Source organism: Citrobacter sp. Cf087 (assembly GCF_030334285.1).
GTDB classification, from domain to species: domain Bacteria; phylum Pseudomonadota; class Gammaproteobacteria; order Enterobacterales; family Enterobacteriaceae; genus Citrobacter; species Citrobacter freundii.
This window is the reverse complement of the sequence record NZ_JAOWED010000032.1, coordinates 114,661-169,908: the sequence shown is the minus strand read 5'-3', so window position 1 is coordinate 169,908 and position 55,248 is coordinate 114,661. Positions and strand designations below refer to the sequence as shown.

At 53.2% G+C, this 55,248-nt stretch carries 57 protein-coding genes, 1 pseudogene and 1 riboswitch (2 of these 59 cut by a window edge); of the genes and pseudogenes, 37 read left to right on the top strand and 21 right to left on the bottom strand.

The genetic code is table 11. The features are described from left to right. Positions 1-1,465 carry the 5' portion of an alpha,alpha-trehalase gene (locus OGV57_RS22385; RefSeq protein WP_003846147.1) on the bottom strand. It extends 185 nt beyond the left edge of the window, so only the first 1,465 of its 1,650 coding nucleotides appear in the window; the start codon lies at positions 1,463-1,465; its stop codon lies beyond the left edge, outside the window. A gap of 427 nt (positions 1,466-1,892) precedes the next feature. Here OGV57_RS22385 and OGV57_RS22380 point away from each other — a divergent pair, with 427 nt between their 5' ends. Further along, on the top strand, positions 1,893-3,287 hold the full coding sequence (locus tag OGV57_RS22380; protein ID WP_003837773.1) for a cytochrome-c peroxidase: 1,395 nt from the start codon (positions 1,893-1,895) through the stop codon (positions 3,285-3,287). Positions 3,288-3,510: 223 nt separating this feature from the next. Here OGV57_RS22380 and OGV57_RS22375 read toward each other — a convergent pair whose 3' ends face one another. Then, positions 3,511-3,642, bottom strand: coding sequence for a hypothetical protein (locus tag OGV57_RS22375; RefSeq protein ID WP_005122496.1), 132 nt, complete (start codon positions 3,640-3,642; stop codon positions 3,511-3,513). A 27-nt stretch (positions 3,643-3,669) separates the two neighbouring features. Between OGV57_RS22375 and dinQ the strand changes: the two genes are divergently transcribed. Next, the gene (dinQ, locus tag OGV57_RS22370; protein ID WP_003837776.1) at positions 3,670-3,753 is read left to right on the top strand and encodes a damage-inducible type I toxin DinQ; all 84 of its coding nucleotides are present in this window, start codon (positions 3,670-3,672) and stop codon (positions 3,751-3,753) included. A gap of 66 nt (positions 3,754-3,819) precedes the next feature. On the opposite strand, the gene gorA is transcribed toward dinQ, so the two are convergent. Both gorA and OGV57_RS22360 read right to left on the bottom strand, forming a co-directional pair. After that, positions 3,820-5,172 carry a glutathione-disulfide reductase gene (gorA, locus tag OGV57_RS22365; RefSeq protein WP_003837777.1) on the bottom strand — a complete coding sequence of 451 codons (1,353 nt, stop codon included), beginning with the start codon at positions 5,170-5,172 and terminating at the stop codon, positions 3,820-3,822. A 104-nt stretch (positions 5,173-5,276) separates the two neighbouring features. Then, positions 5,277-6,119 carry a 23S rRNA (adenine(2030)-N(6))-methyltransferase RlmJ gene (locus tag OGV57_RS22360; protein WP_003023347.1) on the bottom strand — a complete coding sequence of 281 codons (843 nt, stop codon included), beginning with the start codon at positions 6,117-6,119 and terminating at the stop codon, positions 5,277-5,279. Between the two features lie 208 nt (positions 6,120-6,327). Between OGV57_RS22360 and prlC the strand changes: the two genes are divergently transcribed. Then, complete coding sequence (prlC, locus tag OGV57_RS22355) at positions 6,328-8,370, top strand: oligopeptidase A (RefSeq protein ID WP_286531737.1); 2,043 nt, start codon at positions 6,328-6,330, stop codon at positions 8,368-8,370. Between the two features lie 134 nt (positions 8,371-8,504). After that, positions 8,505-9,254, top strand: coding sequence for a 16S rRNA (guanine(1516)-N(2))-methyltransferase RsmJ (rsmJ, locus tag OGV57_RS22350; protein ID WP_003846155.1), 750 nt, complete (start codon positions 8,505-8,507; stop codon positions 9,252-9,254). Positions 9,255-9,346: 92 nt separating this feature from the next. Here the strand turns inward: rsmJ and OGV57_RS22345 are convergent, their stop codons facing one another. Next, the gene (locus OGV57_RS22345) at positions 9,347-10,546 is read right to left on the bottom strand and encodes an NAD(P)/FAD-dependent oxidoreductase (protein WP_054528868.1); all 1,200 of its coding nucleotides are present in this window, start codon (positions 10,544-10,546) and stop codon (positions 9,347-9,349) included. A 232-nt stretch (positions 10,547-10,778) separates the two neighbouring features. Between OGV57_RS22345 and OGV57_RS22340 the strand changes: the two genes are divergently transcribed. Further along, a complete protein-coding gene (locus OGV57_RS22340; RefSeq protein ID WP_032937230.1) occupies positions 10,779-11,282 on the top strand; it encodes an RrF2 family transcriptional regulator in 504 nt (167 codons plus the stop codon). A 48-nt stretch (positions 11,283-11,330) separates the two neighbouring features. On the opposite strand, the gene dtpB is transcribed toward OGV57_RS22340, so the two are convergent. After that, positions 11,331-12,803: a dipeptide/tripeptide permease DtpB gene (dtpB, locus tag OGV57_RS22335; RefSeq protein WP_003023364.1), complete on the bottom strand. Its 1,473-nt coding sequence runs from the start codon at positions 12,801-12,803 to the stop codon at positions 11,331-11,333. Positions 12,804-13,084: 281 nt separating this feature from the next. Then, complete coding sequence (uspA, locus tag OGV57_RS22330; protein WP_003023368.1) at positions 13,085-13,522, bottom strand: universal stress protein UspA; 438 nt, start codon at positions 13,520-13,522, stop codon at positions 13,085-13,087. Positions 13,523-13,914: 392 nt separating this feature from the next. Here uspA and uspB point away from each other — a divergent pair, with 392 nt between their 5' ends. Continuing rightward, the gene (gene uspB / locus OGV57_RS22325; RefSeq protein WP_003023371.1) at positions 13,915-14,250 is read left to right on the top strand and encodes a universal stress protein UspB; all 336 of its coding nucleotides are present in this window, start codon (positions 13,915-13,917) and stop codon (positions 14,248-14,250) included. Between the two features lie 64 nt (positions 14,251-14,314). On the opposite strand, the gene pitA is transcribed toward uspB, so the two are convergent. After that, positions 14,315-15,814 (bottom strand): inorganic phosphate transporter PitA, encoded by a 1,500-nt coding sequence (pitA, locus tag OGV57_RS22320; protein WP_003023373.1) that lies wholly within the window; start codon positions 15,812-15,814, stop codon positions 14,315-14,317. 229 nt (positions 15,815-16,043) lie between these two features. On the opposite strand from pitA, the gene OGV57_RS22315 reads away from it, so the two are divergent. Beyond that, on the top strand, positions 16,044-17,237 hold the full coding sequence (locus OGV57_RS22315) for a BaiN/RdsA family NAD(P)/FAD-dependent oxidoreductase (protein ID WP_003837793.1): 1,194 nt from the start codon (positions 16,044-16,046) through the stop codon (positions 17,235-17,237). Between the two features lie 38 nt (positions 17,238-17,275). On the opposite strand, the gene OGV57_RS22310 is transcribed toward OGV57_RS22315, so the two are convergent. Further along, complete coding sequence (locus OGV57_RS22310) at positions 17,276-18,289, bottom strand: magnesium transporter (RefSeq protein ID WP_003837796.1); 1,014 nt, start codon at positions 18,287-18,289, stop codon at positions 17,276-17,278. A 55-nt stretch (positions 18,290-18,344) separates the two neighbouring features. After that, a riboswitch (M-box (ykoK) riboswitch) is annotated at positions 18,345-18,528 on the bottom strand. Between the two features lie 401 nt (positions 18,529-18,929). Here OGV57_RS22310 and OGV57_RS22305 point away from each other — a divergent pair. The 5 genes from OGV57_RS22305 to OGV57_RS22285 all read left to right on the top strand — a co-directional run bounded on the left by OGV57_RS22305 (position 18,930) and on the right by OGV57_RS22285 (position 24,574). After that, on the top strand, positions 18,930-19,997 hold the full coding sequence (locus tag OGV57_RS22305; RefSeq protein ID WP_003023381.1) for an HlyD family secretion protein: 1,068 nt from the start codon (positions 18,930-18,932) through the stop codon (positions 19,995-19,997). Beyond that, positions 19,994-22,741 (top strand): ribosome-associated ATPase/putative transporter RbbA, encoded by a 2,748-nt coding sequence (gene rbbA / locus OGV57_RS22300; RefSeq protein ID WP_049025788.1) that lies wholly within the window; start codon positions 19,994-19,996, stop codon positions 22,739-22,741. Before OGV57_RS22305 ends, rbbA begins: the two co-directional genes overlap by 4 nt. Continuing rightward, positions 22,741-23,865 (top strand): ABC transporter permease, encoded by a 1,125-nt coding sequence (locus tag OGV57_RS22295; protein WP_048218799.1) that lies wholly within the window; start codon positions 22,741-22,743, stop codon positions 23,863-23,865. The genes rbbA and OGV57_RS22295 overlap by 1 nt, the downstream gene beginning before the upstream one ends. A gap of 77 nt (positions 23,866-23,942) precedes the next feature. After that, positions 23,943-24,218 carry a type II toxin-antitoxin system HicA family toxin gene (locus OGV57_RS22290; protein WP_003837806.1) on the top strand — a complete coding sequence of 92 codons (276 nt, stop codon included), beginning with the start codon at positions 23,943-23,945 and terminating at the stop codon, positions 24,216-24,218. Continuing rightward, positions 24,215-24,574 (top strand): type II toxin-antitoxin system HicB family antitoxin, encoded by a 360-nt coding sequence (locus OGV57_RS22285; protein WP_003837808.1) that lies wholly within the window; start codon positions 24,215-24,217, stop codon positions 24,572-24,574. The genes OGV57_RS22290 and OGV57_RS22285 overlap by 4 nt, the downstream gene beginning before the upstream one ends. Positions 24,575-24,686: 112 nt before the next feature. On the opposite strand, the gene nikR is transcribed toward OGV57_RS22285, so the two are convergent. The 3 genes from nikR to OGV57_RS22270 form a co-directional block, all read right to left on the bottom strand. After that, complete coding sequence (gene nikR, locus OGV57_RS22280) at positions 24,687-25,088, bottom strand: nickel-responsive transcriptional regulator NikR (RefSeq protein ID WP_003023387.1); 402 nt, start codon at positions 25,086-25,088, stop codon at positions 24,687-24,689. Positions 25,089-25,137: 49 nt separating this feature from the next. Next, complete coding sequence (acpT, locus tag OGV57_RS22275; RefSeq protein WP_003837810.1) at positions 25,138-25,716, bottom strand: 4'-phosphopantetheinyl transferase AcpT; 579 nt, start codon at positions 25,714-25,716, stop codon at positions 25,138-25,140. A gap of 62 nt (positions 25,717-25,778) precedes the next feature. Further along, complete coding sequence (locus OGV57_RS22270; RefSeq protein ID WP_003023393.1) at positions 25,779-26,828, bottom strand: AI-2E family transporter; 1,050 nt, start codon at positions 26,826-26,828, stop codon at positions 25,779-25,781. Positions 26,829-26,961: 133 nt separating this feature from the next. Between OGV57_RS22270 and OGV57_RS22265 the strand changes: the two genes are divergently transcribed. Continuing rightward, the gene (locus tag OGV57_RS22265) at positions 26,962-28,179 is read left to right on the top strand and encodes an MFS transporter (RefSeq protein WP_054528867.1); all 1,218 of its coding nucleotides are present in this window, start codon (positions 26,962-26,964) and stop codon (positions 28,177-28,179) included. Positions 28,180-28,182: 3 nt separating this feature from the next. Here OGV57_RS22265 and OGV57_RS22260 read toward each other — a convergent pair whose 3' ends face one another. Together OGV57_RS22260 and OGV57_RS22255 are read right to left on the bottom strand one after the other, a co-directional pair. Continuing rightward, complete coding sequence (locus OGV57_RS22260; RefSeq protein ID WP_003837816.1) at positions 28,183-28,740, bottom strand: DcrB family lipoprotein; 558 nt, start codon at positions 28,738-28,740, stop codon at positions 28,183-28,185. 72 nt (positions 28,741-28,812) lie between these two features. Beyond that, entirely contained in the window at positions 28,813-29,478 is a 666-nt protein-coding gene (locus OGV57_RS22255; RefSeq protein ID WP_003837818.1) for a 7-cyano-7-deazaguanine/7-aminomethyl-7-deazaguanine transporter, read from the bottom strand. A gap of 168 nt (positions 29,479-29,646) precedes the next feature. On the opposite strand from OGV57_RS22255, the gene tusA reads away from it, so the two are divergent. After that, the gene (gene tusA, locus OGV57_RS22250; RefSeq protein ID WP_003023404.1) at positions 29,647-29,892 is read left to right on the top strand and encodes a sulfurtransferase TusA; all 246 of its coding nucleotides are present in this window, start codon (positions 29,647-29,649) and stop codon (positions 29,890-29,892) included. A gap of 93 nt (positions 29,893-29,985) precedes the next feature. On the opposite strand, the gene zntA is transcribed toward tusA, so the two are convergent. Further along, positions 29,986-32,184: a Zn(II)/Cd(II)/Pb(II) translocating P-type ATPase ZntA gene (zntA, locus tag OGV57_RS22245; protein WP_054528866.1), complete on the bottom strand. Its 2,199-nt coding sequence runs from the start codon at positions 32,182-32,184 to the stop codon at positions 29,986-29,988. A 74-nt stretch (positions 32,185-32,258) separates the two neighbouring features. After that, positions 32,259-32,885, bottom strand: coding sequence for a lysoplasmalogenase (locus OGV57_RS22240; RefSeq protein WP_016151123.1), 627 nt, complete (start codon positions 32,883-32,885; stop codon positions 32,259-32,261). Between the two features lie 141 nt (positions 32,886-33,026). On the opposite strand from OGV57_RS22240, the gene OGV57_RS22235 reads away from it, so the two are divergent. From OGV57_RS22235 to OGV57_RS22220, 4 genes are all read left to right on the top strand, one after another. Next, positions 33,027-33,386, top strand: a complete 360-nt coding sequence (locus OGV57_RS22235; RefSeq protein ID WP_003837824.1) for a DUF2500 domain-containing protein — start codon at positions 33,027-33,029, stop codon at positions 33,384-33,386. A gap of 236 nt (positions 33,387-33,622) precedes the next feature. Beyond that, complete coding sequence (locus tag OGV57_RS22230) at positions 33,623-34,102, top strand: Hcp family type VI secretion system effector (RefSeq protein WP_003837826.1); 480 nt, start codon at positions 33,623-33,625, stop codon at positions 34,100-34,102. Positions 34,103-34,108: 6 nt separating this feature from the next. Then, complete coding sequence (locus OGV57_RS22225) at positions 34,109-34,993, top strand: hypothetical protein (protein ID WP_226791440.1); 885 nt, start codon at positions 34,109-34,111, stop codon at positions 34,991-34,993. A 1-nt stretch (position 34,994) separates the two neighbouring features. Beyond that, positions 34,995-35,504 (top strand): DUF1240 domain-containing protein, encoded by a 510-nt coding sequence (locus tag OGV57_RS22220; RefSeq protein ID WP_099975503.1) that lies wholly within the window; start codon positions 34,995-34,997, stop codon positions 35,502-35,504. 52 nt (positions 35,505-35,556) lie between these two features. On the opposite strand, the gene OGV57_RS22215 is transcribed toward OGV57_RS22220, so the two are convergent. Continuing rightward, the gene (locus tag OGV57_RS22215) at positions 35,557-35,832 is read right to left on the bottom strand and encodes a DUF1145 family protein (protein WP_003023415.1); all 276 of its coding nucleotides are present in this window, start codon (positions 35,830-35,832) and stop codon (positions 35,557-35,559) included. Beyond that, positions 35,822-36,418 carry a 16S rRNA (guanine(966)-N(2))-methyltransferase gene (gene rsmD, locus OGV57_RS22210; protein WP_003837832.1) on the bottom strand — a complete coding sequence of 199 codons (597 nt, stop codon included), beginning with the start codon at positions 36,416-36,418 and terminating at the stop codon, positions 35,822-35,824. Before rsmD ends, OGV57_RS22215 begins: the two co-directional genes overlap by 11 nt. Positions 36,419-36,694: 276 nt before the next feature. Here rsmD and ftsY point away from each other — a divergent pair, with 276 nt between their 5' ends. The 5 genes from ftsY to livJ all read left to right on the top strand — a co-directional run bounded on the left by ftsY (position 36,695) and on the right by livJ (position 42,427). Next, positions 36,695-38,221 (top strand): signal recognition particle-docking protein FtsY, encoded by a 1,527-nt coding sequence (ftsY, locus tag OGV57_RS22205; protein WP_054528864.1) that lies wholly within the window; start codon positions 36,695-36,697, stop codon positions 38,219-38,221. 2 nt (positions 38,222-38,223) lie between these two features. Further along, a complete protein-coding gene (gene ftsE, locus OGV57_RS22200) occupies positions 38,224-38,892 on the top strand; it encodes a cell division ATP-binding protein FtsE (RefSeq protein WP_003023420.1) in 669 nt (222 codons plus the stop codon). Continuing rightward, a complete protein-coding gene (gene ftsX / locus OGV57_RS22195; RefSeq protein WP_048217071.1) occupies positions 38,885-39,943 on the top strand; it encodes a permease-like cell division protein FtsX in 1,059 nt (352 codons plus the stop codon). The genes ftsE and ftsX overlap by 8 nt, the downstream gene beginning before the upstream one ends. Positions 39,944-40,198: 255 nt before the next feature. Then, positions 40,199-41,053: an RNA polymerase sigma factor RpoH gene (rpoH, locus tag OGV57_RS22190; protein WP_003023425.1), complete on the top strand. Its 855-nt coding sequence runs from the start codon at positions 40,199-40,201 to the stop codon at positions 41,051-41,053. Positions 41,054-41,323: 270 nt separating this feature from the next. Continuing rightward, positions 41,324-42,427 (top strand): branched chain amino acid ABC transporter substrate-binding protein LivJ, encoded by a 1,104-nt coding sequence (gene livJ / locus OGV57_RS22185; RefSeq protein WP_003023428.1) that lies wholly within the window; start codon positions 41,324-41,326, stop codon positions 42,425-42,427. Between the two features lie 83 nt (positions 42,428-42,510). On the opposite strand, the pseudogene OGV57_RS22180 reads toward livJ, so the two are convergent. Continuing rightward, positions 42,511-42,637, bottom strand: a pseudogene (locus tag OGV57_RS22180) (hypothetical protein). Further along, the gene (gene panM / locus OGV57_RS22175; protein WP_003023430.1) at positions 42,622-43,005 is read right to left on the bottom strand and encodes an aspartate 1-decarboxylase autocleavage activator PanM; all 384 of its coding nucleotides are present in this window, start codon (positions 43,003-43,005) and stop codon (positions 42,622-42,624) included. Before panM ends, OGV57_RS22180 begins: the two are co-directional and overlap by 16 nt. Positions 43,006-43,428: 423 nt before the next feature. On the opposite strand from panM, the gene livK reads away from it, so the two are divergent. The 13 genes from livK to ugpQ all read left to right on the top strand — a co-directional run bounded on the left by livK (position 43,429) and on the right by ugpQ (position 54,590). Next, the gene (gene livK / locus OGV57_RS22170) at positions 43,429-44,538 is read left to right on the top strand and encodes a high-affinity branched-chain amino acid ABC transporter substrate-binding protein LivK (RefSeq protein WP_003023433.1); all 1,110 of its coding nucleotides are present in this window, start codon (positions 43,429-43,431) and stop codon (positions 44,536-44,538) included. A gap of 61 nt (positions 44,539-44,599) precedes the next feature. Further along, positions 44,600-45,526 carry a high-affinity branched-chain amino acid ABC transporter permease LivH gene (livH, locus tag OGV57_RS22165; RefSeq protein WP_003023435.1) on the top strand — a complete coding sequence of 309 codons (927 nt, stop codon included), beginning with the start codon at positions 44,600-44,602 and terminating at the stop codon, positions 45,524-45,526. Continuing rightward, positions 45,523-46,800, top strand: coding sequence for a branched chain amino acid ABC transporter permease LivM (gene livM / locus OGV57_RS22160; RefSeq protein ID WP_032950432.1), 1,278 nt, complete (start codon positions 45,523-45,525; stop codon positions 46,798-46,800). The genes livH and livM overlap by 4 nt, the downstream gene beginning before the upstream one ends. After that, positions 46,797-47,564 (top strand): high-affinity branched-chain amino acid ABC transporter ATP-binding protein LivG, encoded by a 768-nt coding sequence (gene livG / locus OGV57_RS22155; protein ID WP_003023438.1) that lies wholly within the window; start codon positions 46,797-46,799, stop codon positions 47,562-47,564. Before livM ends, livG begins: the two co-directional genes overlap by 4 nt. A 17-nt stretch (positions 47,565-47,581) precedes the next feature. Then, the gene (gene livF, locus OGV57_RS22150; RefSeq protein WP_003827581.1) at positions 47,582-48,295 is read left to right on the top strand and encodes a high-affinity branched-chain amino acid ABC transporter ATP-binding protein LivF; all 714 of its coding nucleotides are present in this window, start codon (positions 47,582-47,584) and stop codon (positions 48,293-48,295) included. Between the two features lie 102 nt (positions 48,296-48,397). Then, positions 48,398-48,679, top strand: a complete 282-nt coding sequence (locus OGV57_RS22145) for a hypothetical protein (RefSeq protein ID WP_003023442.1) — start codon at positions 48,398-48,400, stop codon at positions 48,677-48,679. A 121-nt stretch (positions 48,680-48,800) separates the two neighbouring features. Continuing rightward, a complete protein-coding gene (locus OGV57_RS22140) occupies positions 48,801-49,022 on the top strand; it encodes a type II toxin-antitoxin system Phd/YefM family antitoxin (RefSeq protein WP_032937236.1) in 222 nt (73 codons plus the stop codon). Further along, entirely contained in the window at positions 49,019-49,387 is a 369-nt protein-coding gene (locus OGV57_RS22135) for a type II toxin-antitoxin system death-on-curing family toxin (protein WP_032937237.1), read from the top strand. Before OGV57_RS22140 ends, OGV57_RS22135 begins: the two co-directional genes overlap by 4 nt. Before the next feature lie 243 nt (positions 49,388-49,630). Next, entirely contained in the window at positions 49,631-50,947 is a 1,317-nt protein-coding gene (gene ugpB, locus OGV57_RS22130) for a sn-glycerol-3-phosphate ABC transporter substrate-binding protein UgpB (protein ID WP_054528863.1), read from the top strand. 100 nt (positions 50,948-51,047) lie between these two features. Continuing rightward, positions 51,048-51,935 (top strand): sn-glycerol-3-phosphate ABC transporter permease UgpA, encoded by an 888-nt coding sequence (gene ugpA / locus OGV57_RS22125; protein WP_003837841.1) that lies wholly within the window; start codon positions 51,048-51,050, stop codon positions 51,933-51,935. Next, on the top strand, positions 51,932-52,777 hold the full coding sequence (ugpE, locus tag OGV57_RS22120; RefSeq protein ID WP_003837843.1) for a sn-glycerol-3-phosphate ABC transporter permease UgpE: 846 nt from the start codon (positions 51,932-51,934) through the stop codon (positions 52,775-52,777). Before ugpA ends, ugpE begins: the two co-directional genes overlap by 4 nt. Before the next feature lie 2 nt (positions 52,778-52,779). Beyond that, on the top strand, positions 52,780-53,850 hold the full coding sequence (locus tag OGV57_RS22115) for a sn-glycerol-3-phosphate import ATP-binding protein UgpC (protein WP_054528862.1): 1,071 nt from the start codon (positions 52,780-52,782) through the stop codon (positions 53,848-53,850). After that, positions 53,847-54,590 carry a glycerophosphodiester phosphodiesterase gene (gene ugpQ, locus OGV57_RS22110; RefSeq protein ID WP_054528861.1) on the top strand — a complete coding sequence of 248 codons (744 nt, stop codon included), beginning with the start codon at positions 53,847-53,849 and terminating at the stop codon, positions 54,588-54,590. Before OGV57_RS22115 ends, ugpQ begins: the two co-directional genes overlap by 4 nt. Here ugpQ and OGV57_RS22105 read toward each other — a convergent pair. Next, entirely contained in the window at positions 54,587-55,027 is a 441-nt protein-coding gene (locus OGV57_RS22105; protein WP_003023456.1) for a DUF2756 family protein, read from the bottom strand. The genes ugpQ and OGV57_RS22105 overlap by 4 nt on opposite strands. Before the next feature lie 118 nt (positions 55,028-55,145). Between OGV57_RS22105 and ggt the strand changes: the two genes are divergently transcribed. Then, positions 55,146-55,248 carry the start of a gamma-glutamyltransferase gene (ggt, locus tag OGV57_RS22100; protein ID WP_048218792.1) on the top strand. 1,643 nt of this gene lie beyond the right edge of the window, so the window shows 103 of its 1,746 coding nt (coding positions 1-103); its start codon is at positions 55,146-55,148; the stop codon falls past the right edge of the window.

Below are 55,248 nucleotides of genomic sequence, written 5' to 3'. Positions count from 1 at the left end.
TTTCATCCCCGAGGTGGTCATCACCGTACAGTTTGAAGCCCTGGATCGCCATCCACTGCAGCGGCGCCCAGCCGTTGGGTTTATCCCACTGTTCACCCGTTTCATGCTCGGTTGCTAAAATCCCACCGGGCGTGAGCAGGCGACTGCGAACCGCGTTAGCAAGCCGGTCGGCTTGTTCATGTGTTGCCATACCGACATACAGCGGCACAATACTGGCGGCAGAGAACAGGGCCATTTGTTCGCGCCGCCAGTCGTAATCGCGATAGCAGCCGTTTTCATCGTCCCACAGATAGCGGTTTACCGCATCGCGACGGTCACTGGCTTTCTGGCGAAACTGCGCTTCCGTTTCTTTGTCGCCTTTCAGCGCGGAAATATTGGCGATAGTGCTTTCCAGCTTGTAGAGGAAGGCGTTCAGATCAATCGGGATGAACTGCGTGGTGCGTATGCTGGCAAGGCGGCCTGCATCGCGTAGCCAGCGCGAGGAATAATCCCAGCCGGAGGCCGCGCCCGCGCGCAAATCCCGATACACCTCATTGGGTGGACGACCCGAATGCTTGGCGGTCTCAACGTCTTCAAGCCATGATTCATCACGCGGGGTATCACGATCGTCCCAATAGCGGTTGAGCAGAGAGCCGTCCGACATTCTGATCACGTGACGGTAGGCCTGGTTGAGCACCAGGGAATCGGCGCCATCCATCCAGAATGCGTATTCCATTTTTAGATGTTCAAGGTAGCGACGCGCGCCGCGCACGCCATCTTCTTCAAACAGTTCCACCATCAGCGCAAAAACCGGTGGCTGCGAACGGCTCAGGTAGTAGGTACGGTTACCGTTGGGGATGTGACCATAGTTTTCAATCATCCAGGCAAAGTTATCCGCCATACACTTCAGCAGATCTTCGCGGCCGCTCTCTGCCAGACCCAGCATGGTAAAGTAGGAATCCCAGTAGTAGGTTTCGCTAAAACGTCCACCGGGCACAATATATGACTGCGGTAACGCCAGCAGCGAGGACCAGGGAATGTGATCCTGCGGCTCGCGCGTCAGCACAGGCCACAGTTGATCGATATGCTCTTTCAGCGAGCTTGCCGGATCGGACACATATTCACTGGAGGGCGTTTCCGGTAGCCAGAAATGGTTCTCGACGAAACGTCGCAGATCAAAGTCGCGGTGGCGTTTGACCTTGCGATAACGGATCAAAATATCCAGCGGATCCATTTTGGGCGCACAGTCGGGGAAGGTTTTGCTATCGGCAAACAGTTTCGACGACTGGACGTGTTCGAACAGCTCAAGGTAACGATCGGCCGGGGTTAACGCATCTGAGGCGGGCAGCCCTTCAATCATCTCCGGCTCAGGCTCTGCCTCAATCATTTCATCCAGCTTTAACTCGCACGGATCCATTTCATAAAGCAGATCGATATCGATCGTCATTTCTTCTGAAGGGGCGTGGGGTAGTTTCTGGTTGAGCATAATGAGAAAGGCCTCCGATGGACGTTGAAAGATTAAGGCTATTGCCCGGTCGTCAGTTAAGCGTAGACATTCGCTTCGGTGTCTGGTGAGTAAAGCGTGCGATTGATCACGTTTTAGTGCTGCATATTATTTAGAAAATAAGACTATCCCAATGAATATAATGAAGAATTCAAAATTCTCCGTGACCTGAAGATATTTCATTTTCAGAACATTCGATTGCAACGAGGTGTGAACGGAAAACCATAACGGCTTATCTCCGTAATAGGCACAGGCTATTCTATCGATAGTTATCCCCCATGTAATTGCTTGATACTTATCAAAATAATAAATCCCTTACTTTCTATGATGGTTAAGTCTGATAAAGACTATGCACTCATTATTCTAATTTTTCTGGGTCACAATAACTCACAACGGTGAGGGTAAAATAATGAAAATCATTACCCGTCTTACCGCGATAGCCATAGCTGGCGTCGTGATTTGTTATTTTGGATTATCCGGTTATGTGTGGTATCACGATAATCAACGTAGTAAACAGGCAGATGTTCAGGCCTCTACGCTGGAAGAAAATAATAAAGTATTAGGTTTTTTACGCGAAAAAGGATGCGATTATTGTCACACGCCTTCAGCTGAATTACCTTTCTATTCTTCTTTTCCTGTCGCTAAGCAGTTGATGAATTACGATATTCAACTGGGATACAAATCATTCAATCTTGAGGCCGTTCGTGCGGCGCTGGTCGCAGATAAACCCGTTTCGCAAAGCGACCTGAATAAAATTGAATGGGTGATGCAGTACGACACCATGCCGCCGACGCGTTATACCGCACTGCACTGGGCTGGCAAGGTAAGCGATACGGAGCGAGCAGAGATCCTGGGCTGGATTGCGAAACAGCGCGAGCAGTATTACGCCAGTAACGATACCGCCGCGCAGCATCGTAACGAGCCTGTGCAGCCGATACCGGAAAGCATTCCGACCGATGCCCGCAAAGTGGCGCTGGGCTTTACGCTTTACCACGACCCGCGTATTTCCGGTGACAGCACGATTTCTTGCGCGCACTGCCATGCCCTGAATGCGGGCGGCGTAGATGGTCGCAAAACGTCAATCGGCGTAGGCGGCGCGGTTGGTCCTATCAACGCGCCGACGGTATTTAACTCTGTCTTCAACGTGGAACAATTCTGGGATGGTCGAGCACCAACATTGCAGGCGCAGGCAGGCGGCCCGCCGTTGAACCCTATCGAGATGGCGTCTAAATCCTGGGATGAAATTATCCAGAAACTGGATAAGGATCCGCAACTCAAACAAGAGTTTATCGCGGTTTATCCGCAGGGATTCAGCGGAGATAATATTACCGATGCGATTGCTGAGTTTGAGAAAACGCTAATTACGCCAAATTCGCCGTTTGATAAATGGCTACGCGGCGATGAAGCGGCGTTAACTGCCCAGCAGAAACATGGCTATCAGTTGTTTAAAGATAATAAGTGCGCGACCTGTCATGGCGGTATTATTTTAGGCGGGCGTTCATTTGAGCCATTGGGTTTGAAAAAGGACTTTAATTTCGGCGAGGTCACTGCCGCAGATATTGGCCGCATGAACGTCACTAATGAACTACGTGACAAGCTGCGTCAAAAAGTCCCTGGCTTGCGTAACGTTGCGCTGACCGCGCCTTATTTCCATCGAGGTGATGTGCCTACGCTCGACGGTGCGGTAAAACTGATGCTGCGTTATCAGGTGGGTAAAGAACTGCCGCAGGAAGATATCGACGATATCGTGGCGTTCCTCGAAAGCTTAAACGGCGTGTATACGCCATATATGCAGGGTAAATAGACTTTGCCCTGGTCCTGATTCGGACGTAAAAAAACCGACTTCACGTCGGTTTTTTTACGCTTCAGCCCGAGTTGGTGGCTCTGGCCGAAGTGAGATAGTTATCATCTAACGCTTCAATCCTATTACCTTAACGGTACTATTGCAAGAATGCGCTGGCAGTTACGATTAAAAGAACTGTATACTTATCCAGTTAGCTCTGTAACTTATCCCTTCCGGACGCGCGCTAAACGCTTTCTAAGTCCTGATCGGCGAAACGGGTGGTGCCGTTGGCCGATGCTCTGGCCGGGGTGAGATAGTTATCATCTAACAATGGAGCATGCCCCGTGACAGGCAATGGATGAGTAAGCGGGTGCATTCTCACTCCATCTGATGGAGAAAACGGGTGATTGATAAAGCAATCATCGTTCTGGGAGCGTTAATCGCGTTGCTGGAGCTGATCCGCTATCTGCTGCAACTTTTGAACTGATAGCGGAAACGTAACTAAGGGCAAAGAGCTAACCCCTCTTTGCCCTTTAACACTCATGAAGTGCGATTAACGCATGGTAACGAACTCTTCTGCTGCCGTTGGGTGAATCGCAACGGTGTTATCAAAGTCTTTCTTGGTTGCGCCCATTTTCAGTGCGACCGCGAAGCCTTGCAGCATTTCATCCATTCCAAAACCAATACCGTGAATACCGACAATCTTCTCTTCCGGACCGACGCAAACCAGCTTCATGCGGCACGGCTGACGATGTGAAGTGACAGCGGTATACATCGCGGTAAACGATGATTTATACACTTTTACCTGGTCATCGCCGTGCTGTTCGCGAGCCTGCTGCTCGGTCAGGCCGACGGTGCCAATTGGCGGATGGCTGAAGACCACGGTCGGGATATTGCTGTAGTCCAGATGTTCGTCCGGTTTGTTGTTAAACAGACGCTCAGACAGGCGACGGCCCGCGGCAACAGCAACCGGCGTCAGCTCAACGGCACCGGTGTTATCGCCGACGGCATAAATTCCCGGCACGCTGGTGTTCTGATATTTATCAACGACGATGTAGCCTTTTTCGTTGGTTTTTACGCCAGTAACTGCCAGGTTGAAGTTATCGGTGGCTGGTTCACGACCAATTGCCCAAATCAGGCAATCTACCGTTTCGCTACGACCATCTTCCAGTTGCAGGGTCAGGCTGCCGTCAGCGTTTTTAACGACCGCTTTCGGAATCGCGTGAGTATGCAGAGTCGGGCCTTCGGCGTTCATCACCTCAACCAGCGTGTCGACGATCATCGGGTCGAAGCTGCGTAGCGGCGCGTGTTTACGCACGAACAGATGCGTTTGGGCACCCAGGCCGTTAATCACGCCTGCCAGCTCAACGGCGATGTAACCTGCGCCGACGACCGCAACGCGCTTCGGCAGCGCGGGCAGCTCAAAGAAGCCATCGGAGTCGATCCCGTATTCCACACCCGGAATGTTCGGATGGCTCGGACGACCGCCGGTAGCAATCAAAATATGATCGGCAGTAATAGTTTCACCGTTCACTTCAATGGTTTTGGCATCCACAAAGCGGGCAAAACCTTTAATCACATCGACATTATTTTTGCCCAGCACATTGTCATACGAGGTATGAATACGATCGATATAAGCGGTACGCGTGGCGATCAGTTTATCCCAGTCGAACTTATTGATGGTGGTGTCGAAACCGTAATCCGGCCCGTACATGTGGATCGCTTCGCGAACCTGGGCGGCATGCCACATCACTTTCTTTGGTACGCAGCCCACGTTAACGCAGGTGCCGCCTAACTCTTTGGCTTCAATCAGTGCGCATTTCTGGCCGTACATTGCTGCACGGTTAATGGAGGCAATACCGCCGCTGCCGCCGCCAATAGCGATGTAATCATAGTGCTTGGTCATGACCGCTCCTTCATGTTCATTGTAGGGCGGAGACGCGTTACGCCATCCGCCAAAATATTCGCGATTGTATACCTGATATTAAAAGGTTCCACCGATGGCTGCGATTACTCCGGCACGATCCAGCTTACCGAGGTATGACCGGTTCCTGCCGGAACCAGTTTGCTGTGCAACCACGGCAGAACGTTGTTCATCTGCTGCTCCAGCTTCCACGGCGGGTTAATCACAATCATGCCAGACGCTGTCATACCGCGCTGATCGCTGTCCGGGCGCACTGCCAGTTCAATTTGCAGAATTTTGCGGATGCCGGTGTCTTCGAGATCGTGGATCATGCGCTTGATTTGTTGGCGCAGAACCACCGGATACCACAGCGCATAGGTGCCGGTCGCGAAACGCTTGTAGCCTTCGTTAATACCGGTGACCACCGCCTGGTAGTCGCTTTTGATTTCGTAGGGTGGATCGATAAGGATCAGCCCACGACGTGAAACCGGCGGCAATTTTGCTTTCAGCTGCTGATAACCATCGGCTTTGGCCACGCGTGCGCGCTCATCTTTCTGGAATTCGCCGCGCAGCAGGGGAAAGTCGCTCGGGTGCAGTTCAGTTAATTGCAGGCTATCCTGTTCGCGCAGCAGCTGGCGAGCAATTAACGGAGAGCCCGGGTAGTAGCGCAACTGACCGCTACGGTTGAAGTGTTGCACTACGCCAATGTAGGGTTCCAGTTCGGCAGGCAAATCGTCCTGCTGCCAGATACGGGCGATCCCTTCCAGATATTCACCGGTACGTTCGGCATGCTCACTGCTCAGCTGATAACGGCCAGCACCAGCATGGGTGTCCAGATAGAGAAACGGTTTTTCTTTCTCTTTGAGCGATTCAATGATCAGGCTCTGGACGGTGTGTTTCAGGACGTCGGCGTGGTTGCCTGCGTGATAACTGTGGCGATAACTGAGCATGGGTAATGAAATTCCGCTGAAATGACGATTTGCCACAGTTTACAGCAGATCGGCACAGATTACCCGTAGGCCCGGTAAGCGCAGCACCACCGGGCGTCTTTCCGTCACGGTTAGCATTGAAATCCTCTACACTTAACCCCATTGTACAAATTAATATGCACAGCGCCGGATACGCGCTTCATTCACTCTTTTCAACAGGACCGCGCTAATGACCAATCCATTGCTGACTCCCTTCGAACTGCCGCCGTTTTCTAAAATTCAGCCTGAGCATGTCGTGCCTGCCGTCACTAAGGCGCTGAACGATTGCCGCGAAAACGTTGAACGTGTGGTTGCGCAGGGCGCGCCGTACACCTGGGAAAATCTCTGCCAGCCGTTGGCGGAAGTTGACGATGTGCTGGGGCGTATTTTCTCTCCTGTTAGCCACCTGAACTCGGTGAAAAACAGCCCGGAACTGCGTGAGGCCTACGAACAAACGCTGCCGCTGCTGTCTGAATACAGCACCTGGGTTGGACAACATGAAGGCCTGTACAAAGCGTACCGCGACCTGCGTGATGGCGATCATTACGCCACCCTGAACACCGCGCAGAAAAAAGCGGTCGATAACGCGCTGCGCGATTTTGAGCTTTCTGGTATTGGTCTGCCGAAGGAAAAACAGCAGCGCTATGGTGAAATCGCCACCCGTCTGTCTGAGCTCGGCAACTTGTACAGCAATAACGTCCTTGATGCCACGATGGGCTGGACGAAGTTAGTCACCGATGAAGCCGAGCTGGCTGGTATGCCGGAAAGCGCGCTGGCTGCGGCGAAGGCCCAGGCGGAAGCCAAAGAGCAGGAAGGCTATCTGTTAACGCTGGATATCCCAAGCTACCTGCCGGTGATGACCTACTGTGACAACCAGGGGCTGCGTGAAGAGATGTATCGCGCTTACTCCACGCGCGCGTCTGACCAGGGGCCGAATGCGGGCAAATGGGACAACAGCCCGATAATGGAAGAGATCCTCGCGCTGCGCCACGAACTGGCACAGCTGCTGGGCTTTGAAAGCTACGCCTTTAAATCTCTGGCGACCAAAATGGCGGAAAACCCGCAGCAGGTCCTCGACTTCCTGACCGATCTGGCGAAACGCGCCCGTCCGCAGGGGGAGAAAGAGCTGGCTCAACTGCGCGCCTTCGCGAAAGCGGAATTTGGTGTTGATGAGTTGCAGCCGTGGGATATCGCCTACTACAGCGAGAAACAAAAACAGCACCTCTACAGTATCAGCGACGAGCAGCTTCGTCCTTATTTCCCGGAGAACAAAGCCGTTAACGGTCTGTTTGAAGTGGTTAAACGTATTTATGGCATCACTGCCAAAGAGCGCACCGATGTTGACGTTTGGCACCCGGAAGTTCGTTTCTTCGAGCTGTACGACGAAAACAACGAGCTGCGCGGCAGCTTCTACCTCGACCTGTATGCCCGTGAACATAAACGCGGCGGGGCGTGGATGGATGACTGCGTCGGCCAGATGCGTAAAAGTGACGGCACGTTGCAAAAACCGGTTGCCTACCTGACCTGTAACTTTAACCGTCCGGTGAACGGCAAACCGGCGCTGTTTACCCACGACGAAGTAATCACCCTGTTCCACGAATTTGGTCACGGTCTGCACCACATGCTGACCCGCATCGAAACGGCCGGTGTTTCCGGCATCAGCGGGGTGCCATGGGATGCGGTCGAGCTGCCGAGCCAGTTTATGGAAAACTGGTGCTGGGAGCCGGAAGCGCTGGCATTTATCTCCGGCCACTATGAGACCGGCGAACCGCTGCCGAAGGAACTGCTGGATAAAATGCTGGCGGCGAAAAACTATCAGGCCGCGCTGTTTATCCTGCGTCAGCTGGAGTTCGGCCTGTTCGACTTCCGCCTGCACGCGCAGTACAACCCGGTGCAGGGGGCGAAAGTCCTCGAGACGCTGGCGGAAATTAAGAAACAGGTCGCCGTGGTGCTGGGTCCAACCTGGGGCCGCTTCCCGCACGCCTTCAGCCACATCTTTGCCGGCGGCTATGCGGCGGGTTACTACAGCTATCTGTGGGCCGACGTGCTGGCGGCGGATGCCTTCTCTCGCTTCGAAGATGAAGGGATTTTCAACCGTCAAACCGGACAATCGTTCCTCGATAACATCCTCACCCGTGGCGGTTCTGAAGAGCCGATGGAACTGTTCAAACGCTTCCGTGGCCGCGAGCCACAGTTGGATGCGATGCTGGAGCATTACGGGATTAAAGGCTGATTTACCCGTCATACTTCAAGCTGCCTCTTCGGCAACTGCGCTCACTCACCCTGGTCACGTACTATTTGTACGTTCCCAGGGATTCCTTCACTTGTTGTCTTGATGCAACTCGAATTATTTAGGGTAAAGCGGAATTGAAAATCTGCTTAATTGATGAAACAGGCGCCGGAGACGGCGCCTTATCTGTTCTGGCCGCCCGCTGGGGACTGGAACACGATGAAGATAACCTGATGGCGCTGGTGATGACGACAGCACATCTGGAACTGCGCAAACGTGACGAACCTAAACTCGGCGGTATCTTCGTGGATTTCGCGGGCGGTGCGATGGCCCATCGGCGCAAATTTGGCGGTGGCCGCGGTGAAGCGGTGGCGAAGGCGGTCGGCATTAAAGGCGATTACCTGCCGGATGTGGTCGATGCAACCGCAGGGCTGGGGCGCGATGCGTTTGTACTGGCCTCGGTAGGCTGTCGCGTACGAATGCTGGAACGAAACCCGGTGGTTGCTGCGCTGCTTGACGATGGTCTGGCGCGCGGGTATGCCGACCCGGAAATCGGTCCGTGGCTGCAGGAGCGTTTGCAGTTGATTCACGCGTCGAGCCTGACGGCGTTAACCGATATCACGCCGCGCCCGCAGGTGGTGTACCTCGACCCGATGTTCCCGCATAAGCAGAAAAGCGCGCTGGTGAAAAAAGAGATGCGTGTGTTTCAGTCGCTGGTGGGGCCGGATCTGGATGCGGATGGGCTGCTGGAGCCTGCTCGTCAGTTAGCCACCAAACGAGTGGTGGTAAAGCGTCCGGACTACGCGCCGCCGCTGGCCGACGTGGCAACGCCGAACGCGGTAGTTACAAAAGGGCATCGGTTCGATATTTATGCGGGAACGGCATAGGCCAGATGGTCAGCTATAGTGCCCTTATCGGGTCTACAGCTCGGTGCCGTTAGTAGGCCGGATAAGGCGGTAGCCGCATCCGGCATCACGGGTTAAACAAACGGTGCCAGCGGATCGGCAATCTCAAACGCTACCGCGCGGTCCGCCTTCGGCGGGTAAATCAGCTCGCTGACAATCGACACCTTCAGCTTTTTCGCTTCTGCGCGCGTCAGTTTCACCTGCTGATCCCATCCTTCGCTATACACCGCACCCCAGGCACCAAGATCCAGGCAGGTGACGTAGTTTTCCTGACGATATGGCAGTGGTGTTATGTTTAACAGGTCTGCCGCGGCGTTATTACCGGCAAATTTACCCAGCAAGATGGCGTGCTGGCAGGTCATCAGCGCATGATTGCCTTTGTCGTCGGTGGCGGCGTAGGCTACATCGCCAGTGGCGTAGATATCATCGTGACCCACAACCTGCAGATTGGCATTTACATGCAGACGGCCCTGGCGATCGCGCGGGGCGTTAATCTGTGCTGTCAGGCTATTAGCCTGAACGCCGACGGTCCAGATAACTGTCTGGGAAGAAATCACCTGTCCATCTTTCAGCGTGACGCCAGAGGCATCCACGCACTCTACTTCCGCATTGACCAGCCACTCGACACCCAGTTCAGCAGAGGCTTCGATAATCACGTCACGTAATTCCTGGCTCCAGCGTCCGCCCGGCTGAGCGCCGCGTTCAACTACGACAACTCTGGTCTTAGCATCAGCGCCCAATATTTCGCGCAAACGACCTGGTAATTCCAGCGCCATTTCAATGCCGGTAAAGCCGCCGCCGCAGACCACTACCGTATTGCGAGCCTCACTTTCCGGTTGTAATGCCAGATCGTTAATGTGCTGCTCCAGTACGGCGGCGCTCTCAAGTTGGTCGAGGTCAAACGCGTGCTCGGCGGCACCGGTGACGGCGTCGCGTTTTACGTGACTTCCGCTGGCAAGCACCAGGCGGTCGTAGCGGCGCAGATGAATGTCACCGTTGGCATCTTTCCAGCTCACCTCTTTAGAGTCCGGGAGGATTTGCTCGACGTGACCTTGCAGGAAGTTGACGCCGGTAACGTCAAACAGCGGTTGCAGTGGTGCGACCAGCGTATGAACGGCGTTTTCATAAAAACGTGGGCGGACACGCAGCTCTGGCTGTGGCGCAATTACTGTAATATCAATGGCCTGCTGATGTTTATCCGCCAGTCGTGCGGCGCTTAATGCTGCCCACATACCGGCAAAGCCGGCGCCCACGATCAGAATTTGTTTACGCATTGGGGTTTTCTCACTGGTGACTACGAATTATTTACTCGGATTTTATTTGTCGTAGTTAAGAATTGCAATGCGATCGAGATCCTTTTTGCTTCAAAGGGTGAGGGTTTTTTATTATCTATTTGATAAATATGTATTTAAATTTTTATTGTGAAGAGGGGTTACTTTGCTGTCTGGAATGAGTGAAACGAAAAAGCTACAATAAACTCAGATTAATTTTGACTGAGATAAGAGAATGGCATTCTACAGTTCTGGGGTTGAGTACGGCATTCATAGCCTGATGTGTATGGTCGATAGTAAGGGCGACGCGAGGGATATGAGCGTGCGGGAAATTGCCGAACTGCAAAGTGTGCCATATGACTATCTGGCAAAAATTTTCACCCGTCTGTCCAAAGCGGGTCTGGTGCGCAGCATTGAAGGCAAGGGCGGTGGTTTCCAGTTAGCTAGACCTGCTGAACACATCACTGTGCTGGATGTGGTGAATGCTATTGATGGTGATAAGCGCATCTTTGAATGTCGTGAAATTCGCCAGCGGTTGGCGGTATTTGAGGAGCATCCACCAGAGTGGGCCTGTGAAGGCATTTGTGGTGTGCGTTCGGTAATGGACATGGCCCAGCAGCGGATGGAAGAAGCGCTCGGTCAGCATACGATTCTGGACTTGGCGCGCAAAATGTACCGCAAAGCGCCGGACACCTTTGTGGTGGAAGTGCAGGAGTGGATAGACGCGCGTAAAGGGTAGTGAGTGAAAATGCCGGATAGGGCAATAGCCGCCATCCGGCACTGAAGGTTATTGCTCGGTGCTCGGCGTATTAATCATGCGGTTCAGCCATGGCACCATAATCGCCATCACCACCGTTACGGCCAGGGTCACCAGACCAATCTTACTGAAGACGTTGGTATAGATAGGCAGCGTTTGCAGCGGGTCGGTGATGTTCTCTGGTACGGCGGTGAACGTCGCGACATAACCCCCCATCAGGAAGGCTGCTGCCTGGGTCAGGAACCACATCCCGAGAATAAAGCCCATCAGGTGTTGTGGCACGAGAGCAGCGACCATAGCCAGCCCCAGGGCGCTAATCAGCAGTTCACCCAGGCTCTGGAACAGATACACCAGCACGATAAACCACGGCGACGTCAGCCCCTGCGCATCGGCAAACCACATTCCGGCTGCAGCGGCGGTCAGGAAACCCAGCGAGCACAGGAACATACCGAGCGTAAACTTCATCGGCATGGTCAGGTCTTTACCTTTGTTGCCCAGGCGGGTATAGATTGCAGCCAGTACCGGACTCGCCAGTACCACCCAGAACGGGTTCAGCGCCTGGAAGCTTACCGGGTTGATGGCGAAACCAAGAATTTCATGGTGCACGTTATTGATAGCAAAGAAGTTCAGTGAAGTTGGCATCTGCGCGTACAGGACGTAGAACACCACCGCTTCCAGCATCAGGATAAAGGCCACGAACATTTTGTTGCGCCCGGTTTTATCCAGTTTGAAGGCCTGACGGAAGAAGATGATCGTCACGGCAATTGACAGGACGATCAGCACCAGGTTGGCAATCTGCACGTTGTGCATCAGCCAGGCGCAGATAAATACCATCACTACCGTTCCAGCCAGCACGCAGAATAGATTACGGAAATTCAGCGGCTTATGGTCCGGCTCTGAACCGATATTCTTCACCATTCCACGGCAGGCAAAGTAGACCAACAGCGCGACAATAAGCCCGGCCCCGCACAGATTATAGGTCACCGCGTAGCCAAACTTATCGGCAATCACCGGTGCCAGCGACAACGACAGCAGTGAACCGATGTTAATCGACATATAAAACAGGGTGAAAGCACCGTCCAGACGGGCGTCTTTCGGTGGATAGCATTTTGACAGCAGGCTTGCCGGGTTGGCTTTAAACAGCCCATTACCGACGGCAATGGTACCCAAAGCAATAAAAATCAGGTCGGGCTTAAGCAGTGACATCCCGGTCATGAAGTAGCCGATCGCCAGCACAATGGCGCCGAGTACCAGCGTGCGCTTGGTACCTAACAGATGGTCGCCGACGTAGCCGCCGATCGAGATCAGGCCGTAGACCAGCGCGGCAAATGCACCAAAGGTGACAAATGCCTGTTCCTGCGAAAAGCCGAGCTGCTTAACAAAAAATACCGCCAGGATGCCCTGAACGCCGTAATAGCCAAATCGTTCCCATAATTCCACAAAGAAGATCATGAAGAACGGACGAGGTTGCTGCAGCAAGCCCGTAGGTGCAGTTTTATTCATATTCCATCGCCTTTCAAAGCCATCCCGAAAAGTATGAACGCGTATGCTTAAACGCGCCGAAAAAGTCTTATTTTGTTATAGACTGCGGTTATTGGCCGCAGGCGTAGAGTATTATAGAGATAGTTTTCGATCCAATTAGTTGATCACACTAATTATGATTTATTTGTTGGATTGATGTACTAATTGTGTCTGAATGATAAAAACAAAAACGCCCGCAAAGGCGGGCGTTTACAGGCTTAACGACTTGTAGCGCGTCGGGTTATCTCCCGACGGCCAGCGTTTTATGCTTCTTCGTCGTCACGCAGCGGAACAATCAACATGTCGACGTGGACAGTGTTGATTAGTTGGCGCGCGGAGGACATTAGCTTGCTCCAGAAATCCTGGTGGTGACCACAAACGACCAGATCCATGTCGTATTTTTTGATGGCATCAACCAGAACCTGACCCAGGTCGCCGCTACCGCTCAGGGTTTCGGTGATAGGGTAGCCTGCGTTGGTGGAAAGCTCGGTTAGCGCGTGGTGGGTTTCTTCAGAAATGCGTTTCTGCATGTCGCCCAGATTCACGTCGATAAGCCCGGTGTACAGGTCGGAATAGTTTACGTCAACGTGGATAAGGGAGACTTTAGCATTGTAAGGCCGCGCCATAGAGACCGCTTTTTCAACCAGAACTTTGCTTTCCGGAGAAAGATCAACCGCGATAAGAATGTGTTTATAAGCCATAGTGTTACTCCTTCCATAAGTTGTCGATGACTAGCCTGCTGGCGTTTACCTGCCGCCGCGTCATCCGCATCCTGCGAACCTTGCGCGCGGGGCTAGCCCAGTCGTAAAAACGTACCATATAAGGACTATCCTTACATTATAGCGACCAGGATAATCCGTCAATCCGCCTTGCTTGCCAAGCAGTTAAACAAATTTTTTAGTTAATTGCATTGATAGCGATTAACCTTCTGGCAAAAAAATTAACTAATCTCCTACACTATCTAGAGAGGCGTTCGGATGCGTGATACTAATACGAACGGTTCGGCTGTACTCTTCACTGAATGGTTTGGCAGGGTATCGGGGAGCGGTAGTCCCGGAAAGGAGTTCCGTGGGCGGGTCGCCGGGGAGGAGGTATGATAAGCACCATTGCATTGTTCTGGGCTTTATGTGTCGTTTGCATTGTTAATATGGCGCGCTATTTTTCTTCGTTACGCGCACTGTTAGTGGTACTTCGTGGTTGCGATCCATTGCTTTACCAGTATGTAGATGGTGGGGGCTTTTTTACCTCGCATGGGCAACCGAACAAGCAGATGCGTCTGGTGTGGTATATCTACGCTCAGCGTTACCGCGATCATCATGATGATGAGTTTATTCGCCGCTGTGAGCGGGTTCGCGGTCAGTTCATCCTCACCAGCGCGCTATGTGGCCTGGTGCTAATCAGCATGGTTGCGCTGATTATCTGGCACTGATGCCAACGACAGATACAAAAAAAGCGGGTCAGAAAACTGACCCGCTTTTTTACCGTGCATTCGCTTAGATAAGCTTCAGAGAGAGCCAGTAAAGCCCGCCGGAAAGAAGAATTGCGGCTGGCAGGGTGAAGACCCAGGCCATCAGAATGCTGGTCACCGTTTTACGCTGTAAACCGCCGCCATCAACAACCATCGTCCCCGCAACGGAAGAGGAGAGAACGTGGGTGGTGGAAACGGGCATACCGGTGTAACTGGCGAGACCGATAGAGACTGCGGCGGTCATCTGTGCCGACATCCCCTGGGCATAGGTCATGCCTTTCTTACCGATTTTCTCACCAATGGTGGTGGCTACGCGACGCCAGCCGATCATGGTACCAATGCCCAGCGCCAGTGCGACGGCCATAATGATCCAGATAGGCGCATACTCAATGGTGCTCAGCATGTCAGCTTTCAGTTTCTTCAGCAGACGCTGATCGTCAGTGCTTACGCCAGGCAGCTTAACCACTTTATCGGTGGTATCAGAGATGCACAGCATAATGCGACGCAGCTGACCACGCTGTTCGACGCTTAACTTGTCGTAGGTTTCCAGGTTCGCCAGCATACCTTTCGCACGTTCCAGCGCGTTGATGGTATTCGCCGGGTGGCAATGGAACTCTGTCGTCGTCGCTGGTGCCGCGTCCGTCGGGGACGGAATCAACTGGTCTACGCCTGTAGCCTGTTTAAGCAGGTCAGGACGCTGCTGGAAGAAGACTTCGACGTTATTGATGGCATCACGGGTACGGGTAATCTCGTAACCGGAAGCATTCATATTCACCACGAAGCCCGCAGGCGCTACGCCAATCAGCACCAGCATCACCAGACCAATGCCTTTCTGCCCGTCGTTAGCGCCATGAGAGAACGCCACGCCGATAGCGGAGAGGATTAGGGCAATACGCGTCCAGAACGGCGGCTTTTTCTTGCCATCTTTCTTTTCACGTTCTGCTGGCGTCAGGTGGATACGGGCACGTTTTTTTGTACCGCTCCAGTAGCGACGCAGAATGAAAATAAGACCGCCTGCAACCACCAGACCAACAATTGGCGAGATGATAAGCGAGGCAAAAATACCGATAACTTTCGGAATGTTAAGTGCATCCACTACCGAGGTGCCAGTCATCAGCGCATTGGTTAAACCAATACCGATAATGGCGCCAATCAGCGTGTGGGAGCTGGATGCAGGTAAACCAAAGTACCAGGTACCCAGGTTCCAGATAATTGCTGCCAGCAGCATGGAGAACACCATGGCAAGGCCATGTGACGATCCCATATTGAGCAGCAGATCCGTTGGCAGCATATGCACGATGGCATACGCCACGCTGAGACCACCCAGCAAAACACCAAAGAAGTTGAACACCGCAGCCATGACCACCGCCAATTGCGAACGCATTGCACGGGTATAGATCACGGTTGCGACAGCATTGGCTGTATCATGGAAGCCGTTAATCGCTTCGTAGAACAGCACAAAAGCCAGAGCAAGCAATAGTAAAAGCCCGGTATGTAAATCCAGGCCAGCAAACAAATGTAGCATAGGACGTTACGCCATTTTGAGGACATGAACGCGGCGCATTATCAGTGACTTTGGCGGCGCGGGCAAAGTGAAATATAGAGTTTTTTTGATTTGTCTCCTGCTTTGTTTTACACCACTAAAGAATTATCCTATATATTTCAGTTAAATACCCTTTATCGGTAGTTTGGTGCTGGTGCGACCACTGAGGAATCTTTACAATTCACACCCGCTTTTTAGAGAGGATCGCAACGTGGAAAGGTTTGATACCGTTATTATAGGCGCTGGCGCAGCGGGTATGTTTTGTGCCGCGCAGGCAGGACAAGCAGGTAGTCGCGTACTGCTGATTGATAATGGTAAAAAGCCGGGGCGTAAGATTCTCATGTCTGGCGGGGGACGCTGCAACTTTACCAATCTTTATGTCGAGCCTGCCGCCTATTTGAGCCAAAACCCTCATTTTTGCAAATCGGCGCTGGCGCGTTACACGCAGTGGGATTTTATCGACCTGGTGGGCAAACACGGTATTGCCTGGCACGAAAAAACGCTAGGCCAGCTGTTCTGCGATGATTCCGCACAGCAAATTGTCGATATGCTGGTAGACGAGTGTGAAAAAGGTAACGTAACTATGCGGTTACGTAGCGAAGTCCTGAGCGTCGAGCGAGAGGGTGATGATTTCATTCTCGAATTGAACGGGATGACCGTGGGCACGAAAAAGCTGGTTATTGCCTCCGGTGGTCTCTCTATGCCGGGTCTGGGGGCAACGCCGTTTGGTTATAAAATTGCCGAACAGTTCGGTCTGAACGTATTGCCAACGCGCGCAGGACTGGTGCCCTTTACGTTGCATAAGCCACTGCTGGAGCAGCTTCAGGTGCTCTCTGGCGTGTCCGTTTCTTCCGTTATCACCGCCGAGGACGGCACCGTCTTTCGTGAAAATCTGCTCTTTACGCACCGTGGGCTTTCTGGTCCGGCCGTACTGCAGATTTCCAGTTTTTGGCAGCCAGGCGAATTTGTCAGCATTAATTTGTTGCCGGATGTTGACCTTGCGAGCTTCCTCGATGACCAACGCAGCGCCCACCCTAATCAGAGCTTAAAGAATACGCTTGCTATGCAGTTGCCAAAACGGCTGGTGGAATGTTTACAGCAGTTAGGGCAAATCCCGGACGTCTCGCTGAAACAGCTTAATGTGCGTGATCAACAAACGCTGGTTGAGACGCTGACCGATTGGCGGGTGCAGCCGAACGGTACAGAAGGGTATCGTACCGCTGAAGTCACGCTGGGCGGCGTTGATACCAATGAGCTTTCATCGCGCACGATGGAAGCACGTAAAGTGCCGGGACTCTATTTTATCGGCGAAGTTATGGACGTTACCGGCTGGTTGGGAGGCTATAACTTCCAGTGGGCATGGTCGAGTGCCTGGGCGTGTGCGCAAGATTTAGCGCCAGCCTGACTGTGACGCCCGACAACCTGAGCTGCCGGGCGTTATCATTAGTTCAGACCAAGAAAGTGCTGGGCGATTTTAAAGTAGATAATTAACCCGGTACCGTCGATAAGCGTGGCGATAAACGGGGCCGAAACCACGGCGGGATCAATGCCGATACGCTTGAGCACCATGGGGATCACTGATGACACCACGGCGCTCCACAGCGTAATGCAAACCAGCGTCAGGCTGACGATCAGCGTGATTTCCATGCCGATGCCCATCATCCACGCGCGTAAGCACCCTGCCAGGCCCAGCGTCAGAGCGATCAGCAGCGAAGTTGAAACTTCTTTGCGGATCACCCGGCCCATATCGCGCAGCCGCACTTCTCCCAGCGCCATTGAACGTACCAGCGTCGAAGTGATCTGCGTACCGCTGTTGCCGCCAGTACCAATTAATAGCGGAATAAAAAAGGCCAGGGCAATTGCAGATTCCAGCGCCTCTTCAAAATGCTGAAGCACGCTGCTGGTATAGGCTTCTGCGACAAACAGCAGCAGGAGCCAGACCGAACGTTTTTTCCACAATGTCCACGGACTAATTTCCAGATAGGGTTTTTCCAGCGGTAGCGTGGCGCCCTGAAGCTGAACGTCTTCGGTAACATCATCTTCCTGTAGATGAGCGATCTCTTTTTCCATCAGACAACCGACCAGCTCACCTCTCTCAACGACAGCAACCAGATCGACTTCGCGTTCGGCTAACTCGGCAACGACCTGCGCCCGTTCATCATCAGGCTTTACATGAAATAAACAGCTGTCCGTAAGATGATTGATGTTCAGCGACGTATCTTTTTCCTGCAATAAGCGCTTGATGGATAACACCCCGCGCAGCGCTTTTCCAGCCACAACAAAGACCTGGCCTGGGATGTCATCCGTTGTGAGTTGGGAGACAAAGTACTCGCGAGCGCCGTTCACGCTGAGATGGTCTGGCAGAGTAATAAAATCGGTGCGCATATATTGGGCGATAGCGTCGCCATTGAAATCCGGCATAGGATGATGAGCGGCGCAGAGTGGCATAGATGACATGGTGTAATTCCCTATAAAAATCTCTCATAGGGGCGAACAAGACAGGGTTAGCACAGGCAGATCCCTACGTCCTGGTTTTAGCACTGAACAACGTATCTGTCCGATGGTGAAATCGTCAGAAGTTACCTTGGCAACACCTTGATTCGATGGATGCCTGTATTTCCCTGAGTGGTCTCTCTCGATACCAGCAGGGCGGTAACTTGTATTTGTACAGGAGCCTCGCCATAACGAGATCGGTAAATGAGCCGCTATTATAGGGATGCCTAATCATTGATTATGTTTATAGTTGCGATTGTTTATCAATCGTTGATATACGAAATATTTCTTGTGCCAGGGCTGAACTGGAAACGACAACCGAATAGACATATTGAATCCAGGTGTTAGTATTCAATAGACAGCAGTTATGAGTATGCGTGTTTCATTTCCGGCCAGGAACGCTGATGATGACAACATTAGTACCCGATTTCGCAGCATTTTCGTCACTCACTTCCTTCGCGGTGTGCGTTGCTATAACGCCTGTCCGCACTCTGGCCATTATTTCTCATTCCTTCTCATCCCGGATGGAATCTCCCGCTGAATAGCTGTTCAGTGGGCTTTGTGACACGCATCGTTTGATAACAGGGATTACGGCGGGTCGGATATGGAAAAGATTAAGCGTCATCTGGTGTGGTGGGGCGCGGGTATTGTGGTGGTGGTTGCTGCAATAGCATGGTGGATGTTGCGTCCTGCGGGGATTCCGGAAGGTTTCGCGGCCAGCAACGGCAGAATAGAAGCTACCGAAGTGGATATTGCCACCAAAATTGCCGGGCGTATCGATACGATCCTCGTATCGGAAGGACAGTTCGTTCGTCAGGGCGAGGTACTGGCGAAAATGGATACCCGCGTGCTGCAGGAGCAGCGGCTGGAAGCTGTCGCGCAAATCAAAGAAGCCGAAAGCGCGGTGGCGGCGGCACGAGCGCTGCTGGAACAGCGGCAAAGTGAAATGCGCGCCGCGCAGTCGGTGGTAAAACAGCGCGAGGCGGAACTGCAGTCGGTCTCTAAACGTCACGTTCGCTCCCGTTCTCTATCCCTGCGTGGGGCTGTATCCGAGCAACAACTGGATGACGACAGGGCTGCGGCTGAAAGCGCTCGCGCGGCACTGGAATCCGCAAAGGCGCAGGTCTCTGCGGCAAAAGCCGCAATTGAAGCCGCTCGTACCAGCATCATTCAGGCGCAAACCCGCGTAGAAGCCGCGCAGGCCACCGAACGTCGCATTGCTGCTGATATTGATGACAGCGAGCTGAAAGCCCCGCGCGATGGTCGCGTGCAGTACCGTGTCGCCGAACCGGGCGAGGTGCTTTCCGCGGGCGGTCGCGTACTGAATATGGTCGATCTCAGCGATGTCTACATGACGTTCTTCTTACCTACCGAACAGGCTGGTTTATTGAAGATTGGTGGTGAAGCTCGCCTGGTGCTGGATGCCGCGCCGGATCTGCGTATTCCGGCGACCATTAGCTTTGTGGCTAGTGTCGCGCAGTTCACACCGAAAACGGTCGAAACCAGTGATGAACGGCTGAAGCTAATGTTCCGCGTTAAAGCGCGTATCCCGCCAGAGCTGTTGCAGCAGCATCTGGAGTACGTGAAAACCGGTCTGCCGGGCATGGCGTGGGTGCGTGTTGATGAAAATCGCCCCTGGCCTGACGACCTGGTGGTGAGGTTGCCGCAATGACGCATCTGGCGCTGGTTCCCGTTCCTCCCGTGGCGCACCTTGACGGCGTGAGTCAGCATTACGGGAAAACGGTCGCGCTGAACAACATCACGCTGGATATCCCTGCCCGCTGTATGGTGGGGCTTATTGGCCCGGATGGCGTCGGAAAATCGAGCCTGCTGTCGCTCATCTCCGGCGCGCGGGTCATTGAACACGGCAACGTGATGGTGCTGGGCGGCGATATGCGCGACCCAAAACATCGACGGGATGTCTGCCCGCGCATTGCCTGGATGCCGCAGGGGTTAGGGAAAAACCTGTACCATACGCTGTCGGTGTATGAGAACGTCGATTTCTTTGCCCGGCTGTTTGGTCATGATAAAGCGGAACGCGAAGCGCGGATTACCGAGCTGCTGAACAGCACTGGCCTGGCACCGTTTCGCGACCGTCCCGCCGGGAAACTCTCGGGCGGGATGAAGCAAAAGCTGGGGCTGTGCTGTGCGTTAATCCACGACCCGGAACTGTTAATTCTCGATGAACCCACCACCGGGGTCGATCCGCTGTCCCGCGCCCAGTTCTGGGATCTAATTAACAGCATTCGCCAGCGGCAGACTAACATGAGCGTGCTGGTTGCGACCGCTTACATGGAAGAAGCCGAGCGCTTTGACTGGCTGGTGGCGATGAACGCCGGGGAGGTGTTAGCCACCGGGAGCGCCCAGCAGCTACGCGAACAAACCAACAGCAACACGCTGGAGCAGGCGTTTATCGCGCTGCTACCTGAAGCCCAGCGCCAGGCACATAAGCCGGTGGTGATCCCGCCGTATCACGCTGAGCAGGAAGAGATTGCCATCGAGGCGAAAGACCTGACTATGCGCTTCGGTAAGTTTGTCGCCGTTGACCACGTTAACTTTCGTATTCCGCGCGGGGAAATCTTCGGTTTTCTCGGCTCCAACGGCTGCGGTAAATCCACCACCATGAAGATGCTCACCGGTCTGCTACCCGCAAGCGAAGGTGAGGCCTGGTTGTTTGGGCAAGCGGTTGACCCGAAGAATATCGATACCCGCCGCCGGGTGGGCTATATGTCGCAGGCGTTTTCGCTCTACAGCGAGCTGACCGTCCGGCAAAACCTCGAACTACACGCGCGGCTGTTCCATATCCCCGAAGCGGAAATCCCCGGGCGTGTACAAGAGATGAGCGAGCGTTTTTCGCTGACCGATGTCGAAGACGCGTTGCCCGGCGCGCTGCCGTTGGGGATCCGTCAACGCCTGTCGCTGGCGGTGGCGGTGATCCATCGCCCGGAAATGCTCATTCTTGATGAGCCGACCTCCGGGGTCGATCCGGTGGCGAGGGACATGTTCTGGCAACTGATGGTCGATCTGTCGCGGCAGGACAAAGTGACCATTTTTATCTCCACCCACTTTATGAACGAAGCGGAGCGCTGCGACCGGATGTCGCTGATGCACGCCGGAAAAGTGCTGGCCAGCGGCACGCCGCAGGAACTGGTGAAACAGCGTGGCGCTGCCAGTCTGGAAGAGGCGTTTATCTCCTGGTTACAGGAAGCGGCAGGCCCGGCACCGGAAGCTCAGTTACCGCCAGCCAATGTTCCGATAGCGCATGAAAATAGTCAGCCGCCGCGGCAGGGCTTTAGCCTGCGGCGGTTGTTCAGCTACAGCCGCCGTGAAGCGCTGGAACTACGACGCGATCCGGTACGTTCAACGCTGGCGCTGATGGGCACAGTGATCCTGATGCTGATCATGGGCTACGGCATCAGCATGGATGTGGAGAACCTGCGTTTTTCGGTGCTCGATCGTGACCAGACCGTCAGCAGCCAGGCGTGGACGCTGAATCTGGCGGGATCGCGCTATTTTATCGAACAGCCGCCGCTCACCAGTTATGACGAGCTGGACAAACGGATGCGTTCGGGCGAAGTGGCGGTAGCAATAGAGATCCCGCCAAACTTTGGCCGCGATATCGCGCGTGGCACGCCGGTGAAGATTGGCGTCTGGGTCGATGGCGCAATGCCGAGCCGCGCTGAAACGGTCAGAGGCTACGTACAGGCGATGCACCAGACCTGGCTGCAGGATGTGATGGCGCGTCAACCCAATGCCAGTGGGCAAAATGGGCTGATGACCATTGAAACTCGCTATCGTTACAACCCGGATGTAAAGAGTCTGCCGGCGATTGTTCCGGCGGTGATCCCGCTGCTGCTGATGATGATCCCCTCGATGCTCAGCGCCCTCAGCGTAGTGCGTGAGAAAGAGCTGGGGTCGATTATCAACCTGTACGTTACGCCCACGACCCGCAGCGAGTTTTTACTCGGCAAACAGTTGCCGTACATCGTGCTGGGGATGCTGAACTTCCTGCTGCTGTGTGCGCTGTCGGTGTTTGTGTTCGGCGTACCGCATAAAGGGAGTTTTTTAACCCTGACGCTGGCCGCGCTGTTGTACGTCACCATTGCCACCGGGCTGGGTCTGTTAATTTCCACGTTTATGAAAAGCCAGATCGCGGCTATTTTTGGTACGGCGATTATTACGCTGATCCCGGCGACGCAGTTTTCCGGGATGATCGATCCGGTCGCCTCGCTCGAAGGGCCTGGACGCTGGATTGGTGAAATTTACCCGACCAGCCATTTTCTGACCATCGCGCGTGGGACGTTCTCTAAAGCGTTGGATCTGACCGATCTCTGGCAGCTGTTTATTCCGCTGGCGGTAGCCATTCCGGTGGTGATTGGTCTGAGCGTATTACTGCTGAAAAAACAGGAGGGGTGATGCGCCGATTACGCAATATTTATAACCTCGGCATCAAAGAGTTGCGCAGCCTGCTGGGTGACAAAGCGATGCTGACGCTGATCGTCTTTGCCTTCACGATTTCGGTTTATTCTTCCGCGACCGTCCTGCCGGGTTCGCTGCATCTGGCTCCGATTGCTATTGCCGATATGGACCAGTCGCAGTTGTCGAACCGGATTGTGAACAGCTTTTATCGCCCGTGGTTTTTACCGCCGGAGATGATCACCGCTGATGAGATGGATGCCGGACTGGACGCCGGGCGCTACACCTTCGCCGTGAACATTCCACCTGATTTTCAGCGTGATGTGTTGGCCGGTCGGCAGCCGGATATACAGGTTAACGTCGATGCCACGCGGATGAGTCAGGCCTTTACCGGCAATAGCTATATCCAGAATATCATCAGCGGCGAGGTGAACAGCTTTGTGGCGCGTTACCGTGACAATCGTGAGCCGCCGGTGGCGTTGGAAATGCGTATGCGCTTTAACCCTAATCTGGAACCTGCCCGCTTTGGCGCGGTGATGGCGATTATCAACAACATCACCATGCTGGCGATCGTGCTTACCGGGTCGGCGCTGATCCGCGAGCGCGAGCACGGGACAATAGAACATCTGCTGGTTATGCCGGTGACGCCGTTTGAGATCATGATGGCAAAAATCTGGTCGATGGGTCTGGTGGTGCTGGTGGTTTCCGGTCTGTCGCTGATGCTGATGGTAAAAGGCGTGCTCGGCGTACCGATTGAAGGTTCGATACCGCTGTTTATGCTGGGCGTGGCGCTGAGCCTGTTCGCCACCACTTCGATCGGTATTTTTATGGGCACGCTGGCGCGCTCTATGCCGCAGCTGGGGTTACTGATGATTCTGGTACTGCTGCCGCTACAGATGCTCTCTGGTGGTTCTACACCGCGTGAAAGCATGCCGCAGGCGGTGCAGGACATAATGCTGACTATGCCAACTACCCATTTTGTCAGCCTCGCGCAGGCGATACTTTACCGCGGTGCAGGGTTTGGCATCGTCTGGCCGCAGTTCCTGACGCTGTTGGCGATTGGCAGCGCGTTCTTCCTGATAGCGCTGCTGCGCTTTAGAAAGACGATTGGCACGATGGCGTAATTGGTTGGCTTCATATCTTGACTGCATTGTATGCTGTTATAATATGACTTCAAAGGATGAAGTCATAAGGACATGCGATGAAGGAAAAAGTGTTGTCTTTACGCAAAAAGCAAAAGAACACGCTGGATCAGCTTTTTAAAGCACCGACGCCGCAGGGAATCAAGTGGTCGGAAATTGAGTCACTGATCAAGGCGTTAGGTGGCGAAATCAAAGAAGGACGAGGCTCGCGATGTAAATTTCTTTTAAATAAGAGCATTGCGAGTTTTCATAGACCACATCCTTCTCCGGATACAGATAAAGGCGCGGTCGAAAACGTACGTGACTGGTTAACAAGTATAGGGGTAAAACCATGATCAAACCCAAAACGCCAAACTCAATGGAAATCGCCGGTCAACCTGCGGTGATTAATTATGTCCCTGAGCTTAATGCGTTTCGCGGTAAGTTCCTGGGATTGTCAGGCTATTGTGATTTTGTCTCTGACAGCATTCAGGGGCTGCAAAAAGAGGGGGAGATCTCCTTACGAGAGTATCTTGATGATTGCTCTGCCGCAGGGATAGAACCTTACGCAAACCCGGAAAAGCTGAAGACGTTTACTCTGCGCTATCCAGAGTCTTTCGGAGAACGTTTAAGTTTTGCGGCAGCGGAAGAACAGGTATCAGTCAATACATGGATCATCGAAACGCTCAGCAAAAGTCTCAAACAGGCATAGTTGCTAGTTGGTTTGCTCATTATTGCCAGGGGGGCTTCGCTTGCCTGGCCTACAAACGGTAACGGAGTAGGCCGGATAATGCGTAGCCGCCATCCGGCAACGAAACAGGCAATTACTCTTCTTTCGGCAGGCACTGCAAATGACCGTGGCGCACGCCGCGCTGGGAGATCACGTCATCGGCAAAATGCTGTACATCGCCCATGTCGCCTTTTAGTACGGCGATTTCCAGGCAGTCGTCATGGTTGATGTGCACGTGCAGCGTGGCGACCGATAAATCGTGGTGGTGGTGTTGGGTAGAAACAATGCGGCTCGCCAGGTCACGCTTCTCATGCTCATAAACATACGAGAGCACCGCGAAGCCCTGAGTGCCGTGCTCCTGAGTGGTTTCCTGCGCCAGTGCGCCGCGCAGAATATCGCGGATCGCTTCGGAACGGTTGTTGTAGCCACGGCGCTGACTCAGGCCGTCGAGCGTTTCTAATAAATCGTCATCAAGTGTGATGGTGATACGTTGCATCAGATTTCAACCTTACGATATTGCGCGGCGGCGCACGGGAATGAAAACATTACAGCCTGTGTACGGCGTCGGCGGTCAGGGTAAATGGCGTGGGGGTGCAAACCGCCAGGCTCAGGGTATCGATCTGGCACTGGCTGACGGAGAGTGAGGAGGTCAGTGCGGTACTGTCGACGCTGACGATTTGCCAGGCACTGCCGCCGCGCTGTTTCACGATAGCTTCTTTACGCGTCCAGATGCGCCAGAACGCCGCCAGCTGTTGCTCCGGGTGTTCGGCTTCAACTTCAGCGTGTTCCCCAAGACTGAATACCGTATTTGCCAGCGTTTGCCAGTTATCGCGCGGGCGAATAACTTCAATATCGCAGCCGACTTCCCCTTCGTCGCTGAGCAGCAGGACGATGTCATCGCCGCTATGGCTGAGATTGAACCACAGCGGCGTGTCGGCGGAAAAGGCCGGTTTTCCTTGCTCGCCATAGATGATGTTCGGTAATGGCGAAAGGGCATGGGAAAGCAGCACGCGACCTGCCAGCCAGCGCGCACGGCGAACACCTTGCGGCGCTTGCTCTTTCATCGCGGCAGGCAGTTCGCCAGCGCTTAAAACAGAAACTTTCCCATGAACGATCCGGTACATATCAGGACTAACCTTTAGTAATAATGGGGTTGTGTACCACTCTTCACATGCTGTTTGCAAGTTTATCCCGGTAATCGACTTTTGGGCCTGCCGGGTCCCAGTAAAATTGCCAGTTTGCTACCGCCTGTGGTCGTTTCCATCCAGATTTTACACACGCTGGTTAGCGGCACGGAGAGCAGCATGCCTACCGGGCCGAGCAGCCATCCCCATACCAACAAAGAGAGGAAGACGATAAGCGTCGATAATCCCAGCCGATGCCCCATCATGCGGGGTTCGAGGATATTGCCAATAACCATATGCACCACCAGGAACAGCGCACCAACCAGTACGCATTCGTAAATGCCGTTGAACAGCAGCGCCTGGATCATGGGCGGGACGGCGGAAATGACCGAGCCAATGTTGGGCACGTAGTTTAGCAGGAAGGCCAGCACGCCCCACATCAGAGCAAACTGAATCCCCATCAGCGCCAGACCCAGCCAGATGATGGCACCGGTCCATAAGCTGAGCAACGTTTTCAGTGCCAGATAGTGAGATACGCCCTTGAGCGCCCGATGCAGCCCCGCAATATGGATTTGTGGGTTGTTCAGCGAAAAGCGCAGCTTATAAGGAACATGACGTACCTCAAACAGCATAAAGACGACCGTCATCACCAGCAGAACGACGCTGGCCATGGCGCCGGAAAGACTTGTCATCAGCGTGGTGGTGAAGGTCATTATTTTGTCGGAGTCCATACGTTGCAGCATGCGCTCCGGGGACATATGCAGATTTAAAAAGGGAACCATCTCTTGCAGATGCAGGACCTTACGTGTCAGCTCCTTGTTGTACTTGGGTAGCATGGCCATGAATTCCGTGATCGAAGACGCGAGGACGCCGATCAGTGCCGTGAGGACGAACAGCATCACCACCACTACGAGCGTAATGGCAACCGGGCGACGTACTCCCCGGCGAATAAACCAGGCGACCAGCGGATTCAATACAATGGCAAAAAAGAGGGCCAGCAGCAGTTGCACAATGATATCCGCCGCGGCATGAATACCGGCGAGGATCACCACCAAAGCAGCCAGTTTGAGTAAAATGTGCAAACCCGTTTTATCGGGCTGAGCGGTTGTCATATTTTCTTCCTGTTTGCGTTTTTGCATTAAGTGTAGCGGCTGGCTTGCGGCTGAGATTCCTAAACTGACTGCTGATTTCTGCGCGGCAACATGGTAGAAATGAAACACTGTTGTGAAAACGTGGTGACCCTCCATGCCCGAACCCGTCGCTGAACCGACGCTGAGCGGTTTACGCCTTAACCTGCGCATTGTCTCTGTGGTGATGTTCAACTTCGCCAGCTATCTGACCATCGGCCTGCCGCTCGCGGTCTTGCCAGGCTATGTTCATGATGTGATGGGGTTCAGCGCCTTCTGGGCTGGGCTGGTTATCAGCCTGCAATATTTCGCTACGCTGCTGAGCCGTCCGCATGCAGGTCGCTATGCCGACCTGCTGGGGCCAAAGAAAATTGTGGTATTCGGACTGTGCGGCTGTTTTTTAAGTGGTCTGGGCTATTTGCTGGCGGGATCAACGAACGGCTGTCCGTTGGCTAGTCTGCTGCTGCTGTGTCTGGGGCGGGTGATTCTCGGGATCGGGCAAAGCTTTGCCGGAACTGGCTCTACGCTGTGGGGCGTGGGGGTAGTTGGCTCAATGCACATCGGACGGGTGATTTCCTGGAATGGCATCGTGACCTATGGCGCGATGGCGATAGGCGCGCCGCTGGGCGTTCTGTTTTATGCCTGGGGGGGCTTACAGGGGCTGGCGCTGACCGTGATGGGCGTGGCGCTGGTGGCGATACTGCTGGCGCTCCCTCGTCCTGCGGTGAAGGCCAGCAAAGGCAAACCGTTGCCGTTTCGCGCGGTGCTCGGGCGTGTCTGGTTGTACGGTATGGCGCTGGCCCTGGCCTCCGCTGGATTTGGGGTGATCGCCACGTTTATTACCCTGTTTTATGATGCCAAAGGCTGGGACGGCGCAGCTTTCGCGCTGACGCTTTTTAGCTGCACATTTGTCGGCACTCGACTGTTGTTCCCAAATGGTATCAACCGTTTAGGCGGGCTGAATGTGGCGATGATTTGCTTTAGCGTCGAGATTGCCGGGCTGCTGCTGGTCGGGATGGCTTCCATGCCGTGGATGGCGAAAATCGGCGTTCTGCTGGCTGGGGCTGGGTTCTCACTGGTTTTCCCGGCGCTGGGCGTGGTAGCGGTAAAAGCCGTCCCGCAGCAAAATCAGGGCGCTGCGCTGGCGACCTACACGGTGTTTATGGATTTATCGCTGGGGGTTACCGGGCCGCTGGCCGGGTTGATAATGACGTGGGCGGGCGTGCCGGTTATCTATCTGGCGGCAGCTGGGCTGGTGGCGGTGGCGCTATTGCTGACCTGGCGGCTAAAAAAACGGCCTCAGGTGGTGTCACCGGAGGCCGCGTCATCGTCTTAACCGTTACTGGATAACCAGCGTGTTAATGATGTTTTCTGCGGTAGTCTGCGCTTTTTGCTGATCGTCAGCAGGCAGCGTGATTTGCAGGGTCAGCAGTTGATTGTCCACTTTACCCAGCACTACGGAAGAGTAAGCGGTCTGGCCTTTGGCTGAGATGATGCTGTCTAACTGCTGCAGCGTGTGGCCTTTCAGCTCAATAGATTTATTGGTAACGACCTGCAGTTGTGGGTCGCGGCTACGCTGCTGATCTTCCAGACGTTTTGCCAGCACGGCCAGGTCTTCGTTGGTGTTGTCGCCAACAATCACAATCACCGCTTTCTGGCCGGTTGCGTCAGAATAGACGTGCATATTGTTCGCCTGGGTGCCCAGCTTGCCGCTCTGATCGGTCATATCTGCTGGCAGGGAAAAACTGAGTTTGCCGTCCAGCAGGCTGACCGGTTGTCCGCTGGCGCTACTTTCTGCGGCAGCACCCTCGGCTGGCGCTTTTGTATCGCTATTATCACAGGCTGCAAGCCCCATAACCAGCAGGCCAATACCGACATATTTAACCAGATTGCGCATTGACTTCTTCCTTTCGATAAACGGCCATAACGGCTCATTCGTCCATCTTATCACAACTCGGAAAATGAACCTTTAACTCGTCTGCAATGCAGCGATTTCGGATTTATCTGCCAGCCTTTTCAGCAACATATTCAGCAGCACGCCGTACATTGGCAGGAAGAAAATAATGCTGATCAGCACCTTGAAACAGTAATCGACCAGCGCGATTTCCATCCAGTGCTCGGCCATGAAGGCATCCGGACTACGCCAGAAAGCGATAAAGAAGAAGGCCAACGTATCGCTGATATTGCCAAATAGCGTGGACGCTGTCGGTGCCAGCCACCAACGACGGTTCTGGCGCAGGCGGTTAAAGACATGCACATCCAGAATTTGTCCCAGCGCGTAAGCCATAAAGCTGGCGGCGGCGATACGGGCAACAAACAGGTTAAAGTGCAGCAGTGCGCCAAATCCCTGCCACGATCCCATATAAAACAGGGACGAAACGACATAGGAGATCAGCAACGCGGGGATCATCACCGCAAAGATGATACGTCGAGCCAGCGGCGCGCCAAAAATACGCACGGTCAGGTCGGTCGCGAGGAAAATAAACGGAAAGCTAAACGCGCCCCATGTGGTATGGAAACCAAAAATGGAGATTGGAAGCTGCACCAGATAGTTGCTGGAGGTGATCACCAGCAGATGAAATAGCGATAGCCAGAACAACGCTTTTACGCGCTGAGTTTGTGTAAACGGAGTCATATTGTGACCTTTTTGTTGGATGGGGTGAGGGAACCCAATAAAAAACCGTCGCATGATACTGCTTTAAGAGCACATTGCAATGGTTGTTTTTCACGCAATCGTTAACCTGATTGGCTTACGCCACAACAGAGCGTAAAATAACGCCGTTTTTGTATGAATGAGACGACGATGAGCGACCTGTTTACTTCCCCCGACCATACTCTTGATGCCCAGGGACTGCGCTGCCCGGAACCGGTGATGATGGTGCGTAAAACCGTACGTGGCATGCAGGCCGGTGAAACACTGCTGATTGTCGCCGACGATCCGGCAACAACCCGCGATATTCCTGGCTTCTGTACCTTTATGGAGCATGAGCTGGTGGCCAAAGAGACCGACTCGCTGCCGTACCGCTATCTGCTGCGTAAAGGTCACTAGTTTTGTTTGCCGGATGGCGCTAACGCTTATCCGGCCTACAAAGAACGTGTAACCCGTAGGCTGGATAAGGCCACGCCGTCATCCGGCAAAAAACTATCCTTTACGTAACAACCGCAGCGCGTTAGCGGTCACCAGTACCGTTGCCCCCGTATCGGCCAGCACTGCCAGCCACAATCCGGTTATCCCGAGCAGCGTGGTGACGAGGAAAATCCCCTTCAGGCCCAGCGCAATTGCAATGTTCTGGCGAATATTGGCATGGGTGGCCCGCGCCAATTGAATCATTTGCACCAGACCGCGCAGGCGGTTGTGGGTCAGGGCGGCATCGGCGGTTTCCAGCGCGACGTCGGTCCCGCTTCCCATCGCAATGCCGATGGTAGCCGCTTTCATTGCCGGAGCGTCGTTGATACCGTCGCCAACCATCGCCAGCGGCGATTGTCGGTTGAGATGGGTAACGGCCTGCACCTTATCTTCCGGCAAGAGTCCTGCTTTAAATTCGAGACCCAGTTCACCGGCAATGGCGGCCGCCGCACGCGGGTTATCACCGGTCAGGATCACGCCTTTCACGCCAATCTGATCAAGCTCGGCGATAGCGCTGCGAGCGTCGTCGCGCAGCGTGTCCTGTAGGGCCAGCACGCCGAGTACAGTATCGTTACGCAGCACCAGCACCACCGTTTGGCCCGCGCTTTCCAGCTCGCTTATCTGCCCGGCAAAGGCATCAGCAGGCTGCTTACCGGCGGCGCAAATCAGCACGCGTTCGCCGTTGACCAGCGCTTCAATTCCAGAGCCAACCAGAGCCCGTTGCTCTCTTGCGACAGGAATAGTCAGTTCGCGTGTTTGTGCTTCCCGGACAATCGCTTGTGCCAGCGGGTGTGTCGCACCTTGCTCTACCGCTGCCGCCAGTGCCAGCAGTTCATCCTCACCAATACCGCTTGCCGGATGAATCGCTGTGACGCGCGGTTTACCGATGGTCAGGGTGCCGGTTTTATCAAACGCCACCTGCGTGACCCTACCCAACTGTTCCAGCGCGGCACCGCCTTTGATTAACGCTCCACGACGCGCCGCGGCGGCAAGACCAGAGGTAATGGCTGCGGGGGTTGAAATCACCAGTGCGCAAGGACAGCCAATCAACAGCAGCGTCAGTCCTTTATAAATCCACTCCTGCCAGGATGCGGCAAACAGCAGCGGCGGTACGAGGGTGACCAGCAGCGCAACCGCCATAATGGCTGGAGTGTAAATTCGACTGAAACGGTCAATAAAGCGCTCAATGGGGGCGCGACGTTCTTCCGCTTCTTCAATCAGCTTCAGAATACGATCAATGGCGCTGGCGCCCGGTTCGGAGAGCACTTCCAGCGTAACCAGACGGTCCACGCTGGTAGCACCTGCCGGGACTTTCTCGCCGGTGGCGCGTTCAACCGGGATCGATTCGCCGGTCAGTGCGCTTTCATCAAAACTGGCAAAGCCGGAAACCAGTTTGCCGTCGGCAGGTAAACGCCCACCCGCGGCAACTTCAATAACATCGCCAGGGCGGAGGCTATTAATAGCCACCTCTTCGCGCTCGCCGTTACGCAGGCGCGTGGCGGTTTCCGGTTTGAGCGCCATCAGTGCACTGACCCCTTTACGGGCGCGGCTGGCGGCCCATCCTTCCAGGCGTTCGCCAATTAAAAACAGCAGCAGCACCATGGCGGCTTCCGCCGTCGCGCCGATAAACAGTGCGCCGATGGCGGCCACGCTCATCAATGTTTCAATGGCAAAGTAGCTGCCGGTTTTCATCAGACGCAGGGCCTGACGGGCAATGGGATACAGACCGACCAGCGTGGTGGCGATAAACGCTATCTGACCGAAGGGATGATTGAACTGCTCCAGCCCCCAGCTAATCGCCATCATAATAATCAGCGAAATCAGCGGTAGGTTTTCTTTAAAACGTGACTCGCGGGCGGCGTCCGTCGCGTGCTCATCGCGCAGGGTATAGCCTGCTTTTTGCACCGCGTTTTCAACTTGCTGGCGGATATCGGAACCGGCATCGACCACCAGTTTTTCAGTGGCGAACAGAACCTGGACCTGGTTGACGCCGCTGACCTGGCGGACCGCATTCTCTACTTTGCGGGCGCAGGCTGCACAGTCCATGCCCGCCACTTTCCAGGAATAGCGGGTACCTAGTACGGTATCGGATACGGGCGGTGTAGTGGAGCAGCTTCCTTCGCAGCAGCAGTCATCCGCCTTTTGTGGCGCAGGCGCTGGTTTGAAAGAAGAAAATTGTGGGGCCTTTTTGCCACTGGTATCAGGTGTCGACATGGCATCCTCCGGTTGATAATCATTTCGTATTAACCGGAGGATACACTCTGGAGTCGACTCCAGAGTCAAGCGTTTTAAAGATACAACGAACGAACAATCAGGAAATGTCCGGCGAAGTAGCAGGCGGCGGCAATGGCGTTATCGGCGCGAAAGCGACGACGGTAATGGCTACCCAGCCAGACAATATTGCCAATGAACAGGAGCGATGCGCCCATAAATGCCGACAGCGCCGGAGCGGTCGGGCGGAAGAACCATAGTTCGCCAGCCATCCAGACCATCATCAGCGTGATGCCAATAAAGGTACAAATAGCGATGCGCAACTCTTCCAGACGCGTCCAGATCACGGCAATCAGCAGCGCCCCCAGCACCACCAGTACCAGCGGCAAAGGCCAGAAGAACGACAGCGTCATTTGGCTGGCGAAGTAAATGGTATACAGCAGATGCGACAGGAAGAATGCCCCCACTGCGTACAGCAGGCGTTGGCGCGGCAATAGCGTCAGCGCATCGCCCAGCAGCGAGGCCAGCAGACCAGCCAGCACCAGGTAACTGATAGCGTTAAACATTGGCGCCTGCCAGGCCAGCAGTGCCAGCAGGAGTAACGTCAGGGGTTTAAAGACCCAGCGTTGCCAGGCGGGCCCACGATAGGAAGCATCCACGAACAACCATGCGGAAAGGCAGACAGCGATAAACGACCAAAGCATCTTAGTTCCTTGAATTCGTTATTTTTTCGTAAGCGGGGTGCTTACGGCTCTACTGTCCAGTGTAGAGGTCGACACTGCCAGATGACAACACCATAACGGGCAATGTATGCTTATTTCCGCATTTTCTGATGGGTTAATACTATGAGCAAACCACCACTTTTTTTCATTGTTATCATTATCTTAATTGTTGTCGCCGCGTCGTTTCGCTTTGTTCAGCAGCGGCGTGAAAAAGCCGATAATGATGCGGCGCCGCTGGTGCAAAAGCAGGTGGTGGTGAGTAACAAACGGGAAAAACCGCTTAACGATCGACGATCCCGTCAACAGGAAGTGAGCCCGGCGGGAACCAGCATGCGCTATGAAGCCAGCTTTAAGCCACAAAACGGCGGCCTGGAGCAGACGTTTCGTCTGGATGCTCAGCAGTACCATGCGCTAACGGTCGGGGATAAAGGCACGCTAAGTTACAAAGGTTCGCGTTTTGAGGGGTTTACGCCGGTGCAATAATGCCGATCGGCGCTGTGTTTATCGCGTCAGCGCCGACAATAAATTTAAATTAAATATATAATGCTTATGAAGTATATTTTTTATTAATTTCTCGATAATTATTTTGTAGGTTACATATTTATTGCTTACCTAAAAACATCGATTGCATCACTATTTTCCCACCCGCCTTTCACTATTCTGCTATTTCAACTTCATCGTATATATAAATGTTTTAAAAAATAGACTAAGGAATTTATATGGCGAATACAATGTGGCTGGCCTTAAATGGGCAGGCGCAGGGTTTGATTTCTGCTGGATGTGCTTCGGTAAGTTCAATCGGAAATAAATCACAACCTGCCCATCGTGACCAGATAATGGTAATGACAGTTAACCATGGCATGAGCCGGGTGCAAAATGTGAACCATCAATGTTTGACATTTATTAAGCCGGTAGATAAATCCTCGCCTTTGTTAGGAAAAGCCATAACAGACAATGAAATATTGAGCTGTGAATTTAGCTTCTATCGCACGAGTCCGGCGGGTTTAAACGAGTGTTATTACGTACTAAAACTTATCAATGCCAGAATATCCAGCATCCATTTGCAGGTGCCTCATACCATCGATGACAGTGCGGGTCAGCCAGAAGAAATCATTGAACTGTCTTACGAGTCTATTTCCTGGGAACATCTTATTGCTGGAACCAGCGCATACAGCCTTTGGGATGAGCGAATTTTTTAAGGAGCAATGATGGAAAGCTATTATGGCTGGATAGGGAATCATCGTGAAGATATTCTTAGAGGAAATAACTGGCAGCGTAATCAGCGTATCGAGAACGAAATCAGAACGCTGAAAAATAACCTGAATAGCAATACACAACACATTATGCTGCTAACGCTTGAAGAGGCTCAGGGCGTGATTGATGATTTGCTGGGCAGTAAACCCGTCAGTTTTTCGACGAATTATGCCGGTAATATCAAAGATACGGCTGATGCGACGAAAAAACTGCTAAAGCTTTTTTCTTATCAGCAGGCCGGGAAGATTGTCTTTACCTTAAAAGGCCTTGGGATTAAAGCAACGCAATATGCTTATCAGGGAAAGCTGTATGTGAAGATTACGGGCTACCCTTCTCTGCGGCGCATTCTTAACGGCACCCGTTACCGGATAAATCATCCTAAAGTACTTGAAGTGGGCATTGGCAGCGCCGGGTTTCGAAATGGCATAATGTCAGGGGCCAGATTCTGCATCTGGTTTTCCGCATGCTGGCGGTTCATTGAGCTGGTGTTTAAATCCGAACATGACGTTGCCGCATTGCTGGGAAACGTGACGATGGATGTGGCGAAGGTGATTGTGAGTGTTTTTGCCTCCAAATTAGCTGGGAGAACCCCTGTGTTGTTCTTATCTTCATTTATTGTAACGAGCGCAGCAGTTCCGGTTTGGGGAGAAATTGTTTGTGCTGTTGCATTAGGTTTCTTTATTGCTTATATCCTCAATGAAGTGGACGAAAAATACGAGCTGTCAGACAAACTTATAGCGTGTATTTGTGAGGGGATGAAAGAGCAGCAAAAAATTGCAGAGTGGAACTCTCGACACTCGGGATATAGCGGTTCACTTTACGGCGGAATTTATTGATATGAGCTTTAATATTAATCTGGAGAATATTAAGAAAAGATGTAAGTCGTTTTTTTTTATGCTTTTTGTTGGTGGGATTAGTTGGGGGTTTTATCACGCCAGTGTGCCAGACATTACCGATCTTATTGAATCCAGGAGCATTGTTTATTTTTTCTGGGGGTCATTTTCTCTGCTGCTGATGTTTCCTGTGGGTTTTTTCTTTACTTTATGTATTGCCTACGTGACCTTTACGAAAAGCATGCAGCCGCCCAAATTCTTCGACAGGGTATTTACTATCGGTATCCATGTTGCGGGTGTAGGGTTTGTTGTTGGAAATATCCTCTCTTTTATTGTTATTTTTTATCCTCTTGGTACTAACTATGTTTTATGCGAGCGTCCAGGCCCGACGTCTGGCACCTATTACACCCGGACCGAAGAGATTTGCGAGCAGGTGAAACACCTGCGGAAAACAAGAGCCAGTAGAGATATTCCAAAACTGAAAGATCAGCTGGACGGCGTATCACCACCGTGATGGTGTTTAACAGGCCCGGCTCGCAACGTGCCGCCGGGCGAAAAGAGCGTAGTTACTTCTTCAACTGATCTTTAATCTTCTTCTGCCACACCAGTAGCTCAAAGACGCCGAACAGAAAAATACGGATTTTCTCTCCGTTGGTCATCTGCGGGCCATCTTTAGGCATGGTGCTTTTTAGCAGCGCCAGTTGCATGCCATGCATCAGCACCATAAATATCAGTGCGACGTTAACGAAGATGTTAAGCGGGCGTGGAAAAGGTTGGAAAATATTCAGTAGTAAAAATGCCCAGACGCACAGCATCAGCAGGCGTCCCAGGTTAATCAACATCGTGTTCTCCTCGTGCTTCACGTTGGTACAGGCGATAGGCGACCTGTCCGGCAACTTTCTCACGGTATAGCGACCAGTTCACCGGAACCGGCGGCAAACCGTTTTCTACTTCGCTTTCAACGTAAATATACGCTTCATTTGCCAGCCAGCCATGAGTTTCCAGAAGTGTTAATGTTTCTTCCAGTAACCCTTTGCGAAACGGCGGATCCACAAATACCACGTTATGCGGCGTACCCGTCTGAGCCAAAAATGTCAGCGTATTGGTATTGACGACGCGGGCATGGGAGGCTTTCAGGGTGGCGAGGTTCTTTTGTAGCTGCTGAGATACCGCGCGATCCATCTCCAGAAGCGTCGCATTTGCCGCATAGCGAGAGAGGGCTTCCAGCCCCAGCGCGCCGCTGCCGGCGAAGCAGTCCAGACAGTGAGCATCGACCATTACCGGGGCCAGCCAGTTAAACAACGTTTCGCGCACACGGTCGGTGGTCGGACGCAGGCCGGGGCTGTCCGGAACCGGGAGTTTACGGCCACGCCATTGTCCGCCAATAATGCGGATCTGGCCGCTACCAGAGTGATTCGGTTTTTTCATTTCTATTATTGCTCAATCCGCCTATAGCATGTCATTCCAGGCGGTGATGTGAGTTAAGTTAACCCGTCGCCTTTCAAGTTACCTCTTCGTTGGCTGCACTTACTCACCCGAATCACTTACTAAAAGTAAGCTCATCGGGATTCGTGCGCTTGCCGCCTTGACGTAACTCGAAATTCATTGGGTATAAGTGATAGACTATTTCATCATTTTTTTAGCTGCTATGTACATAGCGTTGACGCTGTGCCATGAAGCAACAGCGGGGGAGTGTAGTCGCAAATGGCGAAAGAGAAAAAACGTGGCTTTTTTTCCTGGCTGGGCTTTGGTCAAAAAGAGCAGGCACCGGAAAACGAGACAGAAGTAAAAAACGAAGAACAACAGCCGGTTGCTGAAGAAACTACCGTCGTTGAAGAACAGCCGCGCGCCGAGGAAACCCGTAGCGAGGCGGAAACGCAAGCCTTTGCAGCTGAAGTCGTTGAAGTAACTGAACAGGTTGCGGAAATTGAGAAACCGCAGCCGGAAGAAGAACCTGTCGCCGAACAAGCGCAGCCGGAAATTGAGCCGGTTGCTGAACCCGTTGCTGAAACTGTAGTGGAAACGCCAGCTGCGGTGGTTATCGAACGCGAAGAATTGCCGCTGCCGGAAGAGGTGAAAACCGAAGAAGTTTCTGCCGAAGAGTGGCAGGCCGAAGCGGAAACCGTGGAAATCGTTGAGGCGGCTGAAGAAGAAGCTGAAAACGAGCCGCAACTGACCGACGAAGAGCTGGAAGCCCAGGCGCTGGCCGCTGAGGCTGCTGAAGAAGCGGTTATGGTGGCGCCGGTAGAAGAACCTGCTGTAGAAGAACCGGTAGAAGAAGAGGTAGTCCAGGAGCAGGAAAAACCAACCAAAGAAGGTTTCTTTGCGCGTCTGAAACGCAGCCTGCTGAAAACAAAAGAAAACCTCGGTTCCGGATTTATCAGTCTGTTCCGTGGTAAAAAGATCGACGATGATCTGTTTGAAGAGCTGGAAGAGCAGCTGCTGATCGCCGATGTGGGCGTAGAAACGACCCGTAAGATCATTGCGAATCTGACAGAAGGTGCCAGCCGCAAGCAGCTTAAAGATGCGGAAGCGCTGTACGGCCTGCTGAAAGAAGAGATGGGCGAGATTCTGGCGAAGGTTGACGAACCGCTGAATGTTGAGGGCAAAACACCATTTGTTATCTTAATGGTTGGCGTCAACGGTGTGGGCAAAACCACCACTATTGGTAAGCTGGCGCGTCAGTTTGAGCAGCAGGGTAAATCAGTAATGCTGGCGGCGGGCGATACTTTCCGTGCGGCGGCGGTAGAACAGCTGCAGGTCTGGGGTCAGCGTAATAATATCCCGGTGATTGCTCAGCATACCGGTGCGGATTCCGCGTCCGTTATCTTTGATGCCATCCAGGCGGCGAAGGCGCGTAACGTAGACGTGCTGATCGCTGATACCGCAGGGCGTTTGCAGAATAAATCGCACCTGATGGAAGAATTGAAAAAAATCGTTCGCGTCATGAAGAAGCTGGACGAAGATGCGCCGCATGAAGTTATGCTGACTATCGACGCCAGCACCGGGCAGAATGCGATAAGCCAGGCCAAACTGTTCCATGAAGCGGTGGGCTTAACCGGTATCACCCTGACCAAGCTGGACGGTACGGCGAAGGGCGGGGTTATCTTCTCGGTTGCCGATCAGTTTGGCATCCCTATCCGCTATATCGGTGTGGGCGAACGTATCGAGGATTTACGTCCGTTTAAAGCGGACGACTTTATAGAGGCACTTTTTGCCCGAGAGGATTAACAATGATTCGCTTTGAACATGTCAGCAAGGCCTATCTCGGTGGGAGACAAGCGCTGCAGGGAGTGACCTTCCATATGCAGCCTGGCGAGATGGCGTTTCTGACCGGCCACTCCGGCGCGGGGAAAAGTACCCTGCTGAAGCTGATTTGTGGAATTGAACGGCCCAGCGCCGGGAAAATCTACTTTAGCGGGCATGACATCAGCCGTTTGAAAAACCGCGAAGTGCCGTTTCTGCGTCGTCAGATTGGCATGATTTTTCAGGATCACCACCTGCTAATGGACAGAACCGTGTTTGATAACGTGGCAATTCCGCTGATCATCGCGGGCGCCAGCGGGGACGATATTCGTCGTCGCGTGTCAGCGGCGCTGGATAAGGTCGGGCTGTTGGACAAAGCGAAAAACTTCCCGATTCAGCTCTCCGGCGGTGAACAACAGCGCGTCGGCATTGCCCGTGCGGTGGTGAATAAACCAGCGGTGCTGCTGGCGGATGAACCAACGGGGAACCTGGATGACGCGCTGTCGGAAGGGATCCTGCGCCTGTTCGAAGAGTTTAACCGCGTCGGGGTCACGGTATTAATGGCCACGCACGATATTGGCCTGATCTCCCGTCGCTCCTATCGCCAAATGGTTCTGAGCGATGGACATCTGCATGGAGGCCTGGCGCATGAATAGACGTGACGCTATTAACCAAATCAAACAGTTCGGTGGCCGACTGGATCGCTTTCGTAAATCGGGCGGTGCGCCGGGTGACGGCGGTCGCAACGCGCCTAAGCGTGCGAAGGCCGCGCCAAAGCCGAACTCGCGTAAAACCAATGTCTTTAATGAGCAGGTACGTTATGCGTTCCAGGGCGCGTTACAGGACCTGAAAAGCAAGCCGCTGGCGACGTTCCTGACGGTGATGGTTATTGCCATCTCCCTGACGCTGCCAAGCGTGTGCTACATGGTTTATAAGAACGTAAACCATGCAGCAAGTCAGTATTATCCGTCCCCGCAGATCACCGTTTACCTGCAAAAAACGTTGGATGATGATGCGGCGGCGCGGGTGGTTGGTCAGTTGCAGGCCGAGCAGGGCGTGGATAAAGTGAATTATCTTTCCCGTGACGACGCGCTGGGCGAATTCCGTAACTGGTCTGGATTTGGCGGTGCGCTGGATATGCTGGAAGAGAACCCGCTGCCGGCCGTGGCGGTGGTGATCCCGAAACTGGATTTCCAGGGTACGGAGTCGCTAAACACGCTGCGTGACCGCATCGCACAAATCAACGGTATTGATGAAGTGCGGATGGATGACAGTTGGTTCGCTCGCCTGGCGGCGCTGACGGGCCTTGTCGGACGCGTTTCCGCGATGATTGGCGTGCTGATGGTGGCGGCGGTCTTCCTCGTCATCGGTAACAGCGTGCGTCTGAGTATTTTTGCGCGTCGCGATACCATTAACGTGCAAAAACTGATTGGCGCGACGGATGGATTTATCCTGCGTCCGTTCCTCTACGGCGGGGCACTGCTCGGTTTTTCCGGTGCATTTCTTTCACTGATTTTGTCAGAAATTTTGGTGATGCGTCTGTCGTCAGCGGTGACTGAAGTGGCACAGGTATTTGGAACCAAGTTTGATATCAATGGTTTATCATTCGATGAATGCCTGTTATTGCTGCTGGTGTGCTCGATGATTGGCTGGGTGGCAGCCTGGCTTGCCACGGTTCAACATTTACGCCACTTTACCCCCGATTAAAAAATCTCTGGTATAATCTTTCCCTGCACTGAGTAGTTCGCTCTGCAGGGAAAGAGTCCCTGTGATCTCTTCCCGGCGTATTCATTGTGATGTCACATTTTGTGCGTAATCTATACACATTACGACATGGAACTTGTGGATAAAATCACTGTCTGATAAAAGATTGAATGATATTCTCGTTGCTCATAAGCTCTGGCATGGTTGTTGCTATTGGTTTTAGCCAATGCGCCAGATGAAAAGATTGAGAGGATTTGAATGACCAAAGAAATGCAAAATTTAGCTTTAGCCCCTGTTGGTAACCTGGAATCTTACATCCGGGCTGCGAACGCGTGGCCGATGTTGTCGGCTGACGAGGAGCGGGCACTGGCTGAAAAGCTGCATTACCAGGGCGATCTGGAAGCAGCTAAAACGCTGATCCTGTCTCACCTGCGCTTTGTTGTTCATGTTGCTCGTAATTATGCGGGCTATGGCCTGCCGCAGGCGGATTTGATTCAGGAAGGTAATATCGGCCTGATGAAAGCCGTGCGCCGTTTCAACCCGGAAGTGGGTGTGCGCTTGGTTTCCTTCGCCGTGCATTGGATCAAAGCTGAGATCCACGAATACGTTCTGCGTAACTGGCGTATCGTTAAAGTCGCGACCACTAAAGCGCAGCGTAAGCTGTTCTTTAACCTGCGTAAAACCAAGCAGCGTCTGGGCTGGTTTAACCAGGACGAAGTTGAAATGGTTGCTCGCGAGCTGGGTGTTTCCAGCAAAGACGTGCGCGAAATGGAATCCCGTATGGCGGCGCAGGACATGACGTTTGACATGTCTTCAGACGATGAGTCTGACAGCCAGCCGATGGCCCCGGTGCTGTATCTGCAGGATAAATCTTCTAACTTTGCCGACGGCATTGAAGAAGATAACTGGGAAGATCAGGCCGCGAACAAACTGACCCACGCAATGGAAGGTCTGGACGAGCGTAGCCAGGACATCATTCGTGCTCGTTGGCTGGACGAAGACAACAAGTCGACGTTGCAGGAACTGGCCGATCGCTACGGCGTTTCCGCTGAACGTGTTCGTCAGCTTGAAAAGAACGCCATGAAAAAATTGCGCGCGGCGATCGAAGCATAATCTTCCAGCCGATCTGGAAATGCTGATAAACCCTGGATGAAAATCCGGGGTTTTTTGTTTTTATCTCTCCCCCTCTCTCCTGACGTTTATGCTTTTTGTCATCAAGTTGTTATCTGCATGTCAAATTTAGCTATTCCAAAATAATAAAAATCGGGTATGTTTTAGCAGAGTATGCTGCTAAAGCACGGGTGGCTATCCAATAATCGAAATAAAGTGCTGAACAACAACATCACAACACACGTAATAACCACAATAATGGGGATTGTCAGGATGAATATGAAGGGTAAAGCGTTATTGGCAGGATGTATCGCCCTGTCTTTGAGCAATATGGCGTTTGCTAAGGATATTAAAGTTGCTGTCGTCGGCGCGATGTCCGGTCCGGTAGCGCAGTATGGCGATCAGGAATTTACTGGCGCAGAGCAGGCGATTGCAGATATCAATGCCAAAGGCGGCGTGAAAGGCGACAAACTGGTCATGGTGAAATATGACGATGCCTGTGACCCGAAACAAGCGGTAGCGGTAGCTAACAAAGTGGTCAACGACGGGATTAAATATGTTATCGGCCACCTGTGCTCATCTTCCACTCAGCCTGCGTCAGATATCTATGAAGACGAAGGCATTCTGATGATTACCCCAGCGGCAACGGCGCCAGAGCTGACCGCACGCGGCTATAACCTGGTGTTACGTACCACCGGTCTGGATTCCGATCAGGGCCCGACTGCTGCCAAATATATCGTTGAAAAAGTGAAGCCGAAGCGCATTGCGATCGTTCACGACAAACAACAGTACGGTGAAGGCCTGGCGCGTTCCGTGCAGGACAACCTCAAGAAAGCCAACGCTGACGTGGTGTTCTTCGATGGGATCACCGCTGGCGAGAAAGATTTCTCTACGCTGGTGGCGCGTCTGAAGAAAGAGAATATCGATTTCGTTTACTACGGTGGTTACCACCCGGAAATGGGGCAGATTCTGCGCCAGGCACGCGCTGCGGGTCTGAAAACCCAGTTTATGGGACCAGAAGGGGTAGCGAACGTGTCGTTGTCTAACATCGCGGGTGAGTCTGCAGAAGGCTTACTGGTAACGAAACCGAAGAACTACGATCAGGTTCCGGCGAACAAACCGATTGTGGACGCGATCAAAGCCAAGAAACAGGATCCGAGCGGTGCATTCGTATGGACCACCTACGCCGCGCTGCAATCCTTGCAGGCCGGTCTGAACCAGTCTGACGACCCGGCTGAAATTGCCAAATACCTGAAAGCAAACTCAGTGGAAACCGTAATGGGGCCGCTGTCATGGGATGCGAAGGGCGATCTGAAAGGCTTCGAATTCGGCGTGTTTGACTGGCATGCTAATGGTACGGCGACAGACGCCAAGTAATTTTCCTGGCGCCTTTCGCGCTGCAGGTGCGTTGGCTACGTTATTCAACCCCGGTCACTTACTTCTGTAAGCTCCCGGGGACTTCATAACTTGCCGCCTTCCTGCAGCGCGAAATTCTTGGAAAATTGCGAGGTGGTTTTTTATTTTTTCTCCCAGCATGTAGGCCGGATAAGCGTCAGCGCCATCCGGCTTTTTTATCTTTTTTCCCAGCCATTTTCCTGGGCCGTAAACCCTAACGCCTGCATAAACGCGGCCATCACGCTGCGGTCTTCAACGCCGACGTCGGCCATCCACCATGAACTCACGTCAGAGTTTTCCCGGATCACTTCTTCGATCAAATACTGCCCGACGCCGCGGCGGCGGGTGATATCGCGTACGCGCAATGAATCCAATGCGCCTTGTGTGCCGCTCAGGGTTACGCGAACTGCGCCTAACAGACGCTCGTTAAAGCGCGCGGCGTAGATCCGGTGCGTTTCATCTACGCTTAATGATGAGGCGGAATATTCCGGCCAGATTTTGCCCAGATCAATCTGGTCCTGGTCGCTAAAGTTATCTAAACGAACGATGGTCAGCTTCATTAACAGCATGTCCAAATCACAAAAGATGGAATGAGTGTACCGAAATAATTCGCCCGGATGCTTTCTCTTTTTTATGTGAATAACCAGATTAATAATTTTGTAACAACAGTAATGACAGTTTGAAACCGTAGAGATTGAAAAACAGGCAGAATAATACCCTGGAATGCAGCATTTTATTCGGCTCTTTGTACCGTTATTTTATACTGACAAACGTGCTTTTTTTTGTTTATCTATAGTGAAAAGCAGAATATTATCTTTTCTTAATCGACTGAAAAATAGAGATTTTAGCCTGATTTTGCTTAAATGACTGCGCTAAACCATTAATGAGACTGGTAAAAATAGTGCAGTTCAAAAAAAGCACAGACTGCTTTTTAACCACATAAATACAAAATATTAATTACGTCACGAATGGGGATTCAGGTAATGAAACGGAATGCGAAAACAATCATCGCAGGGGTGATAGCACTGGCAATGTCACACGCGGTCATGGCGGAAGATATCAAGGTCGCTGTTGTCGGCGCGATGTCAGGTCCGGTCGCGCAGTGGGGTGATATGGAATTTAATGGCGCACGTCAGGCCATTAAAGATATCAATGCCAAAGGCGGGGTCAAAGGCGACAAACTGGTCGCTGTGGAATATGACGACGCCTGCGATCCGAAACAGGCCGTTGCGGTAGCGAACAAAATCGTCAATGACGGCATTCAGTACGTTATTGGACATCTGTGCTCATCTTCCACGCAGCCCGCATCAGATATCTATGAAGATGAAGGCATTCTGATGATTTCTCCGGGCGCCACAAACCCGGAACTGACCCAGCGCGGATACGCTCACATTATGCGTACAGCGGGCCTGGACTCCTCTCAAGGGCCGACCGCCGCGAAATACATTCTGGAGAAGGTGAAGCCGCAGCGTATTGCCATCATTCACGATAAACAGCAATACGGTGAAGGCCTGGCGCGTTCAGTGCAGGACAGCCTGAAAGCGGGCAAAGCCAACATCGTTTTCTTTGACGGTATCACCGCCGGGGAAAAAGATTTTTCTGCGCTGATCGCTCGCCTGAAAAAAGAAAATATCGACTTTGTTTATTACGGCGGCTACTACCCGGAAATGGGGCAAATGCTGCGCCAGGCACGTTCCGTCGGGCTGAAAACCCAGTTTATGGGACCAGAGGGCGTCGGCAATGCGTCGCTGTCTAACATTGCTGGTGATGCCGCTGAAGGCATGCTGGTGACCATGCCAAAACGCTATGACCAGGATCCGGCGAATAAAGCGATTGTCGATGCGCTCAAAGCTGACAAGAAAGATCCAACCGGACCGTACGTGTGGATCACTTATGCAGCCGTCCAGTCATTGGCGACAGCAATGGATCGCAGCGGTAGCAAAGAGCCGCTGGACCTGGTGAAAGATCTGAAAGCACACGGGGCTGATACCGTGATTGGGCCGCTGAAATGGGACGAAAAAGGCGATTTGAAGGGATTTGAGTTTGGTGTCTTCCAGTGGCATGCGGACGGTTCATCGACCGTCGCGAAGTAATACCTGAAGACGAGTTATCCCACCGCCCGTGTAAAATGGGCGGGTATAAAAAGGTTACCTTATGTCCGAGCAGTTCCTTTATTTCTTGCAGCAGATGTTTAACGGCGTCACGCTGGGAAGCACCTACGCGCTGATCGCCATCGGTTACACGATGGTGTACGGCATTATCGGCATGATCAACTTCGCCCATGGCGAGGTGTATATGATCGGCAGCTATGTCTCCTTTATGATCATCGCCGCGCTAATGATGATGGGCATTGATTCCAGTTGGCTACTGGTCGCGGCGGGCTTCGTCGGCGCGATTGTGATTGCCAGCGCCTACGGCTGGAGCATTGAACGCGTGGCGTATCGACCCGTGCGCAGCTCTAAGCGCCTGATCGCGCTGATTTCCGCTATCGGGATGTCCATCTTCCTGCAAAACTACGTCAGCCTGACGGAAGGTTCGCGCGATGTGGCACTGCCCAGCCTGTTTAATGGCCAGTGGACCGTTGGCAGTAGCGAAAACTTCTCTGCTTCCATCACCACCATGCAGTTGGTTATCTGGATTGTAACCTTCCTGGCGATGCTGGCGCTGACGCTGTTTATCCGTTACTCCCGTATGGGTCGCGCCTGCCGTGCCTGCGCGGAAGACCTGAAAATGGCCAGCCTGCTCGGCATCAACACCGATCGCGTGATTGCGCTGACCTTTGTGATTGGCGCGGCAATGGCGGCGGTCGCGGGCGTGCTGCTCGGTCAATTCTATGGCGTAATTAACCCGTACATCGGCTTTATGGCCGGGATGAAGGCCTTTACCGCAGCGGTGCTTGGCGGCATCGGCAGCATTCCTGGGGCGATGATCGGCGGCCTGATTCTGGGCGTCGCGGAAGCGCTCTCATCTGCTTATCTGAGTACTGAATACAAAGACGTCGTTTCATTCGCGCTGCTGATTCTGGTGCTGCTGGTGATGCCGACCGGTATCCTGGGTCGCCCGGAGGTAGAGAAAGTATGAAACCGATGCATTTTGCAATGGCGCTGCTCTCTGCCGCCATGTTCTTCGTCCTGGCGGGCGTCTTTATGGGCGTTCAGTTAGAGCTTGACGGCACCAAACTGGTGGTGGATTCCGCGGCAGATATTCGCTGGCAGTGGGTGTTTATTGGTACTGGCGTGGTCTTCCTCTTTCAGTTGCTGCGTCCAGCTTTCCAGAAGGGCATGAAGAGCGTCTCCGGACCGAAGTTTATTCTGCCGGCGATTGACGGCTCCACCGTTAAACAGAAGCTGTTCCTGGTGGCGTTGCTGGTGATTGCCGTGGCGTGGCCGTTTATGGTCTCGCGCGGTACGGTGGATATCGCCACGCTGACGATGATTTATATCATCCTCGGCCTCGGCTTAAACGTGGTGGTGGGGCTTTCCGGCCTGCTGGTGCTGGGCTACGGCGGCTTTTATGCCATTGGCGCTTACACCTTCGCGCTGCTGAACCACTATTACGGACTCGGCTTCTGGACCTGTCTGCCGCTGGCGGGGCTGGTTTCCGCTGCTGCTGGCTTCCTGCTCGGCTTCCCGGTACTGCGCCTGCGCGGTGATTATCTGGCTATTGTGACCTTAGGCTTCGGTGAAATCGTCCGTATCCTGCTGCTCAACAACACCGAAGTGACCGGTGGCCCGAACGGTATCAGCCAGATCCCGAAACCGACCTTTTTCGGTCTGGAGTTTAGCCGTACCGCCCGTGAAGGCGGCTGGGATACCTTCAGCAACTTCTTTAACGTCAAGTACGATCCCTCTGACCGCGTCATTTTCCTCTATCTGGTGGCGCTGCTGCTGGTGGTCTTCTCGCTGTTTGTGATTAACCGTCTGCTGCGTATGCCGTTGGGCCGTGCGTGGGAAGCGCTACGTGAAGATGAAATTGCCTGTCGCTCGCTGGGCTTAAACCCTACGCGCATCAAACTGACAGCTTTTACCATCAGCGCCGCGTTTGCCGGTTTTGCCGGTACGCTGTTTGCCGCGCGCCAGGGGTTTGTCAGCCCGGAATCCTTCACCTTTGCCGAGTCGGCCTTTGTGCTGGCAATTGTGGTATTGGGCGGAATGGGCTCACAGTTTGCGGTGATCCTCGCGGCCATCCTGCTGGTAGTGTCACGCGAGCTGATGCGTGATTTCAACGAATACAGCATGTTAATGCTGGGTGGTTTAATGGTACTGATGATGATCTGGCGTCCGCAGGGCTTGTTGCCGATGACCCGTCCACAGTTGAAACTGAAAAACGGGGAAGCAAAAGGAGAGCAGGCATGAGTCAGCCATTATTATCCGTTAACGGCCTGATGATGCGCTTCGGCGGTCTGCTGGCGGTAAACAACGTTGAACTGGAACTGCGGCCGCAGGAAATAGTTTCGTTAATCGGGCCAAACGGCGCGGGAAAAACCACGGTCTTTAACTGTCTGACCGGTTTTTATAAGCCGACCGGCGGGACGATTAAGCTGCGCGACCAGCATCTGGAAGGACTACCGGGTCAGCAAATCGCGCGTATGGGCGTGGTGCGTACTTTCCAGCACGTACGTCTGTTTCGCGAAATGACGGTGATTGAAAACCTGCTGGTGGCGCAACATCAGCAACTGAAAACCGGCGTCTTCTCCGGCCTGTTGAAAACTCCGTCGTTCCGTCGCGCGCAGAGTGAAGCGTTGGATCGCGCCGCCACCTGGCTGGAGCGTATTGGTTTGCTGGAGCACGCCAACCGTCAGGCGAGTAACCTGGCCTACGGCGATCAGCGTCGTCTGGAGATTGCCCGTTGCATGGTGACCCAGCCGGAAATCCTGATGCTCGACGAACCCGCTGCAGGACTCAACCCGAAAGAGACCAAAGAGCTGGACGAGCTGATTGCTGAACTGCGTAACCATCACAACACCACCATTTTGTTGATTGAGCACGACATGAAGCTGGTGATGGGGATTTCTGACCGTATTTACGTGGTGAACCAGGGCACGCCGCTGGCGAATGGGACGCCGGAACAGATTCGTAATAACCCGGATGTTATCCGCGCCTATTTAGGTGAAGCATAATGGGGGCGAGGATTAATATGGATAAGGCGATGTTATCGTTCGACAAAGTCAACGCCCACTACGGCAAGATACAGGCGCTGCATGACGTCAGCTTGTATATCAACCAGGGTGAAATCGTTACTCTGATTGGTGCCAACGGCGCGGGAAAAACCACGCTGCTCGGCACATTGTGTGGTGACCCGCGAGCGACCAGCGGGCGAATCGTCTTTGATGGTAAAGACATTACCGACTGGCAGACAGCGAAAATCATGCGCGAAGCGGTAGCGATTGTGCCGGAAGGGCGTCGCGTGTTTTCCCGTATGACGGTGGAAGAGAACCTGGCGATGGGCGGTTTCTTTGCCGAGAAAGACCAGTTTCAGGAACGCATCAAGTGGGTGTATGACCTGTTTCCTCGCCTGCATGAGCGTCGTATTCAACGTGCAGGAACGATGTCCGGCGGTGAACAACAGATGCTGGCGATAGGCCGTGCGCTGATGAGCCAGCCGAGGCTGCTACTGCTTGATGAACCATCGCTGGGTCTGGCGCCGATTATCATCCAGCAGATCTTTAACACCATTGAGCAACTGCGCGAGCAGGGGATGACCATCTTCCTTGTCGAACAGAACGCTAACCAGGCGCTGAAGCTCGCCGATCGCGGCTACGTGCTGGAAAACGGTCATGTGGTGCTGGAAGACACTGGCGATGCGCTACTGGCTAACGAAGCGGTGCGCAGTGCGTATCTTGGCGGTTAATCATTCTCTGAATAGACAAGGGGCCCGCTGTGGCCCCTTTTTATTGCGCTATGTTATTATTGAGAATAGTTATCAATAATAAAAAATGAACATGGAGAAAGGATGATTCGTTCAGGTACCTGCATGATGATTGGCAGTTTGTTTTTGACGCTTTCTTTAACTACCCTGGCCTCGACACCGCCAGCGTTTGACCCGCGCGATCCCGCAATCTGGGAAGAGAAATCGGACAACCCGTTAGCGCAATCCGACTCGCCCTGCGAAGTGTTTACCAGCTCGGTATGCCCGGGCTGGGAAGATGATAAATCAGATATCCAACGTGAACGTGAGCGGCGAGAGCAGCAGCGTTTACAGAATGAGTACGAACGACGCTGGCGCAGAGATTAAGTCTATCCAGAGATAATGAGGTCGTACGTCAGGCAACGTATCCACGATTACATGCGCTGACTGATGCTTCTCTTTTGTACGCTTCAGTTGTACAATTAAGATGTACATATGAGGAGGCTTTATGCGCACTATGAACTATAGTGAAGCTCGACAAAACCTGGCTGAAGTGCTGGAGAGCGCTGTCACTGGTGTGCCTGTTACCATTACGCGCCGTGGTCATAAACCTGCGGTAATCATCAGCGCGGAAGAGTTTGAACGCTATCAGGCCGCCAGACTTGATGATGAATTTGCCGACATAATGATGATTCATGGTAATGAAATCAGGGAGCTGGCGGATAAATGACGCTACAGATTATCTCAGCGGAAGAGATAATACAGTTTCACGACAGGCTGCTCCGCGTGACGCCTGGTGTCGCAGGTATGCCTGACCCCGGTCGTGCGGAAGCGCTGATGTATCGGGTATTGAATCAAATCGAATATGAAGGTGTGACTGACGTGTGGCTACTGGCGGCAATGCATTTGTTAGCCATTTCCCGTGGGCATATCTTTAATGATGGTAACAAGCGTACTGCGTTATTTATTACGTTGCTGTTTTTAAAACGTAATGGGATCGTATTATCTGCAAACCCTGATTTTGTTGCCATGACGGTTGAAGCGGCAGCAGGACAACTCACGTTAGAACAAATTGCGCATCGTCTGCGCCATTAATGCATCATCTCGATATCTGAACCGCTATTAGACCGGGTAAGGCATACCGCTACCCGGCTTTGTTGTGCACCACTCCGCATTTTCCTGTCACTACGCTTTCACCGCCTTGCCATCTGTTTGTCGCCTTACTATCTTTTTTTTGTAATAAAAAAGTTATTTTTCTGTCATTCGAGCATGTCATGTTACCCCCGCGAGCATAAAACGCGTGATATCGCGCATCCGGCACAACAAGAGAGATAACCGATGATATCGTTACGACATACAGCTTTAGGACTGGCACTTAGCCTGGCGTTTGCAGGTCAGGCACTGGCGGTCACCACCATCCCATTCTGGCACTCAATGGAAGGCGAACTGGGTAAAGAAGTTGATTCTCTGGCGCAACGTTTTAATGCCGCCAATCCCGACTACAAAATTGTTCCGCAGTACAAAGGCAACTACGAGCAGAGCCTGAGTGCAGGAATTGCCGCTTTCCGTACCGGAAACGCGCCTGCGCTGCTACAGGTTTATGAAGTGGGTACGGCAACGATGATGGCTTCGAAAGCCATTAAACCGGTCTATGAAGTATTCAAAGAGGCTGGTATTAACTTCGATGAGTCTCAGTTCGTACCGACGGTTTCCGGTTATTACACCGACTCTAAAAGCGGACATTTGCTTTCTCAACCGTTTAACAGCTCCACTCCGGTGCTGTACTACAACAAAGATGCCTTTAAAAAAGCTGGTTTAGACCCTGAGCAGCCGCCGAAAACCTGGCAGGACCTGGCGGAGTACACCGCGAAGCTGAAAGCGGCAGGCATGAAGTGCGGTTACGCCAGCGGCTGGCAGGGATGGATTCAGATTGAAAACTTCAGCGCCTGGAACGGTCTGCCGGTCGCTACCAAAAACAACGGTTTTGACGGTACTGACGCAGTGCTGGAGTTCAATAAACCGGAACAGGTGAAACATATCGCCCTGCTGGAAGAGCTGAACAAAAAAGGCGATTTCAGCTACTTCGGGCGTAAGGACGAATCCACTGAGAAGTTCTATAACGGGGATTGTGCCATTACCACCGCCTCTTCCGGTTCGCTGGCTGATATCCGCCATTACGCGAAATTCAACTATGGCGTCGGAATGATGCCGTACGATGCCGATGTGAAGGGCGCGCCGCAGAACGCAATTATCGGTGGGGCCAGTCTTTGGGTGATGCAGGGCAAAGACAAAGGCACCTACGAAGGCGTGGCGAAGTTCCTCAACTTCCTGGCGAAGCCTGAAATTGCTGCTGAATGGCACCAGAAGACCGGCTATCTGCCGATCACCACAGCTGCCTACGACCTGACCCGTGAGCAGGGCTTCTATGATAAGAACCCTGGGGCTGATATCGCCACCCGCCAGATGCTGAACAAGCCGCCGTTGCCGTTCACCAAAGGGCTGCGTCTGGGCAACATGCCGCAGATCCGTACCATTGTGGATGAAGAGCTGGAAAGCGTCTGGACCGGGAAGAAAACCCCGCAGCAGGCGCTGGATGCCGCCGTTGAGCGTGGCAATCAGTTACTGCGCCGCTTTGAGCAATCGACCAAATCGTAATGTGAAATGCCGGGTGGCGGCTGCGCCTTACCCGGCCTACAAATGCGCGTAGGCCGGATAAGCGTAGCGCCATCCGGCGCTGTTCAGGAATCAAACTTCCATGTCTTCATCTCGTCCGGTGTTCCGTTCGCGCTGGCTTCCCTATTTACTGGTGGCTCCGCAGCTGGTTATCACCGTTATTTTCTTTATCTGGCCTGCCGGTGAAGCGCTGTGGTACTCGCTACAATCCGTTGATCCGTTTGGTCTTTCCAGCCAGTTTGTCGGACTGGAAAACTTTGTCGCGCTGTTTCATGACCCGTACTACCTCGACTCATTCTGGACCACCATTAAGTTCAGTACGTTAGTCACGGTAAGCGGTCTGCTGGTGTCGTTATTTTTTGCGGCGTTGGTGAATTATGTGGTACGCGGCAGCCGTTTTTACCAAACGCTAATGCTGTTGCCTTACGCCGTTGCGCCCGCCGTTGCCGCCGTATTGTGGATCTTCCTGTTTAACCCCGGGCGCGGGCTGATTACCCATTTTCTCGGTGAGTTTGGCTATGACTGGAACCATGCGCAAAACAGCGGTCAGGCAATGTTCCTGGTGGTGTTCGCGTCGGTCTGGAAGCAGATTAGTTACAACTTCCTGTTCTTCTTTGCCGCACTGCAGTCTATTCCTCGCTCGCTGATCGAAGCCGCCGCGATTGACGGTGCGGGGCCGGTTCGCCGCTTCTTTAAACTGGCGCTGCCGCTTATTGCCCCGGTGAGCTTCTTCCTGCTGGTGGTGAATCTGGTGTATGCCTTCTTTGACACCTTCCCGGTGATTGATGCTGCCACTGCAGGCGGGCCGGTACAGGCGACCACGACGCTGATTTATAAGATCTATCGCGAAGGTTTTGTCGGGCTGGATCTGGCTTCTTCCGCTGCACAATCGGTGGTGCTGATGTTCCTGGTCATTATTTTGACGGTGGTGCAGTTCCGCTATGTGGAAAGTAAGGTGCGTTACCAATGATTGAGAACCGTCGTGGGCTGACAATATTCAGCCATGCCATGTTGATTATGGGGATCATGGTGATCCTGTTTCCGTTGTACGTCGCGTTTGTCGCGGCGACGCTGGATAACAAAGCGGTGTTTGAGACGCCGATGACACTGGTTCCCGGCTCGCAGCTGCTGGAAAACATGAAATACATCTGGGTCAACGGCGTGGGCGTCAACAGCGCGCCGTTCTGGCTGATGATGCTCAACAGTTTCATCATGGCGTTCAGCATTACGGTAGGGAAAATTACCGTCTCTATGCTCTCCGCATTCGCCATCGTCTGGTTTCGCTTTCCGCTGCGCAACCTGTTCTTCTGGATGATTTTTATCACCCTGATGCTACCGGTTGAGGTGCGTATTTTCCCGACGGTAGAAGTGATCGCCAATCTGAAGATGCTCGACAGCTATGCGGGTCTGACACTGCCGTTGATGGCATCTGCGACAGCGACTTTCCTGTTCCGTCAGTTCTTTATGACCCTGCCGGATGAACTGGTTGAGGCGGCGCGTATTGACGGCGCGTCACCAATGCGTTTTTTCCGCGATATCGTACTACCGTTGTCAAAAACCAATCTGGCGGCGCTGTTTGTTATTACCTTTATCTACGGCTGGAACCAGTATCTGTGGCCGTTGTTAATTATTACCGACGTCAATTTGGGCACTGCGGTGGCGGGTATCAAAGGCATGATTGCCACCGGTGAAGGCACCACGCAGTGGAACCAGGTAATGGCCGCCATGCTGCTGACGCTCATCCCTCCGGTAATCATCGTGTTAGCCATGCAGCGCGCGTTTGTGCGTGGTTTAGTGGACAGTGAGAAATAAAAATGGCTGGTTTAAAACTACAGGCAGTAACCAAAAGCTGGGACGGCAAAACCCAGGTGATTAAACCGCTGACGCTGGACGTCGCGGACGGGGAATTTATTGTGATGGTTGGGCCATCCGGCTGCGGTAAGTCTACGCTGCTGCGGATGGTGGCCGGGCTTGAACGGGTAAGCGGCGGCGATATCTGGATTGATAATAAACGCGTCACCGAGATGGAGCCGAAGGATCGCGGCATTGCGATGGTCTTTCAAAACTATGCTCTCTACCCGCATATGAGCGTGGAAGAAAACATGGCCTGGGGGCTGAAAATCCGCGGGATGGGCAAGGAGCATATTGCTGAGCGGGTAAAAGAGGCGGCACGTATTCTCGAGCTAGGTGAGCTGCTCAAACGTCGTCCGCGCGAACTTTCCGGCGGCCAGCGCCAGCGCGTAGCGATGGGACGAGCGATTGTACGTGACCCGGCGGTATTCCTGTTCGATGAGCCGCTTTCTAACCTTGATGCCAAGCTGCGCGTACAGATGCGTCTGGAGTTACAACATTTGCATCGCCGACTGAAAACCACCTCGCTGTACGTGACGCACGATCAGGTTGAAGCGATGACCCTCGCCCAACGGGTAATGGTAATGAACAAAGGTGTTGCCGAGCAAATCGGTACCCCAGTTGAGGTGTATGAAAAACCCGCCAGCCGCTTTGTGGCGAGCTTTATCGGCAGCCCGGCGATGAATCTGCTCGATGGGCGCATCAGCTCGATGGGTACCCATTTTGAGCTGGAGGGCGGCATGACGTTACCCATTGGCAGAAGCGCCAGGGAGTGTATTGGGCGTAACATGACGCTGGGTATCCGCCCGGAGCATATTGCGCTAAGCTCGCAGGCCGAAGGCGGCGTGCCGCTGGTCGTCGACACGCTGGAAATGCTGGGTGCGGATAATCTGGCACATGGACGTTGGGGTGAGCAAAAGCTGGTGGTGCGACTGGCGCATCAGCATCGCCCGACGGCAGGCAGTACGCTGTGGCTGCATCTGCCAGAACATCATCTGCATCTTTTTGATGGCGAAACAGGACAACGCGTATGAATAACTGGCCTTACCCCCATATTGTCGCCCATCGCGGCGGCGGTAAGTTAGCCCCGGAAAACACCCTGGCGGCAATCGACATGGGGGCGCAATATGGGCATACCATGATTGAGTTTGACGCTAAATTGTCGAAAGACGGTGAGATCTTCTTGCTGCATGACGACAACCTGGAACGCACCAGTAACGGCTGGGGCGTGGCTGGCGAATTGAACTGGCAGGATCTATTGCGCGTGGACGCCGGCGGCTGGTTTAGCGGTGAGTTTAAAGGCGAACCGTTGCCGCTGCTCTCGCAAGTTGCTGAGCGCTGTCGCCAGCACGGCATGATGGCAAATATTGAGATCAAACCCACCACCGGGACGGGGGCGCTCACCGGGAAGGTCGTGGCGCTGGCCGCACGTGAACTGTGGGCGGGAATGACGCCACCACTGTTGTCATCCTTTGAAATTGATGCGCTAGAAGCGGCGCAGCAGGCGGTGCCTGAACTGCCGAGAGGTTTGCTGCTGGATGAATGGCGCGAGGACTGGCGTGAGCTGACCACGCGGCTTGGCTGCGTCTCTATTCATCTTAATCATAAGCTGCTGGATGAGGCGCGCGTGGATGTGCTGCGCGATGCGGGGCTACGTATTCTGGTGTATACCGTCAACCGACCCCAGCGCGCGGCGGAACTGCTGCGCTGGGGGGTGGACTGCATCTGTACCGATGCCATTGATACGATTGGTCCGGATTTCCAACCCTGTTAAGGCCCAATCGTTTTTAACGGAACGTTAGGCTGCGGCGTGCTGGAGGGCTTCAGCATGTCGCCGTTCTTTTTCTCCGACAGCATATGTTGCTTATTGAGCGAGCTGTCCGGATTACGGGTTCCACTCAACATCCCACCGTTACTGTTAGGCAGCATTTGCTGCTGTCCAGGATTCAACTCGCCCGGCTGAGACTGCAGCACGCGCTGGGTGTTCGTGTTGATTTGGTTTTCCATATGCTGTTGCTGCATGCGCGTCTGCGTTTGCAACTGCTGGTTGAGCATCCCTTTCTGCTGAATCTGCTGTGATTGCATTTGGGTTTGCATACGCTGCTGGCTCGGGATCTGATAACCGGGTTGATTCGGGTTATTCATGGTGTTGATGGGCTGTGCAAAGCCTGCAAACGGCAAGAGCATGGCTAAAAGTAAGAGTCGTTTCATCGCTTTTCTCCTCTCGGGGATCATTTAAGTTTACTCCTTTCTCGCCGTTACGATGATTATTTCAGAGTTATGCACCAGGCTTAGTGGGGGCAGACCCCCGTACATCTGGAGAATAACGATGATAAAACCGACGTTTTTACGCCGGGTAGCCATTGCTGCTCTGCTCTCAGGAAGTTGTTTTAGCGTTGCTGCCGCGCCGGCTGCGCCACCGCCGGTATCCT

What these genes read in the sequence shown, in the direction of transcription:
- OGV57_RS22215 (WP_003023415.1), bottom strand. Translation starts at nt 35,832, where the DNA reads ATGTTGATTAACCTGGGACGCCTGCTGATGCTGTGCGTCTGGGCATTT.
- livM (WP_032950432.1), top strand. Translation starts at nt 45,523, where the DNA reads ATGAAACCGATGCATTTTGCAATGGCGCTGCTCTCTGCCGCCATGTTC.
- livG (WP_003023438.1), top strand. Translation starts at nt 46,797, where the DNA reads ATGAGTCAGCCATTATTATCCGTTAACGGCCTGATGATGCGCTTCGGC.
- ftsE (WP_003023420.1), top strand. Translation starts at nt 38,224, where the DNA reads ATGATTCGCTTTGAACATGTCAGCAAGGCCTATCTCGGTGGGAGACAA.
- acpT (WP_003837810.1), bottom strand. Translation starts at nt 25,716, where the DNA reads ATGTACCGGATCGTTCATGGGAAAGTTTCTGTTTTAAGCGCTGGCGAA.
- OGV57_RS22375 (WP_005122496.1), bottom strand. Translation starts at nt 3,642, where the DNA reads ATGCACCCGCTTACTCATCCATTGCCTGTCACGGGGCATGCTCCATTG.
- OGV57_RS22340 (WP_032937230.1), top strand. Translation starts at nt 10,779, where the DNA reads ATGGCATTCTACAGTTCTGGGGTTGAGTACGGCATTCATAGCCTGATG.
- dtpB (WP_003023364.1), bottom strand. Translation starts at nt 12,803, where the DNA reads ATGAATAAAACTGCACCTACGGGCTTGCTGCAGCAACCTCGTCCGTTC.
- prlC (WP_286531737.1), top strand. Translation starts at nt 6,328, where the DNA reads ATGACCAATCCATTGCTGACTCCCTTCGAACTGCCGCCGTTTTCTAAA.
- OGV57_RS22235 (WP_003837824.1), top strand. Translation starts at nt 33,027, where the DNA reads ATGAGCAAACCACCACTTTTTTTCATTGTTATCATTATCTTAATTGTT.
- tusA (WP_003023404.1), top strand. Translation starts at nt 29,647, where the DNA reads ATGAGCGACCTGTTTACTTCCCCCGACCATACTCTTGATGCCCAGGGA.
- OGV57_RS22310 (WP_003837796.1), bottom strand. Translation starts at nt 18,289, where the DNA reads ATGTCATCTATGCCACTCTGCGCCGCTCATCATCCTATGCCGGATTTC.
- uspB (WP_003023371.1), top strand. Translation starts at nt 13,915, where the DNA reads ATGATAAGCACCATTGCATTGTTCTGGGCTTTATGTGTCGTTTGCATT.
- livJ (WP_003023428.1), top strand. Translation starts at nt 41,324, where the DNA reads ATGAATATGAAGGGTAAAGCGTTATTGGCAGGATGTATCGCCCTGTCT.
- rbbA (WP_049025788.1), top strand. Translation starts at nt 19,994, where the DNA reads ATGACGCATCTGGCGCTGGTTCCCGTTCCTCCCGTGGCGCACCTTGAC.
- OGV57_RS22225 (WP_226791440.1), top strand. Translation starts at nt 34,109, where the DNA reads ATGATGGAAAGCTATTATGGCTGGATAGGGAATCATCGTGAAGATATT.
- OGV57_RS22295 (WP_048218799.1), top strand. Translation starts at nt 22,741, where the DNA reads ATGCGCCGATTACGCAATATTTATAACCTCGGCATCAAAGAGTTGCGC.
- OGV57_RS22220 (WP_099975503.1), top strand. Translation starts at nt 34,995, where the DNA reads ATGAGCTTTAATATTAATCTGGAGAATATTAAGAAAAGATGTAAGTCG.
- livK (WP_003023433.1), top strand. Translation starts at nt 43,429, where the DNA reads ATGAAACGGAATGCGAAAACAATCATCGCAGGGGTGATAGCACTGGCA.
- OGV57_RS22290 (WP_003837806.1), top strand. Translation starts at nt 23,943, where the DNA reads ATGAAGGAAAAAGTGTTGTCTTTACGCAAAAAGCAAAAGAACACGCTG.
- pitA (WP_003023373.1), bottom strand. Translation starts at nt 15,814, where the DNA reads ATGCTACATTTGTTTGCTGGCCTGGATTTACATACCGGGCTTTTACTA.
- OGV57_RS22135 (WP_032937237.1), top strand. Translation starts at nt 49,019, where the DNA reads ATGACGCTACAGATTATCTCAGCGGAAGAGATAATACAGTTTCACGAC.
- OGV57_RS22145 (WP_003023442.1), top strand. Translation starts at nt 48,398, where the DNA reads ATGATTCGTTCAGGTACCTGCATGATGATTGGCAGTTTGTTTTTGACG.
- panM (WP_003023430.1), bottom strand. Translation starts at nt 43,005, where the DNA reads ATGAAGCTGACCATCGTTCGTTTAGATAACTTTAGCGACCAGGACCAG.
- OGV57_RS22360 (WP_003023347.1), bottom strand. Translation starts at nt 6,119, where the DNA reads ATGCTCAGTTATCGCCACAGTTATCACGCAGGCAACCACGCCGACGTC.
- OGV57_RS22270 (WP_003023393.1), bottom strand. Translation starts at nt 26,828, where the DNA reads ATGACAACCGCTCAGCCCGATAAAACGGGTTTGCACATTTTACTCAAA.
- uspA (WP_003023368.1), bottom strand. Translation starts at nt 13,522, where the DNA reads ATGGCTTATAAACACATTCTTATCGCGGTTGATCTTTCTCCGGAAAGC.
- ftsY (WP_054528864.1), top strand. Translation starts at nt 36,695, where the DNA reads ATGGCGAAAGAGAAAAAACGTGGCTTTTTTTCCTGGCTGGGCTTTGGT.
- gorA (WP_003837777.1), bottom strand. Translation starts at nt 5,172, where the DNA reads ATGACCAAGCACTATGATTACATCGCTATTGGCGGCGGCAGCGGCGGT.
- OGV57_RS22380 (WP_003837773.1), top strand. Translation starts at nt 1,893, where the DNA reads ATGAAAATCATTACCCGTCTTACCGCGATAGCCATAGCTGGCGTCGTG.
- livH (WP_003023435.1), top strand. Translation starts at nt 44,600, where the DNA reads ATGTCCGAGCAGTTCCTTTATTTCTTGCAGCAGATGTTTAACGGCGTC.
- rsmD (WP_003837832.1), bottom strand. Translation starts at nt 36,418, where the DNA reads ATGAAAAAACCGAATCACTCTGGTAGCGGCCAGATCCGCATTATTGGC.
- OGV57_RS22115 (WP_054528862.1), top strand. Translation starts at nt 52,780, where the DNA reads ATGGCTGGTTTAAAACTACAGGCAGTAACCAAAAGCTGGGACGGCAAA.
- ugpA (WP_003837841.1), top strand. Translation starts at nt 51,048, where the DNA reads ATGTCTTCATCTCGTCCGGTGTTCCGTTCGCGCTGGCTTCCCTATTTA.
- ugpE (WP_003837843.1), top strand. Translation starts at nt 51,932, where the DNA reads ATGATTGAGAACCGTCGTGGGCTGACAATATTCAGCCATGCCATGTTG.
- ugpQ (WP_054528861.1), top strand. Translation starts at nt 53,847, where the DNA reads ATGAATAACTGGCCTTACCCCCATATTGTCGCCCATCGCGGCGGCGGT.
- OGV57_RS22260 (WP_003837816.1), bottom strand. Translation starts at nt 28,740, where the DNA reads ATGCGCAATCTGGTTAAATATGTCGGTATTGGCCTGCTGGTTATGGGG.
- OGV57_RS22140 (WP_032937236.1), top strand. Translation starts at nt 48,801, where the DNA reads ATGCGCACTATGAACTATAGTGAAGCTCGACAAAACCTGGCTGAAGTG.
- OGV57_RS22285 (WP_003837808.1), top strand. Translation starts at nt 24,215, where the DNA reads ATGATCAAACCCAAAACGCCAAACTCAATGGAAATCGCCGGTCAACCT.
- OGV57_RS22105 (WP_003023456.1), bottom strand. Translation starts at nt 55,027, where the DNA reads ATGAAACGACTCTTACTTTTAGCCATGCTCTTGCCGTTTGCAGGCTTT.
- OGV57_RS22255 (WP_003837818.1), bottom strand. Translation starts at nt 29,478, where the DNA reads ATGACTCCGTTTACACAAACTCAGCGCGTAAAAGCGTTGTTCTGGCTA.
- nikR (WP_003023387.1), bottom strand. Translation starts at nt 25,088, where the DNA reads ATGCAACGTATCACCATCACACTTGATGACGATTTATTAGAAACGCTC.
- zntA (WP_054528866.1), bottom strand. Translation starts at nt 32,184, where the DNA reads ATGTCGACACCTGATACCAGTGGCAAAAAGGCCCCACAATTTTCTTCT.
- livF (WP_003827581.1), top strand. Translation starts at nt 47,582, where the DNA reads ATGGATAAGGCGATGTTATCGTTCGACAAAGTCAACGCCCACTACGGC.
- ftsX (WP_048217071.1), top strand. Translation starts at nt 38,885, where the DNA reads ATGAATAGACGTGACGCTATTAACCAAATCAAACAGTTCGGTGGCCGA.
- OGV57_RS22265 (WP_054528867.1), top strand. Translation starts at nt 26,962, where the DNA reads ATGCCCGAACCCGTCGCTGAACCGACGCTGAGCGGTTTACGCCTTAAC.
- OGV57_RS22230 (WP_003837826.1), top strand. Translation starts at nt 33,623, where the DNA reads ATGGCGAATACAATGTGGCTGGCCTTAAATGGGCAGGCGCAGGGTTTG.
- ugpB (WP_054528863.1), top strand. Translation starts at nt 49,631, where the DNA reads ATGATATCGTTACGACATACAGCTTTAGGACTGGCACTTAGCCTGGCG.
- OGV57_RS22240 (WP_016151123.1), bottom strand. Translation starts at nt 32,885, where the DNA reads ATGCTTTGGTCGTTTATCGCTGTCTGCCTTTCCGCATGGTTGTTCGTG.
- OGV57_RS22345 (WP_054528868.1), bottom strand. Translation starts at nt 10,546, where the DNA reads ATGCGTAAACAAATTCTGATCGTGGGCGCCGGCTTTGCCGGTATGTGG.
- OGV57_RS22305 (WP_003023381.1), top strand. Translation starts at nt 18,930, where the DNA reads ATGGAAAAGATTAAGCGTCATCTGGTGTGGTGGGGCGCGGGTATTGTG.
- rpoH (WP_003023425.1), top strand. Translation starts at nt 40,199, where the DNA reads ATGACCAAAGAAATGCAAAATTTAGCTTTAGCCCCTGTTGGTAACCTG.